This is a genomic window from Stenotrophomonas sp. P5_A9, from assembly GCF_056400525.1.
Window position 1 is genome coordinate 1 of record NZ_JBFULC010000041.1, and the last position, 57,671, is coordinate 57,671.

Below are 57,671 nucleotides of genomic sequence, written 5' to 3' on the forward strand. Positions count from 1 at the left end.
GCGTGCGACCTGCTGGGTGCGGGTGGCGCTGGCGCGGCGTACCGACGCCACGTCCTGGCGGCGGCTGGCGGCGKCGACCGCAGCGGCCGGGGCCGCGGCCATCGCAACGGCGGCCTCCACCGGTGCTGCCGGGGTAGCCGGGGCCGTCGGCAGCTCGGCCTGGCTGGCGATGATGGTGGTGGTCGGGGCATCCAGCGGCGGGGCCTCGCTGGGCAGCTGTTCGCGGGTCATGAACATCGCCACGGCCGCCACCGAGGCGGCCAGCGCCGCGCCACCGCCCCAGCGGCGCCAGCCACTGCGGGATTCACCGGTACGCTCGGTGGCCGCGGGCGCAAGCGGCGCGGGTTCAGCGGCAACCGCGCCACGCACGCGCTCGGCGAAGTCCAGCGGTGCCGGTGCGCAGGCCTGGCCGCGGAGCACGTCGCCCAGCAACTGCCACCGCTCGTGGCAGCCGGCCAGGGCGTCGTCGTGCTCGAGCCGGCGCAGCATGAACCGCGCTTCGTCGGCCGACAGCGCACCGTCGATCAACGCCGACAGCTGCTGGCGATTGTGGGCATCGAGTTTGTCCGGCGCAGCGCCGGTGGATCCAGGGTTGTTCATGTGGTGGCTCATACGCGGCTCTTCTCGCGGGTGGCACTGCCGACATCCAGCAGTGGCCGAAGTTCAGTGTCGATCGCCTCGCGGGCGCGGAAGATCCGCGAACGCACAGTGCCGATCGGGCACCCCATCTTCTGCGCGATGTCTTCGTAACTCAGCCCGTCCACCTCGCGCAGGGTGATGGCCGATCGCAGTTCCTCCGGCAGCGCCGAGACCGCCTTCATCACCGTCTGCTCCAGTTCCTGGCGCATCAATTCGCGCTCGGGCGTGTCGGTGTCGCGCAGCCGGGTACCGCTGTCGAACTGTTCGGCATCGCCGATGTCGATGTCATCGGTGGGCGGGCGGCGGTTGTGGGCAGCAAGGTGGTTTTTGGCAGTGTTCACGGCGATCCGATGCAACCAGGTATAGAACTGGGCGTCGCCACGGAAACTGCCGATCGCGCGATACGCGCGGACGAACGTGTCCTGGGCGACGTCCTGACATTCACTCCAGTCGGCGATGTAGCGCCCGATCAGTGCAATGATCCGATGCTGGTACTTGCGCACCAGGACATCAAAGGCCGCACTCTCGCCGCGCTGCACGCGCCGGACCAGTTCCAGGTCCAGCTCCTGTGGTGTTTCAACCTCGGCCATGAGGGGCCGCACTCCTGTCAGCCCGACCAACGTCGAGCACTGAGACTGCCAATCCCGGGAAAAGTTCAGCGACCGATCACACGACGCCGCACCAGCTTTTAACCACCGTTCCGTTAAGGTTCCCGTTCACGGCAATGATCCGGGCCTTCCCTTCCCCCCAGCTATAGGGATTTGACGGGGAGGAAACAACCTCTGGATCATAGCCCCCTTCTCCATACACAACCGGATGGAACGTCCCCATGCTTTCAGGCTTCGATGGGCTTCGCTTCTCACATTGGCACCCGCAGATCCGTGATGATGGTGTCGTGGTGCTCAGCCTCGACCGCCAGGACAGCAGCGTCAACGCGATGTCCCAGGACGTGTTGCTGGAACTGGGCGACCTGATCGAACGCATCGCGATGGACCCGCCCAAGGCGGTGGTCCTCCAGTCGATCAAACCGGCCGGGTTCATCGCCGGTGCCGACCTGAAGGAGTTCCAGGAATTCGACCGCCGCGGCACCGTCAATGACGCCATCCGCCGCGGCCAGAGCACCTACCAGAAGCTGGCCGAACTGCCCTGCCCGACCGTCGCGGCGATCCACGGCCATTGCCTGGGCGGCGGCACCGAGCTGGCACTGGCCTGCCGTTACCGCGTGGCCTCCAATGACGCTTCCACCCGCATCGGTCTGCCGGAGACGCAGCTGGGCATCTTCCCCGGTTGGGGTGGCAGCTCGCGCCTGCCACAACTGGTGGGCGCACCGGCGGCAATGGACATGATGCTGACCGGCCGCACCCTCTCGGCGTCGGCCGCGCGCGGCATCGGCCTGGTCGACAAGGTCGTCGCCCCGGCGGTACTGCTGGATACGGCGGTTGCACTCGCGCTGACCGGTACCACCCGCCCGTTCAAGCAGCGCGCCACCGCGTGGGCGACCAACACCTGGCTGGCGCGGAAGCTATTGGCCCCGCAGATGGCCAAGCAGGTCGCCCGCAAGGCGCGCAAGGAGCATTACCCGGCCCCGTATGCGTTGATCAACACCTGGGCACGCACCGGTGGCAGCCCGATCCAGACCCGCCTGGACGCCGAACGTCGCGCGGTGGTGAAGCTGGCCAGCACGCCGACCGCACGCAACCTGATCCGCATCTTCTTCCTCACCGAGCGCCTCAAGGCACTGGGTGGCAAGGACCACGGCATCAGCCACGTGCACGTGGTCGGCGCCGGCGTGATGGGCGGCGACATCGCTGCGTGGTCGGCCTTCAAGGGCTTCAACGTGACCCTGCAGGATCGCGAGCAGCGCTTCATCGATCCGGCGATGGAACGCGCGCAGGCGCTGTTCGCCAAGAAAGTGAAGGACGACAGCAAGCGTCCGGCCGTGGCCGCCCGCCTCAAGGCCGACCTCGCCGGTGAGGGTGTCGCGCTGGCCGACCTGGTGATCGAGGCCATCATCGAAGACCCGCAGGCCAAGCGGTCGCTGTACCAGACGCTGGAGCCGAAGATGAAGGCCGATGCGTTGCTGACCACCAACACCTCCTCGATCCCGTTGCTCGAACTGCGCGACCACATCGAGCGCCCGGCGCAGTTCGCCGGCTTGCACTACTTCAACCCGGTCGCGCAGATGCCGCTGGTGGAAATCATCCATCACGACGGCATGGCGCCGGACACCGAACGTCGCCTGGCCGCGTTCTGCAAGGCGCTGGGCAAGTTCCCGGTGCCGGTGGCCGGCACCCCGGGCTTCCTGGTCAACCGCGTGCTGTTCCCGTACATGCTGGAGGCGGCCACCGCGTACGCCGAGGGCATTCCCGGTCCCGTCATCGACAAGGCCGCGGTGAAGTTCGGCATGCCGATGGGCCCGATCGAACTGCTCGACACCGTCGGCCTGGACGTCGCTGCCGGCGTGGGCAAGGAACTTGCGCCGTTCCTGGGCCTGCAGATTCCGGCCGCATTGCAGACCGTCGAGCAGGGCAAGCGCGGCAAGAAGGATGGCCAGGGCATCTACAAATGGGAGAACGGCCGCGCGCAGAAAACCGACGTGCCGTCCAACTACGAGGCCCCGGCCGACCTCGAAGACCGCCTGATCCTGCCGCTGCTCAACGAAGCGGTGGCCTGCCTGCACGACGGCGTCGTCGCCGACGCCGACCTACTCGATGCCGGCGTGATCTTCGGCACCGGTTTCGCGCCGTTCCGCGGCGGTCCGATCCAGTACATCCGCGCCACCGGCGCCGATGCGCTGGTGGAACGTTTGAAGGTGCTGCAGCAGCGCCACGGCGATCGCTTCGCCCCGCGCCCGGGCTGGGACGATGCCGTGTTGCGTGAGCCGGTGATCTGAGTTTCCTGCCGACAACGATGCAATGACGACGCCACCGAAAGGTGGCGTTGTTTTTGGTTCTTCTCCCACTGGCGGGGGCGTCTTGTTCCAACCGCCATTGAGACGGCACGGCGATGTGCGCGTTGTCGGTTGTTCCAGGCGTAGTGGGAGTCTGGTGGCGTCTTCGCTCGGGTCTGTCGCGAGCGTGTGGGCCCCGTCGCGGYCGGTAGGCCCCTGGTGCAAATGTCCCCCGGCCGCAGGGCGGCCTCCTCCTTTATTTTGCCCAGGGGCCTACCGRCCGCGACGGGGCTSGGCTTGCGGTACGCAGSGGGAAGCSAGGSTTTTCTKGCCTTGGTCGGTGGGTCGGGCGCTGGGTGCCCATGCCCTTGGAGGCGAAATAGAGGAGGAGGCGGCGGCCGCAGGCCGGCGCCGGGGGCGTCGCCGGAAAGGGCATGGAGCCCAGCGACCGATCCACCGACCACCGCGCCTGGAAAGCGTCAAAGCACGCTTCTGCCTGCCACGCGGAAGGCAGAAGAACCCTGCTTTTTTGGGGCGCTCAGCGCAACACCCTGTTACCCGTTTGGGGCATGCGGCGGGATCCCCTGCATGCCATCCTGCACCCCTGCCCACGCCAGCGAGAAAGCCCGCATGACCACCATCATCGCCCCCCGCGTCCACGACATCGGCGGCCTGCAGGTGCGCCGCGCCGTGCCGACCCTGCAGGCGCGAAGCGTCGGCCCGTTCGTGTTCGTCGACCAGATGGGCCCGGCCATCCTCGGGCCCGGTACCGGCATCGACGTCCGCCCGCACCCGCACATCGGTCTGGCCACCGTCACCTTCCTCTGGTCCGGCGCGATCGGCCATCGCGACACCCTCGGCTCGGACCAGGTCATCCGCCCCGGCGACGTCAACTGGATGACCGCCGGCCGCGGCATCGCGCATTCCGAACGCACCCCGCCGCCGGAACGCGAGCACGATCACCCCATCCACGGTATGCAGACCTGGCTGGCCCTGCCCAAAAGCGCCGAAGAAACCGAACCGGCCTTCTACCACCACGCCGCCGCCACCCTGCCCCAGCAGCGCCGTGACGGCGCCTGGCTGCGCATCATCGCCGGCCGCGCCTATGGCGAAGAATCCCCGGTGAAGGTCTTCGCCGACACCCTCAACGTGGCCATCGACCTGGACCCGGGTGCGGAAATCGACCTGGATACCGGGCATGTGGAACGCTCGCTCTACATCCTCGAAGGCGAGGCGCAGCTGGACGGCGTGGACGTGCCTGCCCAGCACCTGATCATTCCCGAACATAACGCGCGCGGCCGGCTGCGCGCCAAGACGCCGGTCAAGGCGATGCTGATGGGCGGCGAACCGCTCGATGCCCCCCGTCACCTGTGGTGGAATTTCGTCTCCAGCTCGCAGGAACGCATCGAGCAGGCCAAGCACGACTGGGAGGCCGGCCGGTTCGGCAGCATTCCCGGCGATGACAAGGAATTCATCCCGCTGCCGGCGTATTGACCGCCCACCGTTCGTCGGCACCTTGACGCCACGTTCACTCTGATGAACCGCGATTCAGCTACGGTCTGCCTGCCCGCCTCGGGCGTCTGGTGGAGAACGATCCATGAGCATGGGCAAACGTCTGGCCGCGGAGTTCCTCGGCACGTTCTGGTTGGTGTTGGGCGGCTGCGGCAGCGCCGTGCTGGCGGCCACGTTCGGCGGTGATGGCAATCCACTGGGCATCGGCTTTCTCGGTGTCGCCCTGGCCTTCGGCCTGACCGTCCTCACCGGTGCCTACGCGTTCGGCCACGTGTCCGGCGCGCACTTCAATCCTGCGGTCAGCGTCGGTCTCTGGGCCGGCGGCCGCTTCCCCGGCCGCGACCTGCTGCCCTACATCGTGGCCCAGGTGCTGGGCGGCCTGTTGGCCGGCTTCATCCTGCTGCAGATCGCCTCCGGCGCGCCCGGCTTCGCCATTGATGGCAGCCAGGCCGGAGCGTTCGCCATCAACGGCTATGGCGCGCTGTCGCCCGGTGGCTACAGCATCGCCGCCGCGTTCCTGTGCGAAGTGGTGCTCACCGCGTTCTTCCTGGTGGTCATCATGGGCGCCACCCACGGTCGTGCGCCGGCTGGCTTCGCCCCGATCGCGATCGGCCTGGCCCTGACCCTGATTCACCTGATCAGCATCCCGGTGACCAACACCTCGGTGAATCCGGCACGCTCCACGGCCGTGGCGGTGTTTGCAGGCAGTGGCGCGCTCGGCCAGCTGTGGCTGTTCTGGTTGGCCCCGCTGCTGGGGGGGCTGATCGGTGGCATCGCCTATAAATGGATCGGTGCAGAACCGCGATGAAGGGCAACGGCCGGGGTCTGCCAATGCGGATCCCGGCTCAGTCCGGATCACCTGAAACAGTTATTTGTAGATCAAGTCACATTCCGTTAAGGTCGAGATCACCACGCCGTCACTTGGCGATGGGCGCTTCCGGGACGCGCATGGGGAAATGCGCAACGTCGGCCAGGGTTGTCTGCGGCCACCGGAACGTCCTGCCAGGCCAACGCGCGGCCATTCCGACCTTGGGGGAACCAATGAACATCCTGCGCGCTGCCCTGTGCCTGAGCCTGTCGTTGTCCGCTGCGGCCGCGTCGGCCCAGTCGCCGACCGAATGTCCGTCCCTTCCTGCCAGCAGCGGCCTGCAATGGCAGCAGCAGGCGCAGGCCGATCTGCTGCTGTGCAAGGCCAGCACCGGTGACGGCCGCGAAGTGCTCAGCCTGATCCTCAGCGCGCGCAACCCGGAGCTGCCGCTGAGCCGCCCGCTGCGCCAGGAAAAGGGCCTGTTCGCTGGCGAATCGCTGTACTGGTACCAGCCTGACCTGGGCGGCCAGCAGCCGCCGGGCTACGAGAACCGCCGCATCACCGTGGTGAAGTTCGACAAGAACCGCTATGCGCAGATCGCGCTGTATGCCGGCGACGCGCAGGAGCTGGGGTCGCTGCAGACGCTGACCCAGGGGATGAATCTGAATCCGACCGCGGTTGCCGCAGGTCGCTGAGGAGGATGGGGATGATGCCGCCATCCCCGCACTTCACCCGCGGCCTCAGCTTCACCGGGCGCGCCGGGGCGTGCCCGGCGCGGGGTGTCATCCTGCCCTGCTCCTGCCCGCGATGGCGGCATCGGAACGGAAAGCAGCCGAGCATGGCTCGGCTCTACCCCGTGACGCTGGCCTCAGAAGCGGCCTTCCTGGAAATCGACGAAGGCCTGCATCAGTTCCTGCCGGGTGTTCATCACGAACGGACCGTGGCGCATCACCGGTTCGCGCAGCGGGCGCCCGGCCACCAGAATCAACCGCGTACCCTCGGCGCCGGCCTGCAGTTGCAGCAGCTCGCCACCGCCCAGCACCGCCAGCTCCTGGCGCGCGATGGGGCGCGCATCCTCGCCCTGCCCTACCGACAACCCGCCTTCGAAGACGTAGGCAAACGCGTTGTGCCCTTCGGGCAGGGTGTACTCCCAGCGCGCGTCTGCGGCCAGGGTGATGTCCAGGTAGACCGGATCGGTCGCCGGCTGCACGATCGGCCCGGCCACGTCACCGACCTGGCCGGCGATCACTTTCACCTGCACGCCGTCGGCAGGCGTGGCGACCGGAATGCGCTCCGGCGCGAATTCCTGGTACTTCGGGTCGGTCATCTTGTCGCGGGCAGGCAGGTTCACCCAGAGCTGGAAGCCGCGCATCTGCCCCGATTCCTGCTCGGGCATCTCCGAATGCACCAGCCCACGCCCGGCGGTCATCCACTGCACGCTGCCCGGGGTAAGCAGGCCTTCGTTGCCGTGGTTGTCCTTGTGCCGCATGCGCCCGTCGAGCATGTAGGTGACCGTCTCGAAGCCCCGGTGCGGATGACTGGGGAAACCGGCGAGGTAATCCTCGGCACGGTCGGTGCCGAATTCATCCAGCAGCAGGAACGGGTCCAGGTCGGGCAGCGACGGGCCGCCGATCACGCGGGTCAGGCGTACGCCGGCACCGTCGGAGGTGGCCATGCCACGGATGGTGCGCTCCACGCGCACGGGGGTTGGGCTGCTCATCTGAACTCCAGCAAGAAGGTCTCCAGCCAACAAGATGGGCGCACACGGCCCGGGGGCCAACCGCCACGGCCGCAACCGATTGTTCCAGCGATAGCGTTCGCGCACCGTGCAGGCAGCACGCTGGACCGGCCGCATGGCCGTGCCGTTACGTGGTCCACGTTGCGACCTACGACCAAAGTACTAGCGGCAAGCGGCCGCCTTTGCATTGACCCCGCCGGTGCCAGGGCAGACTCTTACGACGATCTCCAGGGAGACGCAATCTCATGAAAGGTTTTTCCAAGCTCGGCTGGGCGGCGCTCGCGCTGCTCGGCGCGTTCTGTCTGGGCGTGGTTGCATTGCGCCGTGGCGAACACATCAATGCGTTGTGGATCGTCGTCGCCGCAGTGTCGATCTATCTGATCGCCTACCGCTTCTACAGCCTGTTCATCGCCGACAAGGTGATGCAGCTCGACCCGACCCGGGCCACCCCGGCGGTGCTCAACAACGATGGCCTGGACTATGTCCCGACCAACAAACACGTGCTGTTCGGCCACCACTTCGCCGCCATCGCCGGTGCCGGTCCGCTGGTCGGCCCGGTGCTCGCCGCACAGATGGGCTACCTGCCCGGCCTGCTGTGGCTGGTGGTCGGCGTGGTGCTGGCCGGGGCGGTGCAGGACTTCATGGTCCTGTTCATCTCCAGCCGCCGCAACGGGCGCTCGCTGGGTGACCTGGTCCGCGAGGAAATGGGCCAGGTGCCCGGCACCATCGCGCTGTTCGGCGCGTTCCTGATCATGATCATCATCCTGGCGGTACTGGCGATGGTGGTGGTCAAGGCCCTGGCCGAGAGTCCGTGGGGCATGTTCACGGTGATTGCGACGATGCCCATCGCGATCATGATGGGCGTGTACATGCGCTACATCCGCCCCGGCAAGATCGGCGAGATTTCGGTGGTCGGGTTGATCCTGCTGCTGGCCGCGATCTGGTTCGGCGGCAAGGTCGCCGCCGATCCGGTCTGGGGCCCGGCCTTCACCTTCACCGGCATCCAGATCACCTGGATGCTGATCGGCTACGGCTTCGTCGCCTCGGTGCTGCCGGTGTGGCTGCTGCTGGCACCCCGCGACTACCTGTCCACCTTCCTCAAGATCGGCACCATCGTGGCGCTGGCGATCGGCATCCTGATCGTGATGCCGGAACTGAAGATGCCGGCATTGACCCAGTTCGCGGCCAGCGGCGACGGCCCGGTGTGGAAGGGCGGCATGTTCCCGTTCCTGTTCATCACCATCGCCTGCGGCGCGGTGTCCGGCTTCCACGCACTCATCGCCTCGGGCACCACGCCCAAGCTGCTGGCCAATGAGCGCCACATGCGCTACATCGGCTACGGCGGCATGCTGATGGAATCCTTCGTCGCGGTGATGGCACTGGTGGCGGCCTCGATCATCGATCCGGGCATCTACTTCGCCATGAACAGCCCGGCATCGGTGATCGGTCCGGACGCTGTATCGGCCGCGCACTACATCTCCACCACCTGGGGCTTTGCGATCACCCCCGAGCAGCTGGAAGCCACCGCGTTGGCCATCGGCGAGCCGACCATCCTGCACCGTGCCGGTGGCGCACCGACGCTGGCAGTGGGTATCGCGCAGATCCTGCACCAGGCCATTCCCAGCGGCAGCAACGCGATGATGGCGTTCTGGTACCACTTCGCGATCCTGTTCGAAGCGCTGTTCATCCTGACCGCGGTCGATGCCGGGACCCGTGCCGGTCGCTTCATGCTGCAGGACCTGCTGGGCAACTTCGTGCCGGCGCTGAAGAAGACCGAGTCGTGGACGGCGAACATCATCGCCACCGCAGGCTGCGTGGCGCTGTGGGGCTACCTGTTGTACACCGGCGTCAAGGATCCCTTCGGCGGCATCCAGACCCTGTGGCCGCTGTTTGGCATCTCCAACCAGATGCTGGCCGGCATCGCGCTGATGCTGGGCACGGTGGTGCTGTTCAAGATGAAGCGCGAGCGCTTTGCCTGGGTGACCGGCGTGCCGGCGGTGTGGCTGCTGATCTGCACCACGTACGCCGGGCTGATCAAGATCTTCGACAAGAACCCGGCCCAGGGCTTCCTGGCCCAGGCGCACAAGTTCCAGGATGCGATCGCCACCGGCACCATCACCGCGCCGGCCAAGAGCCTGGACCAGATGCATCAGATCGTGGTCAACGCCTACGTCAACACGAGCCTGACCGTGCTGTTCCTGTTCGTGGTGTTCTCGATCCTGTTCTATGCGATCAAGACCATCGTGCAGGCGCGCCGCAATCCGCAGCGCAGCGACAAGGAAACCCCGTACGTGGCGCTACAGCCACACCAGATGGCAGACCTGTGATGAGTACCGAACTGGTTCCCGTTGGCCAGTACCAGGCGCACCGCCGACTGTGGCGGCGCCTGGTGCAGACCGCACGCCTGTGCTGCGGCATTCCCGACTACGACAACTACGTGCGCCACGTGCTGGAAAACCACCCCGACCGCGTACCGATGGACTACAAGACCTTCTTCCGCGAGCGCCAGGAGGCGCGTTACGGGGGCAGGAACGGTGGCCGCTGCTGTTGAAGCGGATGCCTCGTTGAAGACACCGACGGCGGCGCGAAAGCGCCGCCGTTTTTCATGGGGCCATCCGGTAAGCGTTACCGCGCTCGACGTCACCTTCGCGTTGTTGGCCGCGCCCATCCGATCGACGTAGCCCTGACCGCGCTGCAGCCGGTAGACGCTGTCCAGGCAATCGGTATCGTTGACGAACCAGGTGGCCGGCATCGCCTTGAGGAGGGCAGCGGCGGCGCGCGGGCCAGCGGCCGGCACGGCCAACCGCGCGCGTCGCCGCCCCGGAATTCGTCCGGGACGGGCGACTCCCCGGGGCCGATCAGGCCCCGGCCATCCATTTCAGGATCAGGCCGGTGACATACGCCAGGCCAGTGCCGGTGGCGTAGCCGACGGTGCCGAGCAGCACCCCGACCGGCGCCAGCGAGGGATGGAACGCGGCGGCCACCACCGGTGCCGAGGCGGCCGCACCGATGTTGCCCTGCGAGCCGATGGCAAAGAAGAACAGCGGCGCCCGCAGCAGCTTGGCCGCGATCCACAGCACCAGGATGTGGGTGAGCATCCAGATCGCGCCGAGCGCGAACAGCCACGGACGATCCAGCAGCGACAGCAGATCCATCTGCATGCCGATGCAGGCGATCAGGAAATACAGGAACAGTGTCCCCAGCCGCGAGGCACCGGCCGACTCCAACCGCCGCGCGCGGGTGAAGCTCAGGCCCAGGCCGAGCGCGGTGGACAGCAACACCACCCACACGAACGCACTGTCCAGGCTGAACTGGCTGGCCCAGCTCACATTGGCCTTGAACCAGCCGCTCAGCGGCGCGGCGATGGCGTGCGCCAGGCCAACGCCGCCCAGCGCGACACCGACGATCACCATCAGGTCGGTCAGGCTGGGAATGCGCGCGTTCTGCGCTTCGTAGGCCGAAATCCGCGCCTTCATCTCATCGATGGCGCGGGTGTCGGCGCCGTTGCGCGCGTCGATCTGCGGGGCGCGGTTGGCCAGGAACAGCAGCACCGCCATCCACAGGCTGGCACAGGCCACATCGACCACCGCGAATTGGCCGAAGGTGGTCGCGTCGGTGCCGAACACTTCGCGCATCGCCACCATGTTGGCGCCGCCGCCGATCCAGCTGCCGGCCAGGGCGGCCATGCCTGCCCAGGTGTCGCCGGCGACGGTTTCCGGATGGATCCAGGACATCAGCTGGAACGACACGATCGCACCGAGCATGATGCCGAGCGTACCGGCACAGAACATCACCAGCAGCTTGGGGCCGAGCTTCATCACCCCTTTGAGGTCGATCGACAACGTCAGCAGCACCAGCGCGGCCGGCAGCAGGACGTCGCGTGCGATCGGGTTGTACAGGGAGGTGTTGTGGCCGTCGATGATGCCGGCGGTGTTGTAGATGGCCGGGATGAAATAGCACAGCAGGAGTGCCGGCACCCAGGCGAAGATCTTTTTCAGCAGCGGGGTCGGCCCGCTCGCGGCCCAGAAGATCAGCGCGAGTGTGGCGGCGATCAGGCCGAGGCCGACAATGTCATTGGTGATCAGTGCAGTGCTGGTTTCGGTCGGCATGACGCCATCCTCTGTCGATCGAAGAAAAAAAAGCGCCGCATAAAGCGGCGCCTTTCCAGAGGTTAACATCATCTTCACTCGATGCCACGCGGCGGCACCGCGCGTGGCAGTCCGATTACGTCATCGCACGCGGGGACGCGCCTGGAAGCGACGCACCCAGGTCAAGGATCACCTTCGTGCCACGCGGCGCGCACGGTTCGATCTGCAGCGCCCACCCCAGGTGGTCGCAGAGCTTGGCGATCAGTTCCAGACCGATCCCGCTCTGTTCGTTGCGATCGCCGCGTGCCATCCGCGCGTGCACGGCGGCGATTTCTTCCGGACTCATGCCATGACCGGGATCCTGCAGGGTGACCACCGCCGCGCGCGACAGCTGGATATGGATGGTGCCGCGGCCGCTGTTTTCGATCGCATTGCGCAGCAAGTTACCGATGGCCGCCTGCACCACGCCCAGCGGCGCGATGATCTCTGCCGGCGCCAGACCCTCCACTTCGATGCGCAGGTCCTTGTCGCCCATCAGGTGGCGATGGTCCTCGATGATGTCCGGCACCAGCTGATCCAGTGCGATGCGCTCGCCGCGTGCGGCCAGGCGCGCCGGATCACGCGCCAGCACCAGCAGCAGCTGGATCAGCTGCTCCACACCCTGCGCGGTGCGGTGCACGCGCTGCATCTGCACGCGCGCGCGGTCCGGCAGCGCCGGCTGCCCCAACGCCAGCTCGGCTGCGCCGGTGATCACCGCGATGGGCGTGCGCAGTTCGTGGCTGGTGGTGGTGATGAAGGCGCGCTCGCGCTCGACGAACTGTTCGTTGCGGGCCAGGTAATCATTGACCGCGGCGGCGATCACATACAGCTCCGAGCTGCCGCGCGGGTCAACGGTCACCCGCTGCCCCGGCACGCCGGGCTTGAGCTGATCGATGCGCGTGGCCAGCGAACGCAACGGCCGCACCAGCCGACTGACGCCGAAGGAGGCCATCAGCACGGTCACGATGATCATCACCACCCCGGCCAGCATCACCCAGCGCGTGGCGAATTCCTCCAGTTCGTGGAAGTCGTTGATGTCCAGCACCAGCGCCAGCCGGCCGAGTTTGTCGGTATCGCGGATCATGACCGCGCTGGCCCGATCGTTGACCATCACCCCGTCGTGCAGCCCGGGATGCAGCGTACGCAAGCTTTCGGGAACGCCCACACGGCCATCGAGGGTGAACAGCCGCAGCGTGTCCGAGTCCTGCCAGCGGTAATGCGGTTCGTGCTCGATATGGTTGACGATGCTGTCCAGCTCGGAGTTGAGCAGCGCGCGCCACGCCGAATGCTCGGCATGTTCATGCACGTAGTTGCCCACACTGAACACGGCGATGGAGATCATGGCCAGGTACGCCAGCAACCACCACACCAGCCGGCGGTGCAGCGGTGCGGGCTTACGCGGTCTCATTGCTGGATTCCGTGCCGATCAGGCCCAGCCGATAGCCGACGCGTGGCAAGGTATGGATCAACTTCTGCGCGGAGGCGCCATCCACGCTGCGGCGCAGTTCGTAGACGTGCGAACGCAGCAGGTCACCATCGGGCGGCTCATCGCCCCACAGCGCGAACTCCAGCTGCTGGCGGGTCACCGCCGCGGGACTGGCACGCATCAGCACTTCCAGCAGCTTGCGGCAGGCCGGGTACAGGTGCAGCACCTTGCCGTCGCGATAGGCCTCCAGCGTGGCCAGATCCAGCTTGAGATCGGCCACTTCCAACACCTTGCGCGGATTGCGCCCATGCGCGCGCACCATCAGCGCTTCCAGGCGCACTTCCAGTTCGGGCAGTGCGAAGGGCTTGGTCAGGTAGTCGTCGGCACCGGCCCGGAAGCCGGCGATTTTGTCGGGCAGCTCATCGCGCGCGGTGAGCATGATTACCGGCACTTCCGAGCCGTGCTCGGCACGCAGCCGGCGCAGGACTTCCGGGCCCTCCATGCGCGGCAGCATCCAGTCCAGGATGACGACGTCGTAGGCATGGCTGACCGCCAGGTGCAGGCCGGTGACGCCGTCGGGCGCGACATCCAGCACGTGGCCCAGCGATTCGAAATAGTCGAACAGGTTGGCGACCAGCTGGCGGTTGTCTTCAATGACCAGGAGCCGCATGGCAGACTCTCGTGAACGGATCGGGGCATGGTAGCCCGATCCATGTCGGAATCCGGTCGCAATGGGCCGGTTTCGACGCTTTTCCCACGCTGTCGGGGAGACAGTGGCGGTTTAGCCGAAGAGTGCCGACATGCCCGACGCAACGTTGCTGCGCCATCGCTGGCCGATCCTGGTCTGCGTGGGCATCGTGCTGGCCCTGCTGGCCGGTATCGGCATGCGCCAACCCTCCCCGCCCGACGAGCCGCGCTTCGTGCTGGCCGCGCGTGCGATGGTGGACAGCGGCAACTGGCTGCTGCCGCATCGGGGCAGCGAGCTGTACGCCGAGAAGCCGCCGGTGTTCATGTGGATGCAGGCCGCCAGCCACACCGTGTTTGGCGGCTGGAACCTGGCCTTCCTGGTGCCCTCGCTGCTGGCCGGCCTGCTGACCCTGTGGCTGACCTGGGATCTGGCGCGACGGCTGTGGAACCGGCGGGTCGCGTGGTGGGCGGTGCTCGCATTGTTCAGCTGCCTGCAGTTCGGCCTGATGGCCAAGCGTGCGCAGATCGACATGGTGCTGGTGGCGATGACGACGCTGGCGATGTGGGGCCTGCTGCGCCACCTGCTGGAGGGTCGCAACCTGGGCGCGCTGTGGCTGGCCGGTTTCGCCGCCGGGCTGGGCACGGTGACCAAGGGCGTGGGCTTCCTGCCGCTGCTGGTGCTGCTGCCGTGGGCGCTGTGGCGCTGGCGCAGCCGCGATCAGCCACGCCCGCCTGGCGCGGCAAGCGCGCGCAGCCTGTGGTGGCTGCTGCCGGCCTTCCTGCTCGGCACGGCCGTATGGCTGGCGCCGTTGGGTATCGCGTTGTTGAACGATCCCGAGCCGAGCCTGCAGGCCTACGCACGCGAGCTGTTGTTCAAGCAGACCGGCACCCGCTATGCCAACGCCTGGCACCACGTGCAGCCGGCCTGGTACTACCTGCAGGTGATCGCCACGTTGTGGCTGCCGGGCAGCCTGCTGCTGCCCGCGCTGCTGCCCGCCTGGTGGCGGCGCCTCAAACGCCTGGACGGCCGTTACTGGCTGCTGCTGGGCTGGTCGTTGCTGGTACTGGTGTTCTTCAGCGCCAGTCCCGGCAAGCGCGAGGTCTACATCTTCCCGATGCTGCCGCTGCTGTGCGTGGCTGCCGCGCCGTTGCTGCCGGGGCTCTTGCGCAGGACGGGTGCCCGCTGGCTGCTGCTGGCCTACGTCGCCCTGCTCGCCGTGGCCGCGCTGTACATCGGCACGCAACTGCTCAGTGGCAGTGCGTGGGCACACGCGCAGCTGGCACGGCGCGAGATGCCCGCCAGCCTGCTGCCGCTGCTCGGCAGCTGGATGCTGGGTTTCGGGGGGGTGCTGATCGGCGTGATGGCCTGGCTGCGCCAGCGCCGCGCGGGTGCGCTGGTGGTGATCACGTCATTCCTGCTGTGGAATCTGTACGGCTGGGGGCTGATGCCCGCGCTGGATCCCTACAGTTCGGCATCGGCACTGATGCAGCGGGTCGGCCAGCGGATCGGTCCGGATGGGGAGCTGGGCCTGCTGGCCTGGCGCGAACAGAACCTGCTGCAGGCCGATCGCAAGGTTGCCGAGTTCGGCTTCAAGCGGCCATGGGACGAGCAGTGGCAGGATGCCGGTCCCTGGCTCGCACTGGCACCACGGACGCGCTGGCTGCTGGTGCTGGACGAGGCGATGAGCCCCTGCGTGGACCGCGCGCAGGTGATCGACATCGGCAGCAGCAATCGCAACCGCTGGAAACTGGTGCCCGGCACCGCGTGGCGTGTCGATTGCCATTCGCATCTGCAGGGTGATGCGGTGTCGACAGACGAGCCGGACTGAATGGCAGGCCTGCACAGGGCCCCCATTTAACCTGTGTCCAACATCGCTCCGACTGCTCTCCGACACGCCGCTGACGACCATGGCCGCGAATCAATTCGCCTTTGAATCGCCCATGCCCTCAGCGTCCGCCGTTCCTGTCGCCCTTTCCCACGTGGCCCCCTCCCCGGTCGCGCAGTTCCTGCGCGGCCATCTGTGGTTGCCGCTGCTGGCAACCCTGGCGGCCAGCGCGCTGTTGATGGGCTTCGGCGGCGACCAATGGCTGGCCGACCAGTTCTATCGACTCGAAGGTCATCATTGGGCCCTGCAGAACGCCTGGGTCACCAGCCATCTGGTGCACAAGGTCGGCAAGTGGACGAGCACGGCAGCAGCGCTGGCAGCGATCGTGCTGTGCACGCATGCCTGGCGCAGCGAACGCGCCGCCGCGTGGCGCTGGCCACTGCTGTATCTGGTGCTGGCGGTGGCGCTGGGCACCGGGGTGGTGTCGCTGCTCAAGTCGGTGACCAACATGGATTGCCCCTGGGACCTGGCCCGCTACGGCGGTGCGCGGGAGTACATCGGCCTGTTCGCTTCACGGCCGCACGACATGCCCCGTGGCATCTGTTTTCCTGCCGGCCATTCGAGCGCGGGATACGCATGGATCAGTCTGTACTTCTTCGCCCTGATGGTGCGACCGGCCTGGCGCTGGCGCGGGCTGGCGGTCGGGTTGGTGGCGGGCGGGGTATTCGGGCTGTCCCAGCAGCTACGCGGCGCGCACTTCCTGTCCCATGATCTGTGGACGCTGGCCACCTGCTGGCTGGTGTCGCTGCTGTTGTATCTGGCGGTGCAGCCGCTGCTGAAACGATCGCGCAGTACCCAACCGGCACTGCCACAGGGAGAGCGGGCATGAGTGCATCGGTACCCCGCACGACACGGTTCGTGGAGCTGGCACGCTGGCGCAGCTGGCGGCCGCAGCTGTCCACCGAAGCGCTGATCGCGCTCACCAGCCTGTTCTTCGCGGTGGCCTGCAATGGCCTGTTCTGGCACAGCGCCATGGCCACCCATCCGGGCAGCATCCGCTTTGCGATCTCGCTGCTGCTGTTCCTGGTGGGCGCCCACTGCCTGCTGATGGGTCTGCTGGTGTGGCGCTGGAATGCCAAGATGGTGGTGGGTCTGCTGCTGCTCGGCACCGCCATGGCGGCGCACTACATGGGCAGCTACCACATCTATCTGGATGCGGACATGCTGCGCAACGTGCTGGCCACCGACCACAAGGAAAGCCGCGAGCTGATGACCCCGGCGCTGATCGCGCCGCTCCTGTTGCTGGCCCTGCTGCCGATGCTGGTGCTGTGGCGCGTGCAGCTGGTCAAGCGCAGCTGGGGCAAGGCGCTGTTGTGGCGTGCCGGTTTCCTGCTGTTGTCGGCGGTGGTCGCATTCGGCGGGGCCATGCTTTCTTTCCAGGAAATGTCCGCGCTGATGCGCAACCAGCGCGAGGTGCGTTACCTGGCCACGCCAGGCAACTTCCTGCTGGGCCTGCCCAAGGCGCTGCGCGGCGACAACCCGATCCAGCGCGCGCCGAAGCTGCCGATCGGCACCGATGCCAAGGCCACCCCACGCGCGGCCGGCAGCCGTCCGCGTCTGCTGGTGATCGTGATGGGCGAAACCGCCCGGGCGCAGAACTGGGGGCTCAACGGCTACGCCAAGCAGACCACGCCGGAACTGGCACAGGCCAGCGTGATCAACTTCCCGGACATGCACTCCTGCGGCACCAGCACCGAGGTGTCGCTGCCGTGCCTGTTCTCGCCGTATGGCCGCCACGACTACGACGAAAAGAAGATCCGCGCGCACCAGTCGCTGCTGCATGTGCTGGAGTACGCCGGCATCAAGACCTTGTGGCGCGACAATCAGTCCGGGTGCAAGGGCGTCTGCGAAGGCCTGGCGATGCAACCGCTGGATGATGCGAAGAACCCACAGCTGTGCGCCAACGGCCGCTGCATGGACGAAATCCTGATCGACGACCTGGCCAGCCAGGTGCGCGCCACCCCCGGCGACCGGGTGGTGGTGCTGCATCAGCTGGGCAACCACGGCCCGAGCTATTTCGAGCGCTATCCGGCGCGCTTCCGCCGCTTCACGCCGACCTGCGACACCGCCGACCTGGGCAAGTGCAGCCGCGAGCAGATCACCAACAGCTACGACAATGCACTGCTGTATACCGATCACCTGCTCAGCCGCACCATCGGCACGCTGCAGGGCATGGACGACTACGACACGGCGATGATCTACCTGTCCGACCACGGCGAGTCGTTGGGCGAAAAGGGCTTGTACCTGCACGGTGTGCCCTACGCGATCGCACCGCAGGAACAGACCCGGGTGCCGATGACGATGTGGTTCTCGCCCTCGTTTGCCGCCAACCGCGGGCTCAACCTGGCCTGCGTGCGCCAGCGTGCGGGCAAGTACACCGACCACGACAACCTGTTTCCGTCGGTGCTGGGATTGATGCAGGTCAAGACGTCGGTGTACGAACGTGGCCGCGATCTGTTTGCCGGGTGCGAGGTTTGACCCGTTCAACGCGTAGTCGAGTGTCCGGCGCCTGAAGGTGAGAGCTGTCAGCTTTTCGCTCTTCCGTTTGTGGCGAGGCAGGCCATACCGTGGCGGGACGCGCCGTAAACCCATCCATGGGGGCTCGACGTGCGCCATCCATGGCGCCCGACGGTCCCGCCACGGTATCGCCTGCCTCGCCCCCCAGGGTGTGCGTCGGCGGAAGGTCGAGCAAAGACGCCCTGCCTGCGAGTTGGTCTTGCGCCGTTGTTTCTCCATGCGCACCGACCCGCACCCCGTAATACGGACGCCACGCCGTCGACGTTGACGCTACCCGGTCGACCGGGAACGTGCTGCCCTGCCCCTTGCGGTGCGACCGGTGCTTCACTAGCCTTCGCCGGTCTGTCACCACCCAAGGATGTCCCCGTGAACCACCGCCCGCTCCTGCTGGCCCTGGCTGTCGGCGCTGCCGCACTGACCCTGGCGGCCTGCCAGAAGGAACCCACCCCGGCTGACGCCCCCGCGGCGACCAGCGCCAAGCCGGGCGAGACCGCCGACCAGTTCATTGCCCGCGTCAACGCCGAGTACAAGGCCATGTACCCGGAAATGACCTCCGCGCAGTGGCTGTCTTCGACCTACATCAACGAAGATTCCGAACGCGTGGCGGCCAAGGCCAACGAGCGCTGGCTCACCGTCCTCAACGGCTGGATCACCCAGGCCGCCAGGTACGACGGCCAGCCCATGAGCGAAGACACCAAGCGCCAGATCCACCTGCTCAAGCTCATGACCTCCATGCCTGCCCCGCGCGACCCGGCCAAGCTGTCCGAGCTCACCCGCATCGCCAGCCGCATGGAAGGCGCCTACGGCTCGGGCAAATACTGCACCGACGACGCCAACCCGCAGAGCTGCCGCCAGCTCGGCGACCTGGAACAGGTCCTTGCGCGCAGCCGCGACTACGACAAGCAGCTCGACGCCTGGCAGGGCTGGCACGCCACCACCAAGCCGATGCGGGCCGACTACCAGCGCTTCGTCGGCCTGGTCAACGAAGGCGCCAAGGAAATGGGCTTCGCCGATGCCGGCCAGATGTGGCGCAGCGGCTATGACATGCTACCGGAGCAGATCGGCCCGGAAACCGACCGCCTGTGGGAACAGGTCAAGCCGATGTACGAGCAGCTGCACTGCTACGCACGTAGCAAGCTCGATGCCACCTACGGCAAGGACAAGGCCGAGACCGGGGGCGGCATGATCGCCGCCCACCTGCTAGGCAACATGTGGCAGCAGGACTGGTCCAACCTGTGGGACCAGCTGGAACCGTACCCGGGCGCCGGCAGCCTGGACATCACCGCCGCGCTGGAAAAGCAGTACCAGGCCAACCTGAGCGGCGCGCTGGCCAAGGCCGGCAGCGGTGCGAACGTGGAGGCGCTGTACAAGGCCCAGCGTGAGGCCGAACTGCGCACCGCCAAGCAGATGACCGAACGTGCGCAGGACTTCTACGTCTCGCTGGGCATGCCGGCACTGCCGAAGTCGTACTGGGACAAGACCCAGTTCATCAAGCCGCTGGACCGCGACGTGGTCTGCCACGCCAGCGCGTGGGACATGAACATGGAGGGCGATGTGCGCACCAAGATGTGCATCAAGCCCAACGAAGAGAACTTCACCACGATCTACCACGAGCTGGGCCACATCTATTACGACCTGGCCTACAACCCGCTGCCGCCGTTGTTCCAGGGCGGTGCCAACGATGGCTTCCACGAGGCGATCGGCGACACCATCGTGCTGGCGATGACGCCGCAGTACCTCAACTCGATCGGCCTGGTCGACACCCCGCAGGAAAGCCGCGAGGCGACCATCAACGCGCAGATGCGCATGGCCCTGAGCGGCGTGTCGTTCCTGCCGTTCGGCCTGATGATCGACCGCTGGCGCTGGGGGGTGTTCGATGGCTCGATCACGCCGGACCATTACAACCAGGCGTGGTGGGACCTGAAGGCCAAGTACCAGGGCGTAGCGCCGGCCAGCGCACGTGGTGAGGAGTTCTTCGACGCCGGTGCCAAGTACCATGTCCCGGGCAACACCCCGTATACCCGTTACTTCCTGGCACGCATCCTGCAGTTCCAGTTCTACAAGGGCCTGTGCGATGCCTCCGGCTACAAGGGCCCGCTGCACCAGTGCAGCTTCTACGGCAACAAGGAAGCCGGGCAGAAGTTCTGGGCGATGCTGAGCAAGGGTGCCAGCCAGCCGTGGCAGGCCACGCTGCGCGAGATCACCGGCGGCGACAAGCTCGATGCCGGCCCGATGATCGAGTACTTCACCCCGGTCAACGAGTGGCTCAAGCAGCAGAATCAGGGCCAGATGTGTGGCTGGCAGGCCCCGGGCGCCACCGCGGCGGCCACGCCGGCAACGGCAGCCCCTGTGGCACGCTGACCGTCCGCGCACGTCGATGAACGAAAAAGCCGGCCCATGGGCCGGCTTTTTTTGTGGTCGGTAGTGCCGAGCCAGGCTCGGCAAACGCGCAGCGCGCGTCGGGTGCTATCGGCGTCGGTGCGAAAGGCAGCCACGCATGGCGTGGCTCTACCCGGATGAACGGTTGCATTGTGGGAATGACGAGGCCGCGGGGATCCGAACGCCGCGCTCAGGAATGCGCAGGACGCTTCAGGCTGGCGGCAAGTTCCACCTTGAACTGCTCGAAATCCTTGCCGTCGGCCGTTGCTTCGGCATGCGCGGCATCCTTCAGGGCGTCCGAGTAGACCAGGCGTACCGGCGTGCCCTGACGCTCGTGCAGTTCGGCGGCCTGCATGATCAGCGCCAGCACGCGCGCCGCGCTCGGGGTCTGGCCGGCGATGCGGCCATCCATGCCCAGTACCCACTCGCCGTCGCGGCGGACGATGCCGGCCAGCAGCGTGCGCTGCTGGTCACGCAGCTCGGCATGCGGCTCCACCGGCGGGGTGGCGGCCTGCTCGCGGTTGGCAGCCTGGGTTTCGCGGCGCCGGCGGATGTCGCGGCGCAGTTTGGAGGTGGTCGACATCTGGAACGTCCGGACTGCATCAAAGCGCAAAGGATACCGCACGGGCCCGGCCGGGCCCGTTGAGGGCCGCCGCCCGGCTCGGTCCCGCACCTTGCCGTGGCGCCGATAGCCCATGACGGTGATGGCCTGCCGATCGATGCCGCAGCCCTGACCAGGTGCCGCCGGATCGCCAGCACCACGCCGGCCACGCCCGCGTCGCCCGCCATCGTAGCGTGCGCGTGCGCTTATTCGATCGGCGTCAGCACGTCACGGCGGCGCTCGCAGTGCCGCTCCCAGTACCAGAAGCTGCCACCGATGGCGAAGAAGCCCGCGTAGCCCAAGGCCAGGTGCAGCGGGCTGCTGCTGAGCATCGGCGAAACCACGCCGGCCACCACGGTGTTGATCATCAGCTGGATGAACATCTGCATCGAGGAGGCCAGGCCGCGCTGATGCGGGTACATGTCCAGCACGGCGAGCGCCAGGATCGGGAAGATCAAGGCCATGCCGACGCCGCCCAGGAAAATCGGCATCACCGCCCACGGCAGCGCGATCTGCGGTACCGATACCACGTAGCCGACGTTCAGCAGCGCCGAGACGGCGCACAACGCAAACCCGATCGCGATCTGCCGCTGCGCCACGATCCGCCCGGCCATGCGGCCGGACAGGAACGAGCCCACGGTCATGCCGCCGATGGTGGGGATGAACAACCAGGCAAAGCCGCCCTCGCCCAGCTTGAGGTGTTGCATCACAAACACCGGTGCCGAGGCGATGTACAGGAAGATGCCGGAGAAATTGAACGCGCCTGCCGCGGCCAGGCGCAGCAGGCGCGGGTTGGAGCCCATCCGCACATAGCTGCGCAGCAGTTCGCGCATCGACAGCGGCGTGCGCGCTTGGACCGGGTGGGTTTCCGGCAGCCATTTGCCGGTGGCCAGCAGCAGCACCACGCCGAACAGCACCAGGAACCAGAAGATCAGCGGCCAGTCGCCGCCGCCGAGCAGGATCCAGCCGCCGATGATCGGCGCGATGGCCGGGGCGACGCCGAAGATCATCGACACCTGGCTCATCAGACGCTGCGCGTCGGCACCGTGGTACAGATCGCGGATCACTGCGCGGCCGACGATCACCCCGACCCCGGCGGTGACGCCCTGCAGCGCACGGAACACCAGCAGCGTGGTCATGTCGCGCGACAGCGCGCAGCCGATCGAGGCGCCGATGAACAGCACCAGCCCGCCGATGATCACCCGCTTGCGTCCGAACGCATCGGACAACGGGCCGTGCGCCAGGCTCATCAGGCCGTAGAACAGCAGGTACACGCTGATGGTCTGCTGCACGGCCACCTGGTCGACCTGCATGCGGTCGCCGAGCAGCAGGAAGGCCGGGAAAATGGTATCGATCGAGAACGGACCGAACATCGCCAGGCCTGCGAGCAGCAGGGCAAGGCGGCGGGTCGAGGGTGAGGCGGGCGTCATGCGGTCTTCCGTCTGGGCCGTGCGCACTGCACGGCGGGCGCAAGCCCGGAACGGGCGGCACCAGATGAATACGAGGGTCCGATGATGATAGGCCTTTGTACCGCCGGGCACCATCGCCGGAGGCCCGAGAGGGGCGCCCATACCACCCCGTATTCATGTGCCATGGGGACGCAGCAGAGAAAGCCGCTGGGCTATAATTGGCGGGCACCATGGTGGGAGAAGCGGACACCCGCTGCCGAAGGCGCAACGCCCGTAATCGCTCAGGCCCGATACCACCCGTACCAAAACTCTGGAGAGACCGGCCCATTGCCGGCGCCGAAGGGGCACGAAGCACGCAGATGCGCGCTTTTAAACTCTCAGGCAAAAGGACAGAGGGGCACCCAGGAAGACCGCAAGGTCCGGTGGATCGCTGTCGCCCGCGACACGCCCTGGCCCCGGCTGCCTTCCGAACGTGCGTGCCCACTCTTCGAGATGCCAGCCATGTCCCAGAACACTCCTTCCCTGCGCGAGCTTGAACACAGCCACGCGTTCGTCGAACGCCACATCGGCCCCAACGACGCTGAAATCGCGCAGATGCTCGACGTGGTCGGCCACGCCTCGCTGGACGCGCTGACCGATGCGATCGTCCCGGCCGGAATCAAGTCGCCGGCCCCGCTGGACCTGCCCGAGTCGCTGACCGAAGTGCAGGCACTGGCCAAGATCCGCGCCATCGCCGACAAGAACCAGGTGTTCCGCACCTTCATCGGCCAGGGCTACTACGGCACGCTGACCCCGAACGTCATCCTGCGCAACGTGCTGGAAAACCCGGCGTGGTACACCGCCTACACCCCGTACCAGGCCGAGATTTCGCAGGGCCGCATGGAAGCGCTAATCAACTTCCAGACCCTGTGCGCCGACCTGACCGGCATGGAGATCGCCAACGCCTCGCTGCTGGATGAAGCCACCGCCGCCGCTGAAGCGATGACCCTGGCCAAGCGTTCGGCCAAGTCCAAGTCCGACACCTTCTTCGTGCACGACGCCGTGCACCCGCAGACGCTGGAACTGCTGCGCACCCGCGCCGAGCCGATGGGCATCGTGCTGCGCGTGGGCACCCCGGCCGAGGCGATGGAGGCCGAAGCCTATGGGGTGCTGCTGCAGTACCCGGACACCTTCGGCCATATCGGCGACTACAAGGCGCTGGCCGATGCCGTGCACGCCCGTGGCGGCCTGGTCGCGGTGGCGACCGACCTGCTCGCGCTGACCCTGATCGCCGCCCCCGGCGAATGGGGCGCGGACATCGTGGTCGGCAACTCGCAGCGTTTCGGCGTGCCGTTTGGTTTCGGTGGCCCGCATGCCGCCTTCATGGCCTGCCGCGACGCCTACAAGCGCTCGATGCCGGGCCGCCTGATCGGCGTCTCGGTGGACGCGCAGGGCAATGCCGCCTACCGCCTGACCCTGCAGACGCGCGAGCAGCATATCCGCCGTGAGAAGGCCACTTCCAACATCTGCACCGCGCAGGTGCTGCTGGCGGTGATGGCCTCGATGTATGCCGTGTACCACGGCCCGGAAGGTCTGACCCGCATCGCCCGCCGCACCCATCGCCTGGCCGCGATCCTGGCCAGCGCACTGCGCGCTGCCGGCGTCAATGTGGGCGAGCATTTCTTCGACACCCTGCACGTCAAGGACGTCGACGCCAAGGCGATCCACGCCAAGGCCGCGGCCGCACGCATCAACCTGCGTGCGATCGACAGCGATGCGGTCGGCATCAGCCTGGATGAAACCGCGACCCGCGCCGACATCGTCGCGCTCGGCCAGCTGTTCGGTGCCACGGTCGATGTGGACGCGCTGGACGCGGCCACCGCCGATGCGTTGCCGGCCGGCCTGGTGCGCACCAGCGACTTCCTGACCCACCCGGTGTTCAACACCCACCACAGCGAACACGAACTGCTGCGTTACCTGCGTTCGCTGGCGGACAAGGACCTGGCGATGGATCGCACCATGATCCCGCTGGGCAGCTGCACCATGAAGCTCAACGCCACCGCCGAGATGATCCCGGTGACCTGGCCGGAGTTCGCCAACATCCATCCGCTGGCCCCGGCCGACCAGGCCACCGGTTACAAGGAACTGATCGACGGACTGGAAGCGATGCTGGTGGAATGCACCGGCTACGACGCGGTCAGCCTGCAGCCGAACTCCGGCGCGCAGGGCGAGTACGCCGGCCTGCTGGCGATCCGCGCCTACCACCGCTCGCGCGGTGAGGGCCATCGCGACGTCTGCCTGATCCCGGATTCGGCGCACGGCACCAACCCGGCCTCGGCACAGATGTGCGGCATGAAGGTCGTGGTGACCAAGACCGATGCCAACGGCAACGTCGATCTGGACGACATCCGCGTCAACGCGGAGAAGTACAGCGACCGCCTGGCCGCGCTGATGATCACCTACCCGTCCACGCACGGCGTGTTCGAGGAAGAGGTGGTGGAGATCTGCGAAATCGTGCACAAGCACGGCGGCCAGGTGTACACCGACGGCGCCAACATGAACGCCCTGGTCGGCGTGGCCAAGCCCGGCAAGTGGGGCTCGGACGTGTCGCACCTGAACCTGCACAAGACCTTCTGCATCCCGCACGGCGGCGGCGGCCCGGGCGTGGGCCCGTGTGCGGTCAAGTCGCACCTGGCGCCGTTCCTGCCCAAGGTGCTGGGCGGCGAAGGCGATGTCGGCATGGTCAGCGCGGCCAGCTTCGGCAGCGCCTCGATCCTGCCGATCAGCTGGATGTACATCACCCTGATGGGCACCGCCGGCCTGCGCAAGGCCACCCAGGTCGCGCTGCTCAACGCCAACTACATCGCCAAGCGCCTGGCCCCGCACTTCAAGACCCTGTACACCGGCCGCAATGGCCTGGTGGCACATGAGTGCATCCTGGACGTGCGTCCGCTGGAGAAGACCTCCGGCATCGGCGCTGAGGACGTGGCCAAGCGCCTCATCGACTTCGGCTTCCACGCCCCGACGCTGAGCTTCCCGGTCGCCGGCACGCTGATGGTGGAACCGACCGAGAGCGAATCGCTGCACGAGCTGGACCGCTTCATCAACGCGATGATCCAGATCCGCGAGGAAATCGCCGCCATCGAAGACGGCCGCCTGGACCGCGAGGACAACCCGCTCAAGCACGCCCCGCACACCGCCACGGCGGTCTCGGCCAGCGAGTGGTCGCACGCCTACCCGCGCGAACTGGCGGCCTTCCCGCTGGCCAGCCTGCGCCAGCAGAAGTACTGGCCGCCGGTGGCGCGCGTGGACAACGTGTACGGCGACAAGAACGTGATGTGCGCCTGCATCCCGGTGGATGCGTACAAGGAAGACGAGGGCGTGGAGGTATAAGCCTCCCTGCCCGGATGCAACGAAGAACGGCCCGCGCAAGCGGGCCGTTTTTGTTGGCGGTTGCTGGCCGTGAGCCGGCTCCCCCAAGACGCGTGATGCCTCCCGGTAGTGCCGGCCGCTGGCCGGCTCCCATTCACCCCGGTAGTGCCGGCCGCTGGCCGGCTCTGCACCATGCCGATCGGCATCCGTGGGAGCCGGCCAGCGGCCGGCACTACCGGTCAATCGGTCAATCGGTCAATCGGTCAACCGGTCAACCGGTCAATCGATCAATCGGCCTGACGGCTGGCGCGCACGCGCCGCGCCACTTCGCTGCTGATCGCGATCACCGCGGTCAGCGCGGCCATCGACAGGAACTGCAGGCGGGTGTGCGATTCGGACAGCAGCAGGCCGAAGATCAGCGCCAGCACGCCCAGGCCGATCACGGTCAGATAGGGGTAGCCGGCCATGCGGAACGGCAGGCGGGTGCCATCGCGATTGGCGCGATGCCGCAGGATCAGCTGCGACAGCAGCGAGATCGTCCACACCAGCAGGCAGGTGGACCCCACGATGTTGAGCAGCACCGGCAGCACCCTGTCCGGAAACAGCAGCTCCATCACGGTGGCGGCAAAGCCGAACAGCACGCTGGCCAGCACCGCGATGATCGGCACCTGGCGCGGGTCGGCCCAGCCGAGCACGGCCGGTGCCTCCTGGCGCTGGGCCAGCGAATACATCATGCGTGAGGCGCCATAGAGGTTGGCATTGAGCGCCGACAGCAGCGCGATCACCGCGATCAGCGTGATCGCCGTGGCCGCACCGGGGATGTTGGCCACCTGCAGCACCGCGGCGAACGGCGACTTCAGCGCCTCGCTGGTCCACGGCACCACGGCGATGATCACGCTCAGCGAGCCGATGTAGAACACCAGGATGCGCCAGGCCACGGTACGGATGGCCCGCGCGATGCTGCGCTCGGGGTCTTCGGTTTCCGCTGCGGCCACCGCCACGATCTCGGTGCCCCCGAAAGCGAACACCACCACCAGCAGCGCCGCGCCCACGCCAGCCAGCCCCTTGGGCGCGAAGCCGCCATGCCCGGTGAAGTTGGACAGGCCCGGCGAGGCGACGTCCGGCAGCCAGCCCAGCAGCAGCGCGATGCCGATCAGGATGAAGGCGACGATCGCCACCACCTTGAGGATCGCGAACCAGAATTCGAACTCACCGAAGTTCTTTACCCCGAGCAGGTTGATCGCGGTGAAGAACAGCATGAAGGCCAGCGCGGCCATCGGCACCGGCACCGCCGGCCAGACGGTGGCCAGCAAACCGGCCGCACCCACCGCCTCGGCCGCGATGACAATGACCAACTGCACCCACCACAGCCAGCCCACCGTGGCCCCGGCGGTGGCGCCCATGGCATCGGCGGCGTACACCGAAAACGCGCCGCTGGTCGGCTTGGCCGCGGCCATTTCGCCGAGCGCGTTCATCACGATGATCACCAGCGCACCGGCGACCAGATAAGACATCAGCACCGCCGGGCCGGCGGCCTGCACGCCCACGCCCGACCCCAGGAACAGGCCGGCGCCGATGGCGCTGCCCAGGCCCATCATGATCAGCTGGCGGGGTTTGAGCGCGTGGCCCAGTCGGGTGTCGGCAGGCGCGGCGGCAGGCGTCGGAGTCTGGGATGCGGGCATCGGAATCGCAGGCGGGCAACAGGTGCGACACGATACCCTGTCCAGCCGGCCGGCGGGATAGGCCACAAGGCCCGCCCCGGCTCAGGTTTCGGCGCGCTCGCCGATCTGCGCCCGGTAGCCGCGCGGGGACACCCCGACCTCGGCCTTGAACTTGCGGGTGAACGCGCTCTGGTCGGTGAAGCCGCAGGCCTGGCCGATGCTGGCGATGCTGTCCGGCCCGTGCAGCAGGTGCACCGCCATCTGGATGCGCAGGCGGGTCAGCACCTGCTGTGGGGTCATCTGGAACACCTTGCGGAAGGTACGCTCCAGTTTGGACAGCGAGAACCCGGTGATGTCCAGCAGGGTCTGCATGCGCACGTTCTCGGCGTAATGCGCGTTCAGATGCGCCAGCGCCAGCCGCAGCTGCTCGTACTGGGTGCCCAGGCTGTCTTTCTGACCCAGGTCGCGCGAGATGCCGATCAGGCCCCTGATCTGCCCGTCCACCAGCAGCGGGCGCTTGCAGGTCAGGCACCAACCCGGCTCGCGGTTGGCGAACAGATGCAGCTCCATCAGGTTTTCGATCACCTTGCCGGCCAGGACCTGCTCGTCCTGGGTGGCGTAGTCGGCGCCCAGCCCGGTCGGGTAGATCTCCGCGGCGGTACGCCCGATCACCTCCTTGCGCGACTTCAGCCCGAGCCGGCGCAGCATGGTCTGGTTGATGTGCGTATAGCGCCCGTCGCGGTCCTTCATGAAGAACAGCACGTCGGGGATCGCATCGAACAGGGCTTCGATGTCGGCAGGTTCAACGCGCATGCGAGGGCGGGCGGCAGGAGGACACGCCGCCAAGGATACGCGCCCTGCCGCGCCCACCCAACGCCGCATGTGAAGCGCGGGTGCATGCAGCGCCCGAATTGAGCACCGGCGATTAACGGCGGCCGCGCCAGTGTTGGGCATTGCCTTCCCGCCAGCCCGGAGCCACCCATGGCCGCCAGCAAGCCCCGCACCAAGAACACCCCTCCTCCCGCCGACAGCCGTGGCGAAGGCGACGAACTGCACCAGCACGCCGGTGGCGGCCATCCCGCGCTGACCACCAACCAGGGCATCCCGGTCGGCGACAACCAGAACTCGCTGCGCGCCACCCCGCGTGGGCCCACGCTGCTGGAAGACTTCATCCTGCGCGAGAAGATCACCCACTTCGACCATGAGCGCATCCCCGAGCGCATCGTGCACGCCCGTGGCAGTGCCGCGCACGGCTACTTCGAACTGACTCGTTCGCTGCAGGAATTCACCCGCGCGCGCGTGCTCACCGAGGTTGGCGTGCGTACGCCGGTGTTCACCCGTTTCTCGACCGTGGCCGGCGGTGCCGGATCCGTGGATACCCCGCGCGATGTGCGCGGCTTCGCCGTCAAGTTCTACACCCGCGAAGGCAACTGGGATCTGGTGGGCAACAACATCCCGGTGTTCTTCATCCAGGATGCGATCAAGTTCCCCGACCTGATCCACGCGGTGAAGATGGAACCGGACCGCGCCTTCCCGCAGGCGGCCAGCGCGCATGACACCTTCTGGGATTTCATCTCGCTGATGCCCGAGTCGATGCACATGATCATGTGGGCGATGAGCGACCGCGCGATTCCGCGCTCGCTGCGGATGATCGAGGGCTTCGGCATCCACAGCTTCCGCCTGCTCAACGAGGAAGGCGAATCGACCTTCGTCAAATTCCATTGGCGGCCGAAGCTGGGCATCCAGTCCACGGTGTGGGACGAGGCGGTCAAGCTGCAGGGTGCCGACAATGACTTCCACCGTCGCGACCTGTTCGAAGCGATCACCGCCGGCGACTTCCCCGAATGGGAGCTGGCGGTGCAGCTGTTCAGCGAGGCAGACGCCGAGGCTTTCCCGTTCGATCACCTGGACCCGACCAAGATCATTCCCGAGTCGCTGGTGCCGCTGACGGTGATCGGGCGGATGGTGCTGGACCGCTGGCCGGACAACTTCTTCGCCGAGACCGAGCAGGTGGCCTACTGCCCCGCCAACGTGCCGCCGGGCATCGACTTCAGCAACGATCCGCTGCTGCAGGGGCGCCTGTTCTCCTACCTGGATACCCAGCTCAGTCGCCTGGGCGGGCCCAACTTCCACCAGATCCCGGTCAATGCGCCCAAGTGCCCGTTCGCCAACCATCAGCGCGATGGGCACATGCAGATGGGCATCCCGAAGGGGCGCGTCGCCTACGATCCGAGTTCGCTGCAGGATGACAGCCCGCGCGAAGTGGTCGATGGTTTCCCCAGCCACGCCACCGCGCCCGATGACGGGGTGAAGGGGCGCGTGCGGGCCGAGAGCTTCGCCGATCACTACAGCCAGGCGCGCATGTTCTTCCGCAGCCTGGAAGCACCCGAGCAGGCGCATCTGGCGTCGGCGCTGGTGTTTGAGCTGTCCAAGGTGGAAACGGTCAAGGTGCGCGAGCGCACGGTGAGCCACCTGCGCAACATCGACGAGTCGCTGGCCAAGCGCGTGGCCGCGGGACTTGCGATGCCGGCCCTGCCCGAGCCTGCGCCGACGGCCACGCCTGCACAGGATTTCCCGAAGGCGCAGGAAGTGCGCGTGATCGGCCGCACCAAGGACCTGCTCAAGGGCCGCTGCATCGGCATCCTGTTCGACGAGGGCTCCGATGCAGGCTTGATCAGCAACCTGCGCAAGGCTGCCGACAAGGCCGGTGCCAAGGTCAAGCTGGTCGCGCCGAAGATCGGCGGCGGCAAACTCAGCGACGGCAAGGTGCTTGCCGCAGATGGGCAGCTCGCCGGTACGCCGTCGGTGGTGTTCGATGCGGTGGCCGTGGTGCTCAGCAACGAGGCGGCCAAGCGCCTGCAGAAGGAATCGGCAGCGGTGGATTTCGTGGCCGACGCCTGGGCCCACCTGAAGGCGATTGCCGCCGATGAGGGCGCGCAGGCGCTGCTCAAGGCCGCGCGCGTGGGCAACGATGCGGGCGTGGTGGAAGCCGAGGACGCCAAGGGCTTCCTTGCGGCGGCGGCGACGCGGCAGTGGGCGCGGGAGCCGAAGGTGCGCACGCTGGCTTGATTCTCTTCCATCCCCACAGGAGACATCCCCATGCCGCGTGGTGACAAATCCAGCTACACCGACAAGCAGAAGCGCCAGGCCGAGCACATCGAAGAAAGCGAGAAGGAACATGGCCGCGGCGAGGACGCGGCCGAGCGCATCGCCTGGGCCACCGTCAACAAGCAGGATGGGGGTGGCAAGAAGCGTGCGCCGGTCAAAAAGGCGCCCACGACGTCGTCTGCGAAGACAGCGACTCGGAAGGCAGCCAAGACGTCGACCGCCTCGAAGGTGGCGAAAAAGGTGGCGGTGAAGAGGACCGCCGCCGGCAGAAGCGTAGCGAAAAAGGCATCGACGTCGGCGAAGAAAACTACGACGACATCAGCGAAGAAGACGACGACGAAGACGGCGGCAAAGAAGGCAACGAAGGCAACGAAGAAGACTGCGACGACGTCGGCCACAACGAAGACGGCCGCGAAGAAGACAGCTGCCGGCAAGACGGCGAAGAAATCGGCCGTGAAAAAGACAGCGGCGAAGAAGGCCCCCGCGCGCAAAGCCACCAGCAAAGCCGCCACAAAGAAGACGGTGGCCAGCACGTCGACAAAAAAGGTCGCAACGAAAACCGCGCGCAGGACCACCACGCGGACGCCTGCGAAAAACTCCGCCCGCTGAAGCGACAAAGGGATGCGGCAGCATCGCGCTGCCGCGTCTGTTGCAGGGCCGCCTTGGCCTGCCCCGCCGGGATCGTGCTCAGCGCGACGCGGGCGCCGATTTGCCCGCCGGCGGTGCCTTGGCCCGCACCGGCACCACCACCGACTGCATCCGCTTGATTGCCGAAATCGGCACCGCTTCTGCGCGGTGCTGTTGCGGCCACCACAGGAACACGAACGCGCTGCTGCTGCCCAGCAGCCGTGCATCACCGGCCAGCGGCGCGCTGTCGCCCGCCAGGTGCACCATGACCTTGCTGCCCTGCCCCGCGTCGCGGATGTTCTCGGCCTTGTTCATGGAGTAGATGGCCGCGCCCAGCGCCATGAAGCAGGCCACTGCGATGCACAGGCCGGTCAGCGGCCGCAGCCCGGAGATGTCCCAGCTGGTCAGCGGTGACTGCGAGAACAGCATCCGCCATCCCCAGTGCCGTGCGCGCAGCGCCTCCACCTTGGCCGGGTTGCGCCGACGCACGGTGTCCGGCCAGCCAGCCACGATGGCCAGCGCGATGCCGCCGGCCAGGATCCCCGCATAGGCCGGATCGCGCAGGCCGGCCACCAGGAAGTCGCTGATCTGCAGGTAGTCCAGGATGGAGAGCTGGAAGCGCAGGTAGAAGAAGTAGCTCGACCACAGCCCGAGCAGCGACAGCAGCACGTAACCGGCGCTCACGATCAACGCCGGTTCCTGGCGCAGCAGCCGCCACAGCACCATCACCACCGAATCTTCATTGCCCTGCACCACCGGCAGGACCGACCAGTCGGTGGGCGCCGTCTCGGCCGGTACCGTCGGCTGGCCGGCCCCCAGGTGCGCGATGGCCGGCACGTCGCCGTGGATGTCACCCTGATCCCTGCTTTCCATGCGTCCCCCCTGGTGAGCGCAGAGCATCGCCGAAATCGCGGCGGTGCGGAAGTCGGGGCCCGGGGTGTACGCGACCGCCCGGCAAGCCGCCGCGGTTGCGGGTCGGCCGATTCTCGAGGGCATCGGCGGTCGATGATCCACACAGGATTGACGCCTTCCATGATGCATCGGCGATACTCGCCTCACGCCGCAGGACGCGGCGATTCAAGGAACGATCATGCGCAGCGCTTCGCTACTGGCCATGCTGGCCGTGTTGTTACCTGCAACCGCGATGGCCCAGAGCGGCTGGCGCGACGCCGATGGCACACCGGTGCCGCAGACCGAGGCGGCCCGTTCCGAAGGCGGCTTCGCCGCGTCGCTGGTGATCACCGACGATGCCGACTGGCAGCAGAAGTGGGAAACGCCACCGGAGCACACCCCTTCGCTGCGCGGTGCCGACAGCGTCGGCCTGGGGGGCGAACTGTACGTGCTCACCCTGCTGTCCAATCCGATGCTGGACGCGAAGGGCGACACCAACGTCGTCTGCGGTGTTGAAATCCAGCGTCCCGACGGCAGCTACGACGCGCAGCACCCGCAGACGCCCTGCTTCAAAACCCGGCTGCACACCGATCCGACCCTGGTGTACATGACGGGCATGGTGGTGAAAATGCGGGTCGAAGCCGGTGATCCGCCGGGCGTCTGGACCGTGCGGATGAAGGTCAAGGACATCAACCGCAACGTCGAGCTGCCGTTGCAGTCCACCTTCGAGGTACGGGATCGCTGAGGCCCCGCGTCGGCGTCGGGCCAGTTCCGCCGCCACGCGTTCGCCGCGGAGGCGACCTGTGATCCGGATGCAGCGGCGTCCTGCCGCCGCATCCCTCCATCAGTCGATCAGGCCGCGCGCCGCACCGCCACGCCCAGCGCACTGCCCTGCTCCAGCTTGAACACCGCCACCGATTCGATCAACGCATGTGCCTGCTGTTCCAGCGCGCGGCTGGCCGCGGTGGCTTCTTCGACCAGTGCCGCGTTCTGCTGGGTCACCTGGTCCATCTGCACCACCACCTGGTTGACCTGCTCGATGCCGGCCGCCTGTTCCTTGGTGGCCGCGGCGATGTCGCTCATCAACTGATTGGTGCGCGAGCTGGCCTGGGTGAGGCGCGCGATCGCCGCCTCGGATTCCACGGTGACGCTCAGGCCGGTCTTGACCTTCTCGCTGGATGCGTCGATCAGGTCCTTGATCTCCTTGGCGGCAGTGCCGGCACGCTGTGCGAGCGTGCGCACTTCGCTGGCGACCACGGCGAAACCGCGACCGTTCTCGCCGGCGCGCGCCGCTTCGACCGCCGCATTCAAGGCCAGGATGTTGGTCTGGAAGGCGATGCCATCGATCACCGAGGAGATCTCGCCGATGCGCGCCGAGGAGGTGTCGATCTCGCTCATGACCTTGGCCATCTGCGCGATCGCCTGCTCGGTGGCACGTACCGCGGCACCGGCCGCGTGCGCTTCGTGGTCGGCCTGGTTGGCCAGTTCGGCGTTCTGGCGCACGGTGGAGGTCAGCTCTTCCATCGAGGCGGCCGCCTCTTCCAGGTTGGCCGCCTGCTGTTCGGTGCGGCGCGACAGATCGTTGTGGCCGGCGGCCAGTTCCTGCGCGGCGTCGTTGATGCTGCCGGCCGCGCCCTGGATCTGCTGGACGATGCCGGTCAGCTGCGCGGCGGTCACGTTGGCATCGTCGCGCATCTGCGCGAACACGCCTTCGTAATGACCGCTCATGCGCGAGGTCAGGTCACCGGTGGAGATGGCACGCAGCACCTGTGACAGGTCGGCGATGCTCGACTGCGAACTGGCCATCATCCCGTTGAGGTTGGCGACCATCGCGCGGAACTGGAACTGGAACGCAGCCTCATCACCGCGCACCGAGAAATCGCCGGCACGCGCGGCGCTGGCGAGCGTGTCGATCTGCTGGTTGATCGCCATCAGGCTGGCCTTGACCGTGGCCATGGTGCGGGTCAGCAGCGCCTTCTCGCCGGGGTAGCTGTCCAGGTCGCGACTGAGGTCGCCGACGGCATAGTCGGCCATCACATCGACCATGTGCGACTGCACGGCCACGTGCGAGCCGACCAGTTCATTGGTGGCGCGCAGCATGCGGCCGTAGTCGCCCGGCAGTGCGTCGGCATCCATGCGGTAGCTGATCGCACCGGCTTCGTGCTGCTGTGCCATCTGCAGCTGGGCGGTGATCGCGGCCTGCACGTTCTGGCGCACGCTGCCCATCGCATTGCCGAGCAGGGTCAGCTCATCACGACCGCCGAGGCGGAAATCCTGCTCCAGCTCGCCCTTGGCCATCTGGTCGGCCAGCCGGACCGCACGCGCCAGCGGCCCGGTCAGGCTGCGGCCGATCAGGATCGAGGCGGCAATGCCCACCAGCAGCGCGACGCCGCCCAGAACCAGCAGCTGCAGCAACGTGCGCTCGCCCAGGCGGATCGCTTCGGCGGCGGCTTCGCGGCTTTCTTTTTCTTCATACGTGACGCCATCGGCGAGCGCCTTGTTCCAGCCGCTGGCCGCTTCCTGCACCGGGCCCAGGGTCAGCGCGACCGCGCCGGGAAAGTCGCCCTGCGCCATCAGTTCGCTGGTCTGCTTGTTCAACGGGCGCGCAGTGGCGCGCCTGGCGGCAATGGCCGCGCCCATCTGCTTGCCCTGCGCATCGCTCGGCAGCGCCTGGTAGGCGGTCCAGCTGGCCTCGTAACGCTTGACCAGCGCGGCGATGCGCGCCTCATCGGCCTCACGCTCCTGGCCCTGGCGGATCAGCATCTCCCGGCGTACGACCATCATCTGGTTGTTGGCGTCGAGCATCTCCGAGAGCAGGCGCACCTTGGCCACGCCCACCTCGACCACCTCCTGCATTGCGTGCTTCTGCACCGCGCTGCCGGTGGCACCGGTGGCGACCACGGCCGCAACCAGCAGCAACAACAGGCCAAAGCCCGTACCTAGACGCCAGACGACGCTGACGTTCCTCAACAAATCCATGACTGCATCCAAACGTGGGGGGTGCCGGGTTATCGGCCCACGCGGACATGTTCTTGATCACACAGCCTTAACGGAACGGCGGCGGTTCACATTTGGGGAGCGTCGCTGGCGCGTACAACGCCAAGCGGGCCATGGGCACGCGCGCCGTCAGCCGTCCAATCCTAATGCCAGGCGCACCTGGTCGCAGGCGATGATCAAATCCAGTATCAGGCGCCCACTAACGTCCAGTTCGCCCTCGTACTCGGCGATGTTGCGCTGCTGATGGCACTTGTCCAGCACACGCCATACCTCCGGCCCCAAGGCGAGCGTATGCGGGAGTAGCTGGAAGACGATGTAGCGTTGCGCCGGGCGAAAGCCATGCTGTCGCAGCGCGCTCAGGCACAGCGCATGGGCCGCGTTGTAGGCCAGGTCGAAGCGGCTCTCCAGAGAAAGCGATGTGTTACGCGCGTCGTGCAACCGGGCGAGTCCTGATCGCTGCAACCCTTCGATTTCCCGGCGATCAGGCGGTTCGGCACTGAGTGATTTACCCGGTCCGGCCAGATTGTGCAGCGCTGAGATCATCATGTTCTCCAATGATCCAGATCTTGGGCTGCTCCAGCACACGCATCAAGAAGGAATTTTGATCGTGAATCCGCGATGTAAATTCAGCGCTTGAATACAGGGTCGGATTTACGGGGCGACCCAGCTTCAGTTCGGTCCCATCCAACGCTTGCATCACATCGGCATAGCCGAGGGTATCGGACAGGATCATCAGATCGATGTCGCTGCGCGCGGTATCGGTGCGCTTGGCCATGGAGCCATAGACGAACGCGGCGGCGATCTTGTCCTGTAGCGGCAGCAATGCCTCGCGCAGCGGTGCGGCCAGGCCGATGGTCTTCTGCACGATCGCCACCAGTTCGTCATGGATCGGTGCCTCGCCGTTGGCCTGGTAGCGCTTCTGGTTACCCGATGCCCTGACGCTGACCAGCCCGGCAGCAGCMAGCTTGGCCAACTCCCGCTGTACCGCGCCGGATCCCGCGCCGATCGATGCAATCAGCTCCGAAACCCCGAATGCGCGATGCGGCTGTCCGAACAACATCCCCAGCACGCGTTGCTGGGTCTGGGTGAAAAGAGCGTCGGCCAAGCCAGGTGATCGGTTGGACGACAGGCGACTTGAGGGAGATTTTGTACCCATATTGGGTACGTTAATACCCATATTGGGTATTTGCAAGCGGTCCGGGTTCCAGGCGCGTGGCGCTGGAACATCGAAAAGCCCCGCTTTCGCGGGGCTTCTGGATGTTGCGTCGGGCGTGTCCGGTGGGCGCTGCTTCCGAGCATGGCTCGGCACTACCACCGGCGCTGGCTCAGGCGAACGGGTCCTGCAGGACCATGGTGTGGTCGCGATCCGGGCCGGTGGAGACGATGCTGACCGGGCAACCGGCCAGCTCTTCCAGCGCGCGCAGATAGGCGCGGGCGGCCGGCGGCAGGTCGTCCCAGTTGGTGATGCCGTGGGTGTTTTCGGTCCAGCCCGGGAACTCCAGGTACACCGGGGTGCACTCTTCCCAGCCCTGCGCGTCCAGCGGGGCGTATTCGGTGCGCTTGCCGCGGTATTCGTAGGCGATGCAGACCTTCAGCTTTTCCATGCCGTCGAGCACGTCCAGCTTGGTGATGCACAGGCCGCTGATGCCGTTGATGGCCACGGCGCGCTTGAGCGCGACGATGTCCATCCAGCCGCAGCGACGCGGACGGCCGGTCGAGGCGCCGTACTCGGCACCGCGGTCGCGGATGCCCTGGCCGACTTCATCGTCCAGTTCGGTCGGGAACGGACCGCCGCCGACGCGGGTGGCGTAGGCCTTGGCAATGCCCAGCACGTAGTCGATCGCGTCCGCGCCCACGCCGGCACCGGCCAGTGCGCCGCCGACGGTGGTGTTGGAGCTGGTGACGTACGGGTAGGTGCCGTGGTCGATGTCCAGCAGCGCACCCTGGGCGCCTTCGAACAGCACGCGCTTACCCTGCTTGCGCAGGTCGTGCAGGATGCCGGCGACGTCGGACTTCATCGGCTCGACGTATTCGCCGAAGGCCAGTGCTTCGTCGTAGGTCTTCTGGAAGTCGACCGCGTCGGTCTTGAGGTAATTGGTCAGCACGAAGTTGTGGTAATCCAGCGCGGTGCGCAGGAGTTCTTCCAACTGGGCCGGGTAATGCAGGTCGGCGATGCGGATGCCGCGACGCGCCACTTTGTCTTCGTACGCCGGGCCGATGCCACGGCCGGTGGTGCCGATCGCCTTGCCGCCGGCAGCGCGTTCGCGCGCCTGGTCCAGGGCGATGTGGTACGGCATGATCAGCGGCGCGGCCGGGGAGATCTTCAGGCGCGAGCGCACTTCCACGCCGGAGGTTTCCAGCTCGGCGATTTCCTTCTGCAGCGCGGCCGGGGAGATCACCACGCCGTTGCCGATCAGGCACAGCGCGTCGGCACGCAGGATGCCCGACGGGATCAGGTGCAGCACGGTCTTCTTGCCATTGATGACAAGCGTGTGGCCGGCATTGTGGCCGCCCTGGAAGCGCACGACGGCGCCGATTTCCTCGGTGAGCAGATCGACGATCTTGCCCTTGCCTTCATCGCCCCACTGGGCACCCAACACGACAACTGACTGACCCATGACGGGTAACTCCTTGCTTTTGTGCGGCCATCGGGGCCGCGGGTTTGGGACCATGGCCGGGCGCGGACCATCACGGGGTGGCAGGCTCCAACGGGGAGCGCGCCGGCAATGGGGTACCCAGACACGGAAAAAGCCGGACGAGTGACTCTGAAACAGAGTGCCCGTCCGGCTTTTGTGCATTATCCGGGTTTCCGGTGGGGGTTGCCACCCCGGGGGCCGGCGGACTTCACCGGCCGGTCAGAACCGCCGCTTGGGTAGTGCCGGCCGCTGGCCGGCTCCCGGGATGGCCTGGAGCCGGCGCTGCGCAGCATCAGCAGCTGTTCGGCCATGCGCTTCCAGGCCAACGGGGCGGCGAACAGGAACAGGCCCTCCAGGATCGCGACCAGGCACAGGGCGGAGAAAAAGTCGTTCATGGCGCTCCAAATAAAACGGGGACCCGGTCTGCACCGGGTCCCCGTGGGTTGCTACCGCCTGCGACCTCAGCGATCGCTCTTGAGGTACTGCAGGAACGGGTCGTTCTTGTCGAGCACGATCACGCCGTTGCCGTCGGCCATGGAGCCACGGTAGGCCTCCAGGCTGCGGTAGAAGGCGTAGAACGACGGGTCGGCGGAACCGGCCTTGCCGTAGATCCGCGCCGCTTCGGCATCGCCGGTACCGCGCATCTGCTGGGCATCACGCTCGGCTTCGGCCACGATCACGGTGCTGTCGCGGTCGGCCTGGGCGCGGATGGTCAGCGACTGCTCCTCACCCTCGGCGCGCAGCTTGGCCGCTTCCTGCTTGCGCTGGGCGCGCATGCGCTCGTACACATCGTTGATCACCTGGCTGTCGGTGGGCAGGTCGATCTGCTTGATGCGCAGGTCGATGATCTGCATGCCCAGGTCCTTGACCGACTTGTTGATGCCGGTCAGCTGGTTGGCGATCAGTTCGCTGCGGTCACCGGACACCAGCTGCTGCAACGTGCGCGAGTTGATCTGGTTGCGCAGCGAGTCGGTGATGATCGGGGCCAGGCGCGCATTGGCCACGGTGGCGTCGCCGCCGGTGGCACGGTAGTAGTCGCGCACGTCGGAGATGTACCCGATGGCGAAGAAGTCGACGCTGACGTCCTTCTGCTCGGCGGTGAAGTAACGCGCCGGCGCGGTGTCGAGCACCTGGAAGCGGCGGTCGAACACCCGCACCGTTTCCACCAGCGGCACCTTGAAGTGCAGGCCCGGTTTGATGTCCGCGCGCACCACCTTGCCCAGGTTGAGCACCATCGCGGTCTGGTCTTCGCGGACCACGTACACCGAGCCCAGCAGGGCCAGCAGGGCGGCCACGGCCAGCCCGATCCAAAGGGAACTCTTCATCGGCTGACTCCTTCACGACCGGTGGGGCGGGTGGTCGGACGTTCGGTGTTGCGCACGCCATCCACCGGCGTGCTGGCCGGCAGCGACGGCAGCATCACTTCCGGGGTCACGGGCGGGGCAGCCGGGGCGGCCGCACCGCCACGGGTGTCGGCCGGCATCGGCACGTAGATCAGCTGGCGGCCATCGCCGCCGATGATCTTGCGGTTCTGGCCGAGCACCTGCTCCACCGTTTCCAGCCACAGGCGCTTGCGGGTGACTTCCGGGGCGTCCTTGTACTGGACCTGGAGCAGGCTGAAGCGCTCGGCATCACCCTGGGCCTTGGAGACCACGGCCTGCTTGTACCCCTCGGCGGTGGTGCGCGCACGCGAGGCCTGGCCACGCGCTTCGGGCACGACCTTGGCCGCGTACGCCTGGGCTTCGTTGATCAGGCGCTCCTTGACCTGCTGGGCGCCGTTGACCTCGTCGAAGGCCGGCTTCACTTCCTCCGGCGGACGCGCATCGGGCAGGGTCAGCCCGGTCACCGACAGGCCGGTACGGTAGGCCTTCAGCGAGGCCTGCAGGCGCTCTTCGGCGACCACGGCCAGCGGGCCGCGGTTGTTGAGCACTGCATTGAGGTCGGCACGCCCCACCTGCTCGCGGACCGCGCTCTGCGCCGACTGCTCCAGCACCTGGTCGGCCGAGACCGAGCCGAACAGGTACAGGCGCGGATCGTCGATGCGGTACTGCACGTTGACCGAGACGTTGACGATGTTCTCGTCGCGGGTCAGCACCGGTACCTGGCTGCTGAAGGTCTTGATCTGGGTGGCGTTGACCTTGTTGACCGACTCGATCGGCCACGGCAGTTTGAAGTTGGGGCCGGGCTGCAGGATCCGCGAGAACTGGCCGAAGCGCAGCACCACGCCGCGTTCCTGCTCGCCGATCAGCTGGAAGCTGGAGAACAGCAGCAGCAGGACCGCCGCAACGCCCACCCAACGCAGGATGCCGCCATCGAACAGGTCCTTGAGTGGCCCGGGGAAACCGCCCCAACCGCCGCCATTGCCGCTACCGCGAGGTCCAAACGGACCCCGTCGATTCTCGTCGGGACCTTGTCCGCCCTTGTTGCCGCCGGGTGTATTCCAGGCCATGCACGCTCCATCAGTGAAAGGTTGCCTGCGGGTCATTCCGCACCGTCAACCGTAAATCCTGCTCGATTCTACAAGATGGGGCGGATTGACAGGATTGGAAGGGCCAAGCGGCAGCGGGTCGCGATTCATCCCCCCTGCCCCACGCCTGCCGGGCCGGAGCGGGTAAGGTGTTGCCTCCCTCCCCGTCAGGCATCTTCATGGCCATCCCCGCCCGGTTCAACGCCTTCCGCATCCACCACGACGACCGCGGCCACCACAGCGGCATCGAAGCGATGGGGCTGGACCAGCTCAGCCCCGGCGAGGTGGTGATCCGCGCGCAGTGGTCCTCGGTGAACTACAAGGACGCGCTGGCCGGGACGGGCAAGGGCCGGATCCTGCGCCGCTTCCCGCTGGTGGGCGGGATCGATGTGGCCGGTACGGTGGTCGCCTCGACCGATCCGGCATTTCGCGAGGGCGATGCGGTGCTGGCCACCGGCTGCGGGCTCAGCGAGACCCGCGACGGCGGCTACAGCCAGTACGTGCGCCTGGAATCGAGCGCGGTGATCGCCCAGCCGGCCGGGTTGAGCCCGCGCGAGGCCATGGTACTGGGCACCGCCGGCTTCACCGCGGCGCTGGCGCTGCTGCGCATGACCGACAACCGGCTCACCCCCGCGCAGGGTCCCTTGGCGGTGACCGGCGCCACCGGCGGGGTCGGCTCGCTGGCGGTGGACATCTTCAGCCGCGCCGGCTTCGAGGTACACGCCATCAGCGGCAAGGCCGACCAGGCCGACTACCTGCACGCCATCGGCGCCCGCCAGGTACTGCCGCGCGAGGTGCTGGCCACCTCCAAGCCGATGGAATCCCCCCGCTTCGGTGGTGGCCTGGACAATGCCGGCGGACCGATGCTGGCCAGCCTGCTGGCCCAGACCGTGCCCTATGGCAGCGTGGTCAGCGCGGGCCTGGCCGCCAGCCCGGCGCTGGAGATGACGGTGATGCCCTTCATCCTGCGCGGCGTCTCGCTGCTGGGCGTGTCGTCGGCGGCGGCACCGCGCGGGTTGCGCGAGCAGGTCTGGGAGAAGCTCTCCGGGGCATGGAAGCCGCGCCACCTTGACGCGATCTGCACGCGCGAAGTGGGTCTGGAGCAGGTACACGAGGTCTTCGACACGATGCTGGAAGGCGGGTCGCGCGGGCGTACCGTGGTGCGGATCGACTGAGCGTCGCAGGCAGGCGACGGACGGCAGGCCGGATGCTTCCGGCCTTGTGCGCGCAGCACTACACTGCGGGCATTACATGGGGAACAACATGGCACGCATTCTGATTGTCGACGATTCACCGTCGCAGCTGCTGGGGATACAGCGGATCGTCGAAAAGCTCGGGCACGAGATCCTGACCGCCACCGATGGCGCGGCGGGCGTGGAAGCCGCCAAGGCGCAGCTGCCCGACCTGGTGCTGATGGATGTGGTGATGCCAAACCTCAACGGTTTCCAGGCCACCCGTACACTGGCGCGCGATGCCACCACCAAGCACATTCCGGTGATCCTGGTGACCACCAAGGACCAGGACACCGACCGCATGTGGGGCATGCGCCAAGGTGCCAAGGCCTACATCACCAAGCCGTTCTCCGAAGACGAGCTGTCCGAAGTGCTGGAACGGGTCTTCAGCAACCAGGAACCGCCAGCGGCGTGATGCCGGCGCGGTGAGCCGCCCGGAGGGGAGCCGACCAATGGGCGGCTCCTACCTCGGCCGCCGCAGATGCACCGTGCCGGCGCGTACCTGCCGCTGGCCAGTGCACAACCGCGGTAGGTACCGACCGTTGGTCGGTACACCCTTCAATCAGGCCTTCTCGCCAAACGCCTTGGCCAACGCCTTGTAGGCCTTCTTCTGTGCCTCTTCGGTCGGGGCCGGAGCCACGATCTCCAGCTCGACGATCTGATCGCCGTCCGGATTGCCCGGCAGGCCGCGCCCCCGCAGGCGCAACTTGCGCCCGGCATCGGACTCGGCCGGCACCTTCAATTCCACCGAGCCGCCCAGCGTGGGCACGCTGATGCTGGTGCCCAGCGCGGCCTGCCACGGCGTCACCTGCAGGGTGTACAGGATGTTGCGGCCGTCCACCTCGAACTGCGGGTGCTCGGCGTACTCCACTTCCAGCAGCAGGTTGCCGCCGCCGGTGCCCTGCCCGGCCAGGCGAATCACCTGGCCCGGACGGATGCCCTTGGGCACGCGCACATCCAGCTGCCTGCCGTTGACGTTGATGCGCAGGCTGTCGCCCTGGTGGGCCGCTTCCAGCGGCACGGACAGCTTGGCGCGGGTGTCACGCGTGGGCTGCGGGCCCTGGCTGGCACCGCCGAAGCCGCTGGCGCGGCCGCCACCGCCGCCGCGCTGACGCGCGAACAGGCTTTCGAAGAAATCGCTGAAGCCACCGCCGCCGGCACCGCCGCCGAACACTTCCTCATAGTCGAAGCCCTGGCCACCACCGTAGTTCGGCGGCGCATGGAACTCCTCGCCGGGCCGGTAGCCCTGCGCCTTGAGCTGATCGTAGGCGGCGCGCTTCTGCGGGTCGCGCAGCGCTTCATAGGCCTCGTTGACGGCCTTGAACTTGTCTTCCGCGCCGGCCTCCTTGCTGACGTCGGGATGGTACTTGCGCGCCAACCGGCGGTAGGCGGTCTTGATTTCCGCATCGCCCGCACTCGGTTCCACCCCGAGCGTGGCGTAGTAATCCTTGAATTCCATCGATACACCTCGAATAAGTTCGGTCGTCCGCGCCGGCGGACACCGTCCCGACAATTCTAGCGGCTGGCGCCGGCCGTGCCGTGACGCCCCGGCATGATCCTGCGCAATGCGGCCACGCCCCAGGGCGCCCATGCTGGCCCCTGCGCCACCGCGCTGCCGTTGAAATGGGTCTGCAACGGCGGTTTTCAACGTTTTGACGCCGCCATCCCACCCCGCTCACTACGCTGGACGCGTCCAAGGAGTCCGCATGACCATCCACGCAGGCGATCGCATTCCCGAAGTCACCCTCAAGCGTATCCGCGAGGGCATGGAGACCCTCGATACCCATGCCCTGTTCGACGGCCGCCGCGCGGTGCTGTTCGGGGTACCCGGCGCGTTCACCCCCACCTGTTCGGCCCGGCATCTGCCCGGCTACGTCGAGCACTTCGCCGATTTCCGCCATCGTGGTATCGACGTGTTCTGCATGGCGGTCAACGATCCATTCGTGATGAAGGCGTGGGCCGAGAGCCAACACGTGCCCGATGGCCTGCAGATGCTGTCCGACGGCAATGGCGAATTCACCCGCGCGCTCGGCCTGGAGATGGATGCCAGCAGCTCCGGGATGGGCCTGCGCTCGCGTCGCTTCGCGCTGTATGTCGAGGACGGCGTCGTGCGCCAGACCTTCGTCGAGGAACCCGGCCAGTTCGAGGTGTCCTCGGCAACTCACGTGCTGGCGCATCTGCCCAGCTGAATCCACGCAACAAAGGAAACCGGCCAGCCATGTCAAAGCCAGCCAAGCAGAAACCCACCCCCGCCGCCGCCCAACGCGCCGATCCCTCGCGCCCGCCGGGCATCAGCGATACCGCCACGCTGCGCGCCAAGGCACGCAAGGACATCGAAGACGGCGCCATCACCGACAGCTACAGCGCCGACCGCAAGGCGGTGATCAAGCTGCTCAACGACGCGCTCGCCACCGAGTACGTATGCGTGCTGCGCTACTACCGCCATTACTTCACGGCCAAGGGCATGCTCGCCGATTCGATCAAGGCCGAGTTCCTCGAACACGCCCAGCAGGAACAGGCGCACGCCGGCAAGCTGGCCGAACGCATCGTGCAACTGGGCGGCGAGCCCGACCTCAACCCGGACACGCTGACCAGGCGTTCGCACGCCGAGTACAAGGAAGGCAAGAACCTGCGCGACATGGTCCGCGAGAACCTGATCGCCGAGCGCATCGCCATCGACAGCTATCGCGAAATGATCAATTTCGTCGGCGACAAGGACACCACCACCAAGCGCATCCTTGAAGAAATTCTTGCCCAGGAAGAAGAACACGCCGACGAGTTCGCCGACCTGCTGGATGGCTGGATCGGGGAATAACACCGCCTGTACAACCCCGGCCATCGAGGAACGGTAGTGCCGGCCGCTGGCCGGCTCGCAGCCCACCCAGATCGCGAGCCGGCTCCGCAGTGCGACGGGCCGGCCACCGGCCGGCACGACCGCCCCGCGTCCAGCAGCACGCGCATCACCGCAGTATCCGGAAGCGCACCTGCGTCCAGGCACCATCGGACGCCAGCGCGGTGAGGGTATGCTCGCCCACTTCGTCGAAATCGCGCTGGAACAGGCGCGCGCCCTCGGTGCGTGCGATCCAGCGCCCATCGAGCAGCCAGTCCACGCTGTTGTCATTGCCCAGCGCACGCAGCTGGAGGCGCACGCCGTGTTCGGCGTTTGGCGCGCGCGCCAGCGTGGCGCGGTCGTTGAGGCCTTCGATATGCAGGCTGCCGCCACTCTCACGGCCATCCTCGCTGCAGTCCGGCGACAGCGCCGGCAGCTGCGCCGCGCGCCGTTGCGCCAACGGCAGCCACGGCGACAGCAACGCCGGCCAGCGGGCGATCTCGCGCGTTTCGGTCTCGTGCGGCAGCCGGCAGTCCGGGGACACCCGCAGCCCGCTGCGCGCATCCACACTGAAGCGCTGGCGCCCCGGCTGCCACAGGCGCGCGTCGCGTTCGGCGAAGGTCGGTGGCACCACCCCATCAAGCACGAAGGCATCCAGGCGACGCTGGCACAACGCGTCTTCGGTGCGTTCGGCGAGTTCACCGGTCGGCCAGCAGATCGCTTCACGGGTCACGTTCGGTGGCATCGGGGCGCCACTCGCGTCCCCGGCCTGGCGCGGCAGGCTGTCCACCACTTCAAACATCAGCGGCAACGCGGTGACCGCGCCGTACTGGCCCGGCAGCGGCGTGCCATCCGGCCGCCCCACCCACACCCCCACGGTGTAGTGACGGGTGCTGCCGATGGCCCACGCGTCGCGGTAACCGTAACTGGTGCCGGTCTTCCAGGCCACCCGTGGGCGCCCGGTGACATCGAAGGTGCCGCTGCCATACCCCGGGCGCGGATTGGACTCGAGCACCTCGCGGGTGATCCACGCCGCACCGGGCGACATCAGGCGGCGTTCGATCACTGGATCGTCGGCGGTATAGCGCACCCGTCCGGCGATGCCGTGGCGGTTGAACGCGGCGAACGCGCCGACCAGATCCTCCAGCCGCGCGCCGGTGCCGCCCAGGATCAGCGACAGGTTCGGCGCGCTGCCATGCGGGAAGCGCAGGTTGATGCCGGCGTGCGACAGCCGCGCGGCAAACCTTGCCGAGCCGACCCGGTCGAGCAGATCCACCGCCGGAACATTGAGCGACAGCCGCAGCGCCGTGGCCGAACTCACCGGCCCGTTGAAGGCCGAATCGAAGTTGCCGGGGCGGTAACCGCCGAACGCCTGCGGGGCGTCCACCATCAGGCTTTCCGAATGGATCAGCCCGTCATCCAGCGCCATGCCATACAGGAAGGGTTTGAGCGTGGAGCCCGGCGAGCGCCAGGCCTGCACCATGTCCACGTGGCCCAGCCGCTGCTTGTCGCCGAAGGCCACCGACCCCACGTACGCGCGTGCCTCCAGCGTGCGGTTGTCGATCACCAGCAACGCGGCGGACGTGCGTTCGGGCAACTGCGAGAAGTACGAGGACACGCGCTCTTCCAGCGTGCGCTGCAGCCCGATGTCCAGCGTGCTTTCGATGCGCGCCGCACGCGGCTGTGCCGAGCGCAGCCGCTGCGCCAGCAAGGCGGCGTGCAGCGGCGGCTGCAGCGCGCGGGTGACCACCGGCTCGATGCGCGCATCGTCCACCTCCTCGCGGCTCCACACGCCCAGCGCGACCATGCGCTCCAGCACCTTGTCGCGGGCGCGTCGCGCGGCCTCGGGGTGCCGGTCCGGGCGCAACCGGCTGGGCGCCTGCGGCAGCACCGCCAACAACGCCGCCTCGGCCTGCGACAACCGCGCCGCCGGCTTGCCCAGATAGGCCCAGCTGGCGGCCTCGACCCCTTCGATGGTGCCCCCGTAGGGTGCCCGTTCCAGGTACAGCGCCAGGATCTGCGCCTTGCTCAGGTGCACTTCCAGCTGCACCGCGCGCAGCATCTGCTTGGCCTTGCCCCACGGCGTGCGCGAATGCGGATCGAGGATGCGCGCGACCTGCATGGTCAGCGTGGAGCCACCGGACACGATCCGCCCCTGCAGCAGCCACTGCTTGCCGGCGCGCAGCAGCCCCCACGGGTTGATGCCCGGGTGGCGCCAGAACCAGCGGTCCTCATAGTTGAGCAGGGCCTGCAGATACAACGGCGAGACGCTGTCGGCCGAGGCCGGATAGCGCCAGACGCCGTCGGCATCGGCGAACGCGCGCAGCGGCGTGCCGTCGCGGGCCACCACCAGCGTGCTGGTGTCGCGCGCTTTCGGCAGGGGCGGCGGGAAGGCCAGGTCCAGCACCAGCACCAGCGCCAGCAGCAACGCGGTGCCCCAGCGCAACGCCGGCCACAGCCAGTGCCGCGCCGTGGTGGTCAGACGCCTGGAAAGGATGGGTTTCATCGGTTGGACGACAGGACTACGCGGGCCATCGCCTCAGCGATGGCCCGCACCCGGCTCAGGGCTGGACCACGGTCATCGTGGTCGGGTTGCTGCGGCCCACCCCACGCAGGTCGGGACGGTACATGTCCTCCACCAGCGGCGGCGGCACCGTGTAGGTGCCCGGGGTGACCGCGCGTACCAGGTAGAACACCTTGGCGGTGCTGCCCTTGGACAGCTTCAGCGCGGCCACGTAGCGGTCGTCGCGGAACTCCTCATGGCGCAGCGTGGCCGCATCGCCGCGGTCGTTGACGTTGAGCCCGTCCACCACCACGTCGGCCCACTGCTTGGCATCGCCCAGGTTGAAGTTTTCGATCTCCAGGCCGGCCGGCAGCAGGTCGGTCAGCAGCGCATCGGGCATGTCCAGGTTCGGGGTGATGCTGACCCGCACGATCAGCGCCTCGCCTTCCTTCAGCGCACGTGGCGTCCACGGCTTGCCATCGGTGGTGTACCAGGTGCGCTCCACGCCAAGGCTGCGGCTGTCCGGCTCCGGCGCGGTACGCGGGATGCCGGCCACTTCCAGGCTGGCGAACATCGGCGGTTCGCCCTGCGGGGTGAAATGCACGCCCTTGGCCAGTGCGGCGTAGTCGAAACTGCGGCCGAACATGCGCCGCGCGGTGATCGCTTCCACCTGACCGCCCACGGCCAGCTCGCCGGACACCAGCTTCTTCTGGTTGGCCGCCAACGCCTTGCCCAGGCGCGCGATGGCGACCTGCTCCTGCGTGCTCAGCCACATCCAGCCACTGTTGCGCCGCGCATCCAGCGCACGGCCAAGATCGACCGCACGCGCGTCATAGGCCGGCTTGGACAGCTTGCGCTCGTGCAGCAGCGCGATCATCAAGGCGTCATCGCGCACCTCGCTGCCGTAGTCGCCGAAGTACTGCGGACGCTCGCTGCCGGGCTTGGCAAAGCCGGCGGCGATGGCCGCATCACCACGCTTGTGGTCGCCCTGCAGCGACAGCGCGATGCCCAGGTGCACCAGCGGCAGCCCGGTCAGCGCCTTGCTGCGCTCGTTGTCGTACAGCGCGCGCAGCGTGCCCAGCGGCGCGCGGTTGACCCGTGCCAGCACGTAGCCGGAATAAGCCTGGTTGGCGAACTTGAGGTTCTCGCGACGGTCTTCGCCGTAGAACTGGTTGCCGCCGGACAGCAGGTCTTCGCTCAGGCGGTTGAGCGCCTTCTGCAGCACGTTGTCGGGCACCGCGAAACCGGCGTCCTTGGCGTCGAGCAGGAACTCGGCGATGTACGGGGTCAGCCACGGATTGACGTAGCCGTCGTCGCCCCACATCGAGAAGTTGCCGTTGGCCACCTGCATCGAGGCCAGCCGGCCGAACGCGCCTTCCATGCGTTCGCGCCGGGCCTTGGCATCCAGCCCGTCGGCACCGAGCATCGCCGAGGTCGCCTCGTCCAGCATCAGCGCGGCATAGCCCTTGCTGGTGGTCTGCTCGGCGCAGCCGTAGGGGTACTTCAACGCGCCGTTGAGCGCGCTGGCGAAGGGAATCGGCGGCAGCGCGCTGACCAGCATGCGCGCGGTCACCGAGTCGTCCATCAGGCCATCGGCCAGGCCGGTGCCCATCTCCACCGCCGCCAGCGGATCCAGCGTGCGGGTCTGCGCGCGCAGCACCTGCGGCCAGGCCGCACGCACCGGCAGGTCATAGCGGCGGTCCACCTTGAAGCCGTTGCCGTCCACCCGCACCCGCACCTTGGCCACGGTGTAGCCCTCGCGCGCGGTCAGCGGGAAGCTCAGCGTGGTCTTGGCGTCGGCCTTGAGCTGCAGCGTGCGGCTGGGTTCGCCCAGGGTGAGCGGACCGATGCCATCGACCTGCACCTTGAACTCGCCCGGCTTGCCGGTGAAGTTCTGCACGTCCAGGGTGACCGTGCTGCGATCGCCCGGCGCCATCACCCGCGGCATGCTGGCTTCGGCCAGGATCGGCGCGCGCACGATGGTCTCCATGTCGCGCTTGCCGTACTGGTCATCGGAATACACCAGCGCGGAGATGCGCAGCGTGCCGTTGAAGTCCGGCACCTTCAGCGCAATCCGCGCGATGCCCTTGGCATCGAGCTTCACCGGGCCGGAGAACAGGTCCACGGTCTGCACCCGCGCGGTCGGACGCTTGGCCTGCGGCATCGCCGCCAGCGCCATGTCGCCACCGAACTTGAGCTTGCCGCTGCTGCCGTCGAAGCTTTCGATCACCCGGCTGTAGATGTCGTAGGCATCCACGCCCAGCCGTCGCTGCGCGAAGAAGTGGCCGGCCGCATCGGGCACCGGGAAGCGGGTGATGTTGAGGATGCCCACGTCCACCGCCGAGACGGTCACATGCGCGACCTTGCCCGCCAGCTGCGGCGCACTCACCGCCACCGGCAGGGTCTGCTCGGGGCGCATCTGCTTGGGTGCGGACAAGCCGACCGCGATCTGCCGCGCCTTGCGGTCCATCGGCACGTGCACCACGCCGACCGCGCGGGCCGGGGTGATCTTGCTCGGCGCGCTGCCACCGCGGAACACCAACGCGGTGATGTAGACATCGTGGCGTTCCCACTCGGCGGTGACCGGGATGTCGAAGGTGCTGCCCGGCTTGGCGTCGATCTCCTGCACGTACAGCATCTTGTCGCTTTCCACCATCAGGATCCCCTTGCCGGCATGCGGCGGGGTGACGGTGACGCGGACCTTGTCGCCGGCCTTGTAGCCGGTCTTGTCCAGGCCCAGCTTGACCTTGTCCGGACGCGCATCCAGGCCGCGGTTGTCATCGTTCCAGCTCCAGCCGGCGCGGAACGGATAGCGGCTGGTCAACCCGGTGCCCGGGTCGAAAACGTCCAGGCGGTACTCGCCCCATTCCACCGGGAAATCGATCGCGGCGGCCGCACTGCCGGCATCGACGGTGCGGGTCTCCTTGTTCTCGAAACGGCGGGTGAAATCGTAGTCCCAGCGGTTGTCGTTGAAGGTCCAGTGGTAATCGCGCAGTTCGCGCACCAGCGTGACTTTGAGGCCCTTGGCCGGCTGCGGCTTGCCGGCCGCGTCCACCCGCATCAGTTCGAAGCGGGCGTTGCTGTTGGCATCGGCACCGTCATCGGGGTTGAACAGCGGGCGCACGCCCACCAGTGCCGGCGCCGGCCACATCACCCGCTTGAGGGTGCGGGTGACGGTACGTCCACCGGTCTCGTACACGCTGCCGGACACCACCACCGCGATCGGCGCGGTCGGCTTGACCTCGTCGGGCAGGGCCACGTCCTGGCGCAGCTTGCCGTCGGCGGGGAATTCGGTGTCGATGATGTCGCGCGCTTCGCGCGGCAGTTCCATCGTGGGGTCGCCGAAGAAATAGCCCGGCAGCGCTTCCACCGGCGACTGCTCTGCGGCCACGGCCAGGCGCGCGGTGAAGCGGTTGCCGTCGGCCGGCGCGCCATACAGGTAGGCCGCATCGGCCATCAGCTTGAGCGGTTCGCCCGGCTTGAGGGTCTTCTGCGCGCTGTCCAGGTCCAGCTTCATGCGCTCGGGCAGGAACTCCTCGATGCGCAGGGTCATGCCCTGGATGGCTTCCTTGCTGGCCGGATTGGTGCGGAATTCCACCTGCCAGCGGCCGGTCGGCGCTTCGGCCGGGATCAGCTGTTCGAAGCTCAGGTAGCCTTGGTCGCCCGGTTGCAGACGGGTCTCGCGGAAGGTCTTGCCGTCGGGCTGTTTCAGCCGCAGGAACACCGGCTGCGGCTTGACCGGCTTGCCGTCGTTGTCGCGCAGGAGGGCGGAAATGCGGACGGTCTCGCCCGGGCGGTACAGGTCACGCCCGGACCAGGCAAACACGTCGAACCAGGCGTTGTCGCGACCGGCCACGGCGAACTCGCTCAGGTCCAGCGCCGGCTGGTTGAACGGCAGCATCGAGGTATCCGCGCCGCTGCTGGCGATCAGCACGTGGCTGGCATCCAGGGTGTAGTTGAGCAGCGCATTGCCATTGCCGTCGGTGCTGCCCTTGAGCACCACCTCGCCCTTGCCATCCAGGATGCGCAGGTCGATCTTCTTCAGCGCCGCGCCACTCTGCAGCGAGGCGGTGTGTACGAACAGCTTGTCCTTGTAGGCGCGGGTGTGCAGGCCGATGTCGCTGACGGTGAAGAAGGCGGTGTCGAACTCGCTGTCGAACGAGCCGCTGCGCTTCATCACCGCAAAGTACAGGCCCGGCGCCTGCAGCTCCTTGATGTCTTGGGTAGGCAGGTAGGTCAGTACGCGCTCGTTCTGCTTGCCACCGAGCACGAAGCGGTTGACGTACACCGGCTCGGCGAGCTTGGACATCGGGGTCTTTTCGCCGTACTCGCTGTCCAGTTCCCAGCTGCCGCGACGCCCGCCGCGCTGGTACTGGCTGAAGAAGCTGGGCAGCTCCTTCTCGCGCACGCGCAGGAACTCCACGTCCACTTCCTGCACGTTCACCGACACCACCGGCAGGCCGCGGCTGTCCTTGGCCGGCAGCACGCTGCCCTGCGAGGCAAAGCCGGCAACCGGCTTGAGCTCCCCGCTGAATACCTTCTGGCGCAGTTCCTTGCCGATCCGGCTGCCGTCGGCGGCGAGCAGGTCGGCCGACACGATCAGGTTGTATTCCTTGGCCGCTTCCACGAACGGGTAGCGCAGCGTCAGGCCGTCATCGGAGAGCGTCCAGCTGCTGTCCTCGGTGCCCACCTTTTCGGCGAAGCGGACCAGTTTGTCGAAGTCCTGGGTGCCCACCAGCGGCCGCGAGAACTCCAGCGCCAGCGAGACGCCGTCGCCCTTCTGGTCGGGATAGGCCCGCACCAGGGTGAACTCGCTGATCTTGTCGGCCTTGGCCGTGATCGGCGCGCCGGACGGTGTCGGCAGCTGGCCGCTGTCGTTGCGCTTGCAGCCCCCGATACCGATGGCCAGGCCGGCGACCAGCGCCAGCCCCGCGATTCCCTTCCAGCTCCACTGCCCGATCCGACTGCGGCTAGCCATGACGTCGCTCCTTGAACAAGGCGGCCAGTATAAGGGCCGGTCCCCCCGAACGGCGGCGGCGCCCTTACCCGCACGACGACAATCCCGACGCGCAACGACAATCCCGACGCGCGGTAGTGCCGAGCCATGCTCGGCAACCGCGCGCCAGCGCGGAAAACCGGTCCGAAGCCGTTCTCCTGCCGATCGATGCGGTTTCCCCGCGGTTTAAACGCGGGCAGCAGGCGATGTGCGGCGTACGGCCAGTCCGCCGGCAAGTCCGTCGCCCAGTCCGCCGGCAGGCGCAGCCGAGCATGGCTCGGCTCTACCCGGTACCTGCCCGCGACGGGCGGACGAGGATGGCGCCGTTGCCAGGGCAACCCGACGCGCAACGGTAGTGCCGAGCCATGCTCGGCAACCGCGCGCCAGCGCGGAACACCGGTCCGAAGCCGTTCTCCAGCCGACCGATGCGACTTCCCGGAGGTTTAAACGCGGGCAGGAGGCGCATGTCCGGCGTACGCCAGTCCGCCGGCGAGAGCAGCCGAGCATGGCTCGGCTCTACCGGGTACCTTCCCGCGACGGGCAGACGAGGATGGCGCCATTGCCCGGGCAACCCAACGCGCAACGGTAGTGCCGAGCCATGCTCGGCAACCGCGCGCCAGCGCGTCAAACCGGTCCGAAGCCTTTGTCCAGACGACCGATGCGGTTTTCCCCGAGGTTTAAACGCGGGCAGGAGACGCATGTCCGGCGTACGCCAGTCCGCCGGCAAATCCGCTGGCGAGAGCAGCCGGCGAGAGCAGCCGGCGAGAGCAGCCGAGCATGGCTCGGCTCTACCCGGTACCTGTCCGCGACGGCAGACGAGGATGGCGCCGTTGCCGGGCAACCCGACGCGCAACGGTAGTGCCGAGCCATGCTCGGCACCCGCGCGCCAGCGCGGCAAACCGGTCCGAAGCCTTTGTCCAGACGACCGATGCGGCTTTCCCGCGGTTTAAACGCGGGCAGGAGGCGATGTGCGGCGTACGGCCAGTCCGCCGGCAAGTCCGTCGCCCAGTCCGCCGGCGAGAGCAGCCGAGCATGGCTCGGCTCTACCCGGTACCTGTCCGCGACGGGCAGACGAGCGTGGCGCCGTTGCCCCAGCAACCCGACGTGCAACGGTAGTGCCGAGCCATGCTCGGCAACCGCGCGCCAGCGCGGCAAACCGGTCCGAAGCCGTTCTCCTGCCGACCGATGCGGTTTCCCCGAGGTTGAAACGCGGGCAGGAGGCGATGTCCGGCGTGCGCCAGTCCGCCGGCAAATCCGCCGGCGAGAGCAGCCGGCGAGAGCAGCCGAGCATGGCTCGGCTCTACCCGGTACCTGTCCGCGACGGGCAGACGAGCGTGGCGCCGTTGCCCCAGCAACCCGACGTGCAACGGTAGTGCCGAGCCATGCTCGGCAACCGCGCGCCAGCGCGGCAAACCGGTCCGAAGCCGTTCTCCTGCCGATCGATGCGGTTTCCCCGCGGTTTAAACGCGGGCAGGAGGCGATGTGCGGCGTACGGCCAGTCCGCCGGCAAGCGCAGCCGAGCATGGCTCGGCTCTACCCGGCCACGTAGAGGTCCACATACTCATGCACCGGCATGGCCTCCAGCACCACCGGGTCCAGCGAGGCATCCAGGATGCGGCGCTGCTGCTGGGTCGGGAAGGTGGCGGCCAAGTGGGCGCGGAACTTGTCCTCCAGCAACGGGATGCCTTCGGCACGGCGGCGGGCGTGGCCCAGCGGGTACTCCACTTCAGCGTCCAGGCGGCTGCCGTCGTTGAACACCACCTCCAGCGCGTTGGCAATGCTGCGCTTGTCCGGGTCGAGGTAGTCGGCGGTGTAGCGCGGCTCCTCCACGCAGGTGATCCTGGCGCGCAGCGGGTCGATACGCGGGTCGGCGGCGACATCGTCCTCGTAGTCTTCGGCGACCAGCCGGCCGAAGATCAACGCGATGGCGACCATGTACTGCACGCAGTGGTCGCGATCGGCCGGATTATGCAACGGGCCGGGTTTGTCGATGATGCGCAGGCATGCCTGCTGGGTGCGCAGGGTGATCTGCGCGATGTCCTCGCTGCGTTTGCCGGCCGCGCGCATCCGCGCGTTCAGCTGCATCGCCGCTTCCACCGCGGTCTGCCCGTGGAACTCGGCCGGGTAGCTGATCTTGAACAGCACGTTCTCCATTACGTAGCTGCCATACGCGCGCTGGAAGCGGAACGCCTGACCGCCGAAGGACACATCGTAGAAGCCCCAGGTCGGCGCGGTCAGCGCGCTGGGGTAGCCCATTTCACCGGCCGCAGCCATCAGCGACAGCCGCACYGCGCGGCTGGTGGCATCGCCGGCGGCCCAGCTTTTGCGGGATCCGGTGTTGGGCGCATGACGGTAGGTGCGCAGCGACTGGCCATCCACCCAGGCCAGCGACAGCGCGTTGAGCATGCGCTCGCGGTCCAGCCCCAGCAGGTGCGACACCACGGCAGTGGAGGCCACCTTGACCAGCACCACATGGTCCAGGCCGACGCGGTTGAACGCGTTTTCCAAGGCGAGGCACCCCTGGATCTCGTGCGCCTTGACCATCGCCGCAAGCACGTCGCGCATGGTCAGTGGCGGCCGGCGCAAGGCCTCGGCATTGCGGCTGAGCCAGTCGGCCGTGGCCAGGATGCCGCCGAGATTATCGGACGGATGGCCCCACTCGGCGGCAAGCCAGGTGTCGTTGAAATCCAGCCAGCGCACCATCGCGCCGATGTTGAAGGCGCCCTGCACCGGGTCCAGCTCGAAGCGCGTCCCGGGTACCCGCGCGCCATTGATCACGCGCATGCCAGGGACCAGCGGCCCGAGCAGCTTGCTGCAGGCCGGGAACGCCAGCGCGGCCAGGCCACAGCCCAGGGTGTCGATCAGGCAGTGGCGTGCGGTGGTATACGCCAGCGGCGACGCCACCCGGAAGTCACGCACGTAATCGACGATGTCGGTCATCACCGTATCCCACGGCGGGCGTTGGGTGGCGTTGCTGTCGTGACCGGACATCGCGATCTCCTGTTGAACCTACACCGTGTCGGCGGGGACCCGCACTGCGCCTTCCATCAAGACGCGTGCACTGCGGCTCATGATGGCCTTGGTGACCGTCCACTGCCCGTCAACGAACGCGGCCTGCGCGCCCACCCGCAGCGTGCCGGAGGGATGCCCGAAGGTCACCGCCTCACGCGCGCCACCGCCCGCGGCCAGGTTGACCAGCGTGCCGGGGATCGCCGCAGCGGTGCCGATGGCCACCGCCGCGGTGCCCATCATCGCGTGATGCAGCTTGCCCATGGACAGCGCGCGCGCGTGCAGGTCGATGTCGCCGGCGGCGATGCGCTTGCCGCTGGAGGACAGGTAATCCTGTGCCGGCGCCACGAACGCCACCTTGGGCGTGTGCTGGCGGGTGGCGGCCTGGTCGATGCTGTCGATCAGGCCCATGCGCACCGCACCGTGCGCGCGGATCGCTTCGAAGCGGGCCAGCGCCGCGCTGTCTTCGTTGATCGCCGGCTGCAGCTCGGTGCCGGTGTAGCCCAGGTCGGCGGCGTTGAGGAAGAGGGTCGGAATGCCGGCGGTGATCATCGTCACCGGGAAGCTGCCCACGCCGGGCACGTCCAGGGTGTCGACGAGGTTGCCGGTGGGGAACATTGCCCCGCCGTCGCCATCGTCGGAGGGATCCAGGAACTCCAGTTGGATCTCCGCCGCCGGGAAGGTCACACCATCCAGCTCGAAATCGCCGGTTTCCTGCACCTGCCCATCGACGATCGGCACGTGCGCCAGAATGGTCTTGCCGATGTTGGCCTGCCAGATCCGCACCGTGCAGGTGCCGTTGTGCGGGATGCGCGCCGGATCGATGAAGCCGTTACTGATCGCGAACGGGCCGACGGCCGTACTGAGGTTGCCGCAGTTGCCGCTCCAGTCGACGAGCGCGGTCTCGATCGCGACCTGGCCGTACAGATAGTCCACGTCATGATCCGGCACCGATGCGGCGGCGATGATCACGCACTTGCTGGTGCTCGACGTCGCCCCGCCCATGCCGTCGGTGTGCTTGCCGTAGGGATCGGGCGAACCGATCACGCGCATCAGCAGGGCATCGCGGGCCGGGCCTGGCACCTGCGCAGCGGCAGGCAGGTCGGTCAGCGTGAAGAACACACCCTTGCTGGTACCACCGCGCATGTAGGTGGCGGGAATGCGGAGCTGGGGGAGAAACGCCATATCGAAGTCCTGATGGAAAGACGGCCCGGTGCAGGGCCGTGGTGATGCGGGTGGAATCAGGCGACCTGCGCCGATTCCAGGAAGTCCTGGGCGAACCGCTGCAGCACGCCGCCAGCCTCGTAGATCGACACCTCCTCGGCGGTATCCAGCCGGCAGGTGACCGGCACCCGCAGCTGTTCACCGTCGCGGCGGTGGATGACCAGGGTCAGCTCGGCGCGCGGCACGCGATCGCCGAGCACGTCGAAGGTTTCGGTGCCATCGATGCCCAGTGTCCTGCGGTTGACGCCTTCCTTGAACTCCAGCGGCAGCACGCCCATGCCGATCAGGTTGGTACGGTGGATGCGCTCGAAGCCTTCGGCCGCGATCGCCTCCACGCCGGCCAGCCGCACGCCCTTGGCGGCCCAGTCGCGCGAGCTGCCCTGGCCGTAGTCGGCACCGGCGATGATGATCAGCGGCTGCTTGCGCGACATGTAGGTTTCGATGGCTTCCCACATGCGGGTGACCTGGCCCTCCGGCTCCACGCGCGCCAGCGAGCCCTGCGTGACCTGGCCGTCGATCACGGCCATTTCATTGATCAGCTTCGGGTTGGCGAAGGTGGCACGCTGCGCGGTGAGGTGATCGCCACGGTGGGTCGCGTAGGAATTGAAGTCTTCCTCGGGCAGGCCCATCTTCGCCAGGTACTCACCGGCCGCGCTGCTGGCCATGATCGCGTTCGACGGTGACAGGTGATCGGTAGTGATGTTGTCGCCGAGCACCGCCAGCGGGCGCATGCCGGTCAGGCTGCGCGCACCGGCCAGCGCGCCTTCCCAGTACGGCGGGCGGCGGATGTAGGTGCTCTGCGGGCGCCAGTCGTACAGCGGGCTGATCGGTGCGCCATGTTCCACCTTGAAGGTGAACATCGGGTCGTAGACCTTGCGGAATTGCTCGGGCTTGACGCTGGCCTTGACCACCGCGTCGATCTCGGCATCGCTCGGCCACAGGTCCTTCAGCGTGATCGGGTTGCCGTCGGCGTCATGGCCGAGCGCGTCCTTCTCGATATCGAAGCGCACCGTACCGGCAATGGCATAGGCGACCACCAGCGGCGGCGAAGCCAGGAAGGCCTGCTTGGCATACGGGTGGATGCGGCCGTCGAAGTTGCGGTTGCCCGAGAGCACGGCGGTGGCATACAGGTCGCGGTCGATCACTTCCTGCTGGATCTTCGGGTCCAACGCGCCACTCATGCCGTTGCAGGTGGTGCAGGCAAAGGCGACGATGCCAAAGCCCATCTGCTCCAGTTCGGTCAGCAGGCCGGCCTCTTCCAGATACAGCTGCACCGCCTTGGAGCCGGGCGCCAGCGAGCTCTTCACCCACGGCTTGCGGGTCAGGCCGGCGCGGTTGGCGTTGCGGGCCAGCAATGCGGCAGAAATCACGTTGCGCGGATTGCTGGTGTTGGTGCAGCTGGTGATCGCGGCGATGATCACCGCGCCATCGGGCATCAGGCCATCGGCCTGTTCCTGCTTGCCCGAGGCCAGCTTGCCTTCATCGGCGATGCCGCGCGCAGCCAGGTCGGTGGTCGCCAC

Annotated in this window: 42 protein-coding genes, 1 pseudogene and 1 riboswitch (1 of these 44 running past the window's edge); of the genes and pseudogenes, 17 read left to right on the top strand and 26 right to left on the bottom strand. The window is 67.4% G+C overall.

Going from position 1 to position 57,671, the window contains the following annotated elements; genetic code table 11:
- Window positions 1-600: sigma-E factor negative regulatory protein (locus AC1DR7_RS13585; RefSeq protein ID WP_478076519.1), on the bottom strand; the 600-nt coding region annotated here is incomplete at its 3' end.
- A gap of 8 nt (window positions 601-608) precedes the next feature.
- Window positions 609-1,229, bottom strand: a complete 621-nt coding sequence (rpoE, locus tag AC1DR7_RS13590) for an RNA polymerase sigma factor RpoE (RefSeq protein ID WP_256775837.1) — start codon at window positions 1,227-1,229, stop codon at window positions 609-611.
- Between the two features lie 239 nt (window positions 1,230-1,468).
- Between rpoE and AC1DR7_RS13595 the strand changes: the two genes are divergently transcribed.
- The 4 genes from AC1DR7_RS13595 to AC1DR7_RS13610 all read left to right on the top strand — a co-directional run bounded on the left by AC1DR7_RS13595 (window position 1,469) and on the right by AC1DR7_RS13610 (window position 6,544).
- Window positions 1,469-3,532 carry a 3-hydroxyacyl-CoA dehydrogenase NAD-binding domain-containing protein gene (locus tag AC1DR7_RS13595; RefSeq protein WP_478052703.1) on the top strand — a complete coding sequence of 688 codons (2,064 nt, stop codon included), beginning with the start codon at window positions 1,469-1,471 and terminating at the stop codon, window positions 3,530-3,532.
- A 627-nt stretch (window positions 3,533-4,159) separates the two neighbouring features.
- Window positions 4,160-5,023, top strand: a complete 864-nt coding sequence (locus tag AC1DR7_RS13600) for a pirin family protein (protein ID WP_256775760.1) — start codon at window positions 4,160-4,162, stop codon at window positions 5,021-5,023.
- Window positions 5,024-5,126: 103 nt separating this feature from the next.
- Window positions 5,127-5,849: an aquaporin Z gene (aqpZ, locus tag AC1DR7_RS13605; RefSeq protein WP_457318341.1), complete on the top strand. Its 723-nt coding sequence runs from the start codon at window positions 5,127-5,129 to the stop codon at window positions 5,847-5,849.
- A gap of 233 nt (window positions 5,850-6,082) precedes the next feature.
- Window positions 6,083-6,544 carry a hypothetical protein gene (locus AC1DR7_RS13610; protein ID WP_457318340.1) on the top strand — a complete coding sequence of 154 codons (462 nt, stop codon included), beginning with the start codon at window positions 6,083-6,085 and terminating at the stop codon, window positions 6,542-6,544.
- A 173-nt stretch (window positions 6,545-6,717) separates the two neighbouring features.
- Here the strand turns inward: AC1DR7_RS13610 and AC1DR7_RS13615 are convergent, their stop codons facing one another.
- A complete protein-coding gene (locus tag AC1DR7_RS13615; protein ID WP_457318339.1) occupies window positions 6,718-7,569 on the bottom strand; it encodes a pirin family protein in 852 nt (283 codons plus the stop codon).
- Window positions 7,570-7,832: 263 nt separating this feature from the next.
- Here AC1DR7_RS13615 and AC1DR7_RS13620 point away from each other — a divergent pair, with 263 nt between their 5' ends.
- Together AC1DR7_RS13620 and AC1DR7_RS13625 are read left to right on the top strand one after the other, a co-directional pair.
- Window positions 7,833-9,914, top strand: a complete 2,082-nt coding sequence (locus AC1DR7_RS13620; protein WP_256775764.1) for a carbon starvation CstA family protein — start codon at window positions 7,833-7,835, stop codon at window positions 9,912-9,914.
- Window positions 9,914-10,138 carry a YbdD/YjiX family protein gene (locus AC1DR7_RS13625; protein ID WP_256775765.1) on the top strand — a complete coding sequence of 75 codons (225 nt, stop codon included), beginning with the start codon at window positions 9,914-9,916 and terminating at the stop codon, window positions 10,136-10,138. Before AC1DR7_RS13620 ends, AC1DR7_RS13625 begins: the two co-directional genes overlap by 1 nt.
- 87 nt (window positions 10,139-10,225) lie before the next feature.
- Here AC1DR7_RS13625 and AC1DR7_RS13630 read toward each other — a convergent pair.
- The 4 genes and pseudogenes from AC1DR7_RS13630 to AC1DR7_RS13645 all read right to left on the bottom strand — a co-directional run.
- A pseudogene (locus tag AC1DR7_RS13630) lies at window positions 10,226-10,384 on the bottom strand (DUF3103 family protein); the annotation flags it as partial.
- Window positions 10,385-10,445: 61 nt separating this feature from the next.
- Window positions 10,446-11,696 (bottom strand): DUF819 family protein, encoded by a 1,251-nt coding sequence (locus AC1DR7_RS13635; protein WP_256775766.1) that lies wholly within the window; start codon window positions 11,694-11,696, stop codon window positions 10,446-10,448.
- 115 nt (window positions 11,697-11,811) lie between these two features.
- Entirely contained in the window at window positions 11,812-13,122 is a 1,311-nt protein-coding gene (locus AC1DR7_RS13640) for a sensor histidine kinase (protein WP_457318336.1), read from the bottom strand.
- Complete coding sequence (locus AC1DR7_RS13645) at window positions 13,109-13,810, bottom strand: response regulator transcription factor (protein WP_256775768.1); 702 nt, start codon at window positions 13,808-13,810, stop codon at window positions 13,109-13,111. Before AC1DR7_RS13645 ends, AC1DR7_RS13640 begins: the two co-directional genes overlap by 14 nt.
- Before the next feature lie 130 nt (window positions 13,811-13,940).
- Between AC1DR7_RS13645 and AC1DR7_RS13650 the strand changes: the two genes are divergently transcribed.
- The 4 genes from AC1DR7_RS13650 (at window position 13,941) to AC1DR7_RS13665 (ending at window position 20,591) form a co-directional block, all read left to right on the top strand.
- Window positions 13,941-15,656 (top strand): ArnT family glycosyltransferase, encoded by a 1,716-nt coding sequence (locus tag AC1DR7_RS13650; RefSeq protein WP_457318334.1) that lies wholly within the window; start codon window positions 13,941-13,943, stop codon window positions 15,654-15,656.
- A 112-nt stretch (window positions 15,657-15,768) separates the two neighbouring features.
- Complete coding sequence (locus tag AC1DR7_RS13655; protein ID WP_457318333.1) at window positions 15,769-16,542, top strand: phosphatase PAP2 family protein; 774 nt, start codon at window positions 15,769-15,771, stop codon at window positions 16,540-16,542.
- Window positions 16,539-18,191 carry a phosphoethanolamine transferase gene (locus tag AC1DR7_RS13660; protein ID WP_478052704.1) on the top strand — a complete coding sequence of 551 codons (1,653 nt, stop codon included), beginning with the start codon at window positions 16,539-16,541 and terminating at the stop codon, window positions 18,189-18,191. The genes AC1DR7_RS13655 and AC1DR7_RS13660 overlap by 4 nt, the downstream gene beginning before the upstream one ends.
- Window positions 18,192-18,596: 405 nt before the next feature.
- Window positions 18,597-20,591 carry a M2 family metallopeptidase gene (locus tag AC1DR7_RS13665; protein WP_478052093.1) on the top strand — a complete coding sequence of 665 codons (1,995 nt, stop codon included), beginning with the start codon at window positions 18,597-18,599 and terminating at the stop codon, window positions 20,589-20,591.
- A 208-nt stretch (window positions 20,592-20,799) separates the two neighbouring features.
- Here the strand turns inward: AC1DR7_RS13665 and AC1DR7_RS13670 are convergent, their stop codons facing one another.
- Entirely contained in the window at window positions 20,800-21,192 is a 393-nt protein-coding gene (locus AC1DR7_RS13670; protein WP_312239255.1) for a hypothetical protein, read from the bottom strand.
- Window positions 21,193-21,416: 224 nt separating this feature from the next.
- Entirely contained in the window at window positions 21,417-22,640 is a 1,224-nt protein-coding gene (locus AC1DR7_RS13675) for a multidrug effflux MFS transporter (RefSeq protein WP_457319912.1), read from the bottom strand.
- Between the two features lie 279 nt (window positions 22,641-22,919).
- Window positions 22,920-23,022: riboswitch (glycine riboswitch) on the top strand.
- Window positions 23,023-23,120: 98 nt separating this feature from the next.
- Here AC1DR7_RS13675 and gcvP point away from each other — a divergent pair.
- A complete protein-coding gene (gene gcvP, locus AC1DR7_RS13680; protein WP_457319914.1) occupies window positions 23,121-25,991 on the top strand; it encodes an aminomethyl-transferring glycine dehydrogenase in 2,871 nt (956 codons plus the stop codon).
- Window positions 25,992-26,257: 266 nt separating this feature from the next.
- Here gcvP and AC1DR7_RS13685 read toward each other — a convergent pair whose 3' ends face one another.
- Both AC1DR7_RS13685 and AC1DR7_RS13690 read right to left on the bottom strand, forming a co-directional pair.
- Window positions 26,258-27,652: an amino acid permease gene (locus tag AC1DR7_RS13685; RefSeq protein ID WP_457318936.1), complete on the bottom strand. Its 1,395-nt coding sequence runs from the start codon at window positions 27,650-27,652 to the stop codon at window positions 26,258-26,260.
- A gap of 81 nt (window positions 27,653-27,733) precedes the next feature.
- Window positions 27,734-28,444, bottom strand: a complete 711-nt coding sequence (locus AC1DR7_RS13690; RefSeq protein ID WP_256775776.1) for an AraC family transcriptional regulator — start codon at window positions 28,442-28,444, stop codon at window positions 27,734-27,736.
- Between the two features lie 168 nt (window positions 28,445-28,612).
- Between AC1DR7_RS13690 and AC1DR7_RS13695 the strand changes: the two genes are divergently transcribed.
- Complete coding sequence (locus AC1DR7_RS13695; protein ID WP_457318938.1) at window positions 28,613-30,700, top strand: catalase; 2,088 nt, start codon at window positions 28,613-28,615, stop codon at window positions 30,698-30,700.
- A gap of 53 nt (window positions 30,701-30,753) precedes the next feature.
- Here AC1DR7_RS13695 and AC1DR7_RS13700 read toward each other — a convergent pair whose 3' ends face one another.
- Together AC1DR7_RS13700 and AC1DR7_RS13705 are read right to left on the bottom strand one after the other, a co-directional pair.
- Entirely contained in the window at window positions 30,754-31,317 is a 564-nt protein-coding gene (locus tag AC1DR7_RS13700; protein WP_457318939.1) for a hypothetical protein, read from the bottom strand.
- A 109-nt stretch (window positions 31,318-31,426) separates the two neighbouring features.
- Window positions 31,427-32,239: a hypothetical protein gene (locus tag AC1DR7_RS13705; RefSeq protein WP_478051610.1), complete on the bottom strand. Its 813-nt coding sequence runs from the start codon at window positions 32,237-32,239 to the stop codon at window positions 31,427-31,429.
- A gap of 217 nt (window positions 32,240-32,456) precedes the next feature.
- On the opposite strand from AC1DR7_RS13705, the gene AC1DR7_RS13710 reads away from it, so the two are divergent.
- A complete protein-coding gene (locus tag AC1DR7_RS13710; RefSeq protein ID WP_256775780.1) occupies window positions 32,457-33,002 on the top strand; it encodes a hypothetical protein in 546 nt (181 codons plus the stop codon).
- Window positions 33,003-33,109: 107 nt separating this feature from the next.
- On the opposite strand, the gene AC1DR7_RS13715 is transcribed toward AC1DR7_RS13710, so the two are convergent.
- From AC1DR7_RS13715 to hflK, 7 genes are all read right to left on the bottom strand, one after another.
- Complete coding sequence (locus tag AC1DR7_RS13715; protein ID WP_457318942.1) at window positions 33,110-35,236, bottom strand: methyl-accepting chemotaxis protein; 2,127 nt, start codon at window positions 35,234-35,236, stop codon at window positions 33,110-33,112.
- A gap of 147 nt (window positions 35,237-35,383) precedes the next feature.
- Window positions 35,384-35,797: a hypothetical protein gene (locus AC1DR7_RS13720; protein ID WP_478051611.1), complete on the bottom strand. Its 414-nt coding sequence runs from the start codon at window positions 35,795-35,797 to the stop codon at window positions 35,384-35,386.
- Entirely contained in the window at window positions 35,760-36,359 is a 600-nt protein-coding gene (locus AC1DR7_RS13725; protein WP_457318944.1) for a transcriptional regulator, read from the bottom strand. The genes AC1DR7_RS13720 and AC1DR7_RS13725 overlap by 38 nt, the downstream gene beginning before the upstream one ends.
- A gap of 220 nt (window positions 36,360-36,579) precedes the next feature.
- Complete coding sequence (locus tag AC1DR7_RS13730) at window positions 36,580-37,872, bottom strand: adenylosuccinate synthase (RefSeq protein ID WP_038686937.1); 1,293 nt, start codon at window positions 37,870-37,872, stop codon at window positions 36,580-36,582.
- Window positions 37,873-38,051: 179 nt separating this feature from the next.
- Entirely contained in the window at window positions 38,052-38,285 is a 234-nt protein-coding gene (locus AC1DR7_RS13735) for a DUF2065 domain-containing protein (RefSeq protein ID WP_478076520.1), read from the bottom strand.
- 66 nt (window positions 38,286-38,351) lie between these two features.
- The gene (gene hflC, locus AC1DR7_RS13740; protein ID WP_256775785.1) at window positions 38,352-39,215 is read right to left on the bottom strand and encodes a protease modulator HflC; all 864 of its coding nucleotides are present in this window, start codon (window positions 39,213-39,215) and stop codon (window positions 38,352-38,354) included.
- Entirely contained in the window at window positions 39,212-40,339 is a 1,128-nt protein-coding gene (hflK, locus tag AC1DR7_RS13745) for an FtsH protease activity modulator HflK (RefSeq protein WP_256775786.1), read from the bottom strand. The genes hflC and hflK overlap by 4 nt, the downstream gene beginning before the upstream one ends.
- 197 nt (window positions 40,340-40,536) lie before the next feature.
- On the opposite strand from hflK, the gene AC1DR7_RS13750 reads away from it, so the two are divergent.
- Both AC1DR7_RS13750 and pilH read left to right on the top strand, forming a co-directional pair.
- Entirely contained in the window at window positions 40,537-41,532 is a 996-nt protein-coding gene (locus AC1DR7_RS13750; protein ID WP_457321855.1) for a YhdH/YhfP family quinone oxidoreductase, read from the top strand.
- An 88-nt stretch (window positions 41,533-41,620) separates the two neighbouring features.
- On the top strand, window positions 41,621-42,004 hold the full coding sequence (pilH, locus tag AC1DR7_RS13755) for a twitching motility response regulator PilH (RefSeq protein ID WP_256775788.1): 384 nt from the start codon (window positions 41,621-41,623) through the stop codon (window positions 42,002-42,004).
- Window positions 42,005-42,151: 147 nt separating this feature from the next.
- Here pilH and AC1DR7_RS13760 read toward each other — a convergent pair whose 3' ends face one another.
- Window positions 42,152-43,048 carry a DnaJ C-terminal domain-containing protein gene (locus AC1DR7_RS13760; RefSeq protein ID WP_457320403.1) on the bottom strand — a complete coding sequence of 299 codons (897 nt, stop codon included), beginning with the start codon at window positions 43,046-43,048 and terminating at the stop codon, window positions 42,152-42,154.
- A 247-nt stretch (window positions 43,049-43,295) separates the two neighbouring features.
- Between AC1DR7_RS13760 and AC1DR7_RS13765 the strand changes: the two genes are divergently transcribed.
- Window positions 43,296-43,778 (top strand): peroxiredoxin, encoded by a 483-nt coding sequence (locus AC1DR7_RS13765; protein ID WP_457320405.1) that lies wholly within the window; start codon window positions 43,296-43,298, stop codon window positions 43,776-43,778.
- A 29-nt stretch (window positions 43,779-43,807) separates the two neighbouring features.
- Complete coding sequence (locus tag AC1DR7_RS13770) at window positions 43,808-44,404, top strand: ferritin-like domain-containing protein (protein ID WP_457320407.1); 597 nt, start codon at window positions 43,808-43,810, stop codon at window positions 44,402-44,404.
- A gap of 145 nt (window positions 44,405-44,549) precedes the next feature.
- Here AC1DR7_RS13770 and pbpC read toward each other — a convergent pair whose 3' ends face one another.
- The 5 genes from pbpC to acnD form a co-directional block, all read right to left on the bottom strand.
- Window positions 44,550-46,925, bottom strand: coding sequence for a penicillin-binding protein 1C (gene pbpC, locus AC1DR7_RS13775; protein ID WP_256775792.1), 2,376 nt, complete (start codon window positions 46,923-46,925; stop codon window positions 44,550-44,552).
- A gap of 55 nt (window positions 46,926-46,980) precedes the next feature.
- Window positions 46,981-51,900: an alpha-2-macroglobulin family protein gene (locus AC1DR7_RS13780; RefSeq protein WP_457319422.1), complete on the bottom strand. Its 4,920-nt coding sequence runs from the start codon at window positions 51,898-51,900 to the stop codon at window positions 46,981-46,983.
- Window positions 51,901-53,451: 1,551 nt separating this feature from the next.
- On the bottom strand, window positions 53,452-54,909 hold the full coding sequence (locus AC1DR7_RS13785; protein WP_457319423.1) for a bifunctional 2-methylcitrate dehydratase/aconitate hydratase: 1,458 nt from the start codon (window positions 54,907-54,909) through the stop codon (window positions 53,452-53,454).
- An 18-nt stretch (window positions 54,910-54,927) separates the two neighbouring features.
- Window positions 54,928-56,112 (bottom strand): 2-methylaconitate cis-trans isomerase PrpF, encoded by a 1,185-nt coding sequence (prpF, locus tag AC1DR7_RS13790; protein WP_478052985.1) that lies wholly within the window; start codon window positions 56,110-56,112, stop codon window positions 54,928-54,930.
- Window positions 56,113-56,168: 56 nt separating this feature from the next.
- Window positions 56,169-57,671, bottom strand: partial view of a Fe/S-dependent 2-methylisocitrate dehydratase AcnD gene (acnD, locus tag AC1DR7_RS13795; protein ID WP_478054476.1) — the 3' portion only. 1,113 nt of this gene lie beyond the right edge of the window; the window shows 1,503 of its 2,616 coding nt (coding positions 1,114-2,616); the start codon falls outside the window, past its right edge; its stop codon occupies window positions 56,169-56,171.

Coding starts and splice junctions, on each gene's coding strand:
- AC1DR7_RS13615 (WP_457318339.1), bottom strand. CDS start 7,569: ATGAGCAGCCCAACCCCCGTGCGCGTGGAGCGCACCATCCGTGGCATG.
- AC1DR7_RS13690 (WP_256775776.1), bottom strand. CDS start 28,444: ATGCGCGTTGAACCTGCCGACATCGAAGCCCTGTTCGATGCGATCCCC.
- AC1DR7_RS13780 (WP_457319422.1), bottom strand. CDS start 51,900: ATGGCTAGCCGCAGTCGGATCGGGCAGTGGAGCTGGAAGGGAATCGCG.
- AC1DR7_RS13655 (WP_457318333.1), top strand. CDS start 15,769: ATGCCCTCAGCGTCCGCCGTTCCTGTCGCCCTTTCCCACGTGGCCCCC.
- AC1DR7_RS13710 (WP_256775780.1), top strand. CDS start 32,457: ATGCGCAGCGCTTCGCTACTGGCCATGCTGGCCGTGTTGTTACCTGCA.
- AC1DR7_RS13770 (WP_457320407.1), top strand. CDS start 43,808: ATGTCAAAGCCAGCCAAGCAGAAACCCACCCCCGCCGCCGCCCAACGC.
- AC1DR7_RS13600 (WP_256775760.1), top strand. CDS start 4,160: ATGACCACCATCATCGCCCCCCGCGTCCACGACATCGGCGGCCTGCAG.
- AC1DR7_RS13685 (WP_457318936.1), bottom strand. CDS start 27,652: ATGCCCGCATCCCAGACTCCGACGCCTGCCGCCGCGCCTGCCGACACC.
- AC1DR7_RS13660 (WP_478052704.1), top strand. CDS start 16,539: ATGAGTGCATCGGTACCCCGCACGACACGGTTCGTGGAGCTGGCACGC.
- AC1DR7_RS13610 (WP_457318340.1), top strand. CDS start 6,083: ATGAACATCCTGCGCGCTGCCCTGTGCCTGAGCCTGTCGTTGTCCGCT.
- aqpZ (WP_457318341.1), top strand. CDS start 5,127: ATGAGCATGGGCAAACGTCTGGCCGCGGAGTTCCTCGGCACGTTCTGG.
- AC1DR7_RS13650 (WP_457318334.1), top strand. CDS start 13,941: ATGCCCGACGCAACGTTGCTGCGCCATCGCTGGCCGATCCTGGTCTGC.
- AC1DR7_RS13595 (WP_478052703.1), top strand. CDS start 1,469: ATGCTTTCAGGCTTCGATGGGCTTCGCTTCTCACATTGGCACCCGCAG.
- pbpC (WP_256775792.1), bottom strand. CDS start 46,925: ATGAAACCCATCCTTTCCAGGCGTCTGACCACCACGGCGCGGCACTGG.
- AC1DR7_RS13705 (WP_478051610.1), bottom strand. CDS start 32,239: ATGGAAAGCAGGGATCAGGGTGACATCCACGGCGACGTGCCGGCCATC.
- AC1DR7_RS13675 (WP_457319912.1), bottom strand. CDS start 22,640: ATGACGCCCGCCTCACCCTCGACCCGCCGCCTTGCCCTGCTGCTCGCA.
- AC1DR7_RS13750 (WP_457321855.1), top strand. CDS start 40,537: ATGGCCATCCCCGCCCGGTTCAACGCCTTCCGCATCCACCACGACGAC.
- AC1DR7_RS13730 (WP_038686937.1), bottom strand. CDS start 37,872: ATGGGTCAGTCAGTTGTCGTGTTGGGTGCCCAGTGGGGCGATGAAGGC.
- rpoE (WP_256775837.1), bottom strand. CDS start 1,229: ATGGCCGAGGTTGAAACACCACAGGAGCTGGACCTGGAACTGGTCCGG.
- pilH (WP_256775788.1), top strand. CDS start 41,621: ATGGCACGCATTCTGATTGTCGACGATTCACCGTCGCAGCTGCTGGGG.
- AC1DR7_RS13715 (WP_457318942.1), bottom strand. CDS start 35,236: ATGGATTTGTTGAGGAACGTCAGCGTCGTCTGGCGTCTAGGTACGGGC.
- AC1DR7_RS13620 (WP_256775764.1), top strand. CDS start 7,833: ATGAAAGGTTTTTCCAAGCTCGGCTGGGCGGCGCTCGCGCTGCTCGGC.
- AC1DR7_RS13735 (WP_478076520.1), bottom strand. CDS start 38,285: ATGAACGACTTTTTCTCCGCCCTGTGCCTGGTCGCGATCCTGGAGGGC.
- AC1DR7_RS13760 (WP_457320403.1), bottom strand. CDS start 43,048: ATGGAATTCAAGGATTACTACGCCACGCTCGGGGTGGAACCGAGTGCG.
- AC1DR7_RS13765 (WP_457320405.1), top strand. CDS start 43,296: ATGACCATCCACGCAGGCGATCGCATTCCCGAAGTCACCCTCAAGCGT.
- AC1DR7_RS13625 (WP_256775765.1), top strand. CDS start 9,914: ATGAGTACCGAACTGGTTCCCGTTGGCCAGTACCAGGCGCACCGCCGA.
- AC1DR7_RS13695 (WP_457318938.1), top strand. CDS start 28,613: ATGGCCGCCAGCAAGCCCCGCACCAAGAACACCCCTCCTCCCGCCGAC.
- AC1DR7_RS13645 (WP_256775768.1), bottom strand. CDS start 13,810: ATGCGGCTCCTGGTCATTGAAGACAACCGCCAGCTGGTCGCCAACCTG.
- prpF (WP_478052985.1), bottom strand. CDS start 56,112: ATGGCGTTTCTCCCCCAGCTCCGCATTCCCGCCACCTACATGCGCGGT.
- AC1DR7_RS13720 (WP_478051611.1), bottom strand. CDS start 35,797: ATGATCTCAGCGCTGCACAATCTGGCCGGACCGGGTAAATCACTCAGT.
- gcvP (WP_457319914.1), top strand. CDS start 23,121: ATGTCCCAGAACACTCCTTCCCTGCGCGAGCTTGAACACAGCCACGCG.
- AC1DR7_RS13670 (WP_312239255.1), bottom strand. CDS start 21,192: ATGTCGACCACCTCCAAACTGCGCCGCGACATCCGCCGGCGCCGCGAA.
- hflK (WP_256775786.1), bottom strand. CDS start 40,339: ATGGCCTGGAATACACCCGGCGGCAACAAGGGCGGACAAGGTCCCGAC.
- AC1DR7_RS13635 (WP_256775766.1), bottom strand. CDS start 11,696: ATGCCGACCGAAACCAGCACTGCACTGATCACCAATGACATTGTCGGC.
- AC1DR7_RS13640 (WP_457318336.1), bottom strand. CDS start 13,122: ATGAGACCGCGTAAGCCCGCACCGCTGCACCGCCGGCTGGTGTGGTGG.
- hflC (WP_256775785.1), bottom strand. CDS start 39,215: ATGAAGAGTTCCCTTTGGATCGGGCTGGCCGTGGCCGCCCTGCTGGCC.